This window comes from Faecalibacterium sp. BIOML-A1 (assembly GCF_009679715.1).
In the GTDB taxonomy this organism is placed as follows: domain Bacteria; phylum Bacillota; class Clostridia; order Oscillospirales; family Ruminococcaceae; genus Faecalibacterium; species Faecalibacterium taiwanense.
This window is the reverse complement of record NZ_WKZJ01000005.1, coordinates 1-55,343: the sequence shown is the minus strand read 5'-3', so window position 1 is coordinate 55,343 and position 55,343 is coordinate 1. Positions and strand designations below refer to the sequence as shown.

Annotated in this window: 59 protein-coding genes and 1 tRNA gene (1 of these 60 running past the window's edge); 38 read left to right on the top strand and 22 right to left on the bottom strand. The window is 54.8% G+C overall.

Annotation, left to right across the window (positions count from 1 at the left end; genetic code table 11):
* The 8 genes from hisB to GKG36_RS07670 form a co-directional block, all read left to right on the top strand.
* Nucleotides 1-62, top strand: partial view of an imidazoleglycerol-phosphate dehydratase HisB gene (gene hisB, locus GKG36_RS07705; RefSeq protein ID WP_154260061.1) — the end only. It extends 535 nt beyond the left edge of the window; the window shows 62 of its 597 coding nt (coding positions 536-597); its start codon lies beyond the left edge, outside the window; it ends in the stop codon at nucleotides 60-62.
* Entirely contained in the window at nucleotides 59-667 is a 609-nt protein-coding gene (gene hisH / locus GKG36_RS07700; protein WP_154260059.1) for an imidazole glycerol phosphate synthase subunit HisH, read from the top strand. The genes hisB and hisH overlap by 4 nt, the downstream gene beginning before the upstream one ends.
* Nucleotides 668-678: 11 nt before the next feature.
* A complete protein-coding gene (hisA, locus tag GKG36_RS07695; protein ID WP_154260057.1) occupies nucleotides 679-1,398 on the top strand; it encodes a 1-(5-phosphoribosyl)-5-[(5-phosphoribosylamino)methylideneamino]imidazole-4-carboxamide isomerase in 720 nt (239 codons plus the stop codon).
* 16 nt (nucleotides 1,399-1,414) lie between these two features.
* Nucleotides 1,415-2,170 (top strand): imidazole glycerol phosphate synthase subunit HisF, encoded by a 756-nt coding sequence (hisF, locus tag GKG36_RS07690; RefSeq protein WP_154260055.1) that lies wholly within the window; start codon nucleotides 1,415-1,417, stop codon nucleotides 2,168-2,170.
* 139 nt (nucleotides 2,171-2,309) lie between these two features.
* Nucleotides 2,310-2,945, top strand: coding sequence for a bifunctional phosphoribosyl-AMP cyclohydrolase/phosphoribosyl-ATP diphosphatase HisIE (gene hisIE, locus GKG36_RS07685; RefSeq protein ID WP_005943640.1), 636 nt, complete (start codon nucleotides 2,310-2,312; stop codon nucleotides 2,943-2,945).
* Nucleotides 2,946-2,952: 7 nt separating this feature from the next.
* Nucleotides 2,953-3,777: a histidinol-phosphatase HisJ family protein gene (locus GKG36_RS07680; protein WP_154260053.1), complete on the top strand. Its 825-nt coding sequence runs from the start codon at nucleotides 2,953-2,955 to the stop codon at nucleotides 3,775-3,777.
* A 268-nt stretch (nucleotides 3,778-4,045) separates the two neighbouring features.
* Nucleotides 4,046-5,422 carry an MATE family efflux transporter gene (locus tag GKG36_RS07675; protein WP_154260051.1) on the top strand — a complete coding sequence of 459 codons (1,377 nt, stop codon included), beginning with the start codon at nucleotides 4,046-4,048 and terminating at the stop codon, nucleotides 5,420-5,422.
* Nucleotides 5,332-5,748, top strand: coding sequence for a hypothetical protein (locus tag GKG36_RS07670; protein WP_154260050.1), 417 nt, complete (start codon nucleotides 5,332-5,334; stop codon nucleotides 5,746-5,748). Before GKG36_RS07675 ends, GKG36_RS07670 begins: the two co-directional genes overlap by 91 nt.
* A gap of 154 nt (nucleotides 5,749-5,902) precedes the next feature.
* Here GKG36_RS07670 and GKG36_RS07665 read toward each other — a convergent pair whose 3' ends face one another.
* The 4 genes from GKG36_RS07665 to GKG36_RS07650 all read right to left on the bottom strand — a co-directional run bounded on the left by GKG36_RS07665 (nucleotide 5,903) and on the right by GKG36_RS07650 (nucleotide 8,904).
* Nucleotides 5,903-6,538, bottom strand: a complete 636-nt coding sequence (locus tag GKG36_RS07665) for a phosphoribosyltransferase (protein ID WP_118527625.1) — start codon at nucleotides 6,536-6,538, stop codon at nucleotides 5,903-5,905.
* A gap of 251 nt (nucleotides 6,539-6,789) precedes the next feature.
* A complete protein-coding gene (locus GKG36_RS07660) occupies nucleotides 6,790-7,308 on the bottom strand; it encodes a twin-arginine translocation signal domain-containing protein (protein WP_154260048.1) in 519 nt (172 codons plus the stop codon).
* 163 nt (nucleotides 7,309-7,471) lie between these two features.
* Nucleotides 7,472-8,086 (bottom strand): twin-arginine translocation signal domain-containing protein, encoded by a 615-nt coding sequence (locus tag GKG36_RS07655; protein WP_005943633.1) that lies wholly within the window; start codon nucleotides 8,084-8,086, stop codon nucleotides 7,472-7,474.
* A gap of 122 nt (nucleotides 8,087-8,208) precedes the next feature.
* Complete coding sequence (locus tag GKG36_RS07650) at nucleotides 8,209-8,904, bottom strand: helix-turn-helix transcriptional regulator (protein WP_005943631.1); 696 nt, start codon at nucleotides 8,902-8,904, stop codon at nucleotides 8,209-8,211.
* Between the two features lie 339 nt (nucleotides 8,905-9,243).
* On the opposite strand from GKG36_RS07650, the gene GKG36_RS07645 reads away from it, so the two are divergent.
* Both GKG36_RS07645 and GKG36_RS07640 read left to right on the top strand, forming a co-directional pair.
* Entirely contained in the window at nucleotides 9,244-9,918 is a 675-nt protein-coding gene (locus GKG36_RS07645; protein WP_120120408.1) for a histidine phosphatase family protein, read from the top strand.
* 121 nt (nucleotides 9,919-10,039) lie between these two features.
* Entirely contained in the window at nucleotides 10,040-10,645 is a 606-nt protein-coding gene (locus GKG36_RS07640) for a Tat pathway signal sequence (protein WP_097774587.1), read from the top strand.
* Nucleotides 10,646-10,819: 174 nt separating this feature from the next.
* Here GKG36_RS07640 and GKG36_RS07635 read toward each other — a convergent pair whose 3' ends face one another.
* Nucleotides 10,820-11,911 (bottom strand): DUF3048 C-terminal domain-containing protein, encoded by a 1,092-nt coding sequence (locus GKG36_RS07635; RefSeq protein WP_154260046.1) that lies wholly within the window; start codon nucleotides 11,909-11,911, stop codon nucleotides 10,820-10,822.
* A 12-nt stretch (nucleotides 11,912-11,923) separates the two neighbouring features.
* A complete protein-coding gene (locus GKG36_RS07630; RefSeq protein WP_154260044.1) occupies nucleotides 11,924-13,147 on the bottom strand; it encodes a DUF3048 domain-containing protein in 1,224 nt (407 codons plus the stop codon).
* Between the two features lie 352 nt (nucleotides 13,148-13,499).
* Between GKG36_RS07630 and GKG36_RS07625 the strand changes: the two genes are divergently transcribed.
* Nucleotides 13,500-13,575: transfer RNA gene (locus GKG36_RS07625), tRNA-Lys, on the top strand.
* 499 nt (nucleotides 13,576-14,074) lie between these two features.
* On the opposite strand, the gene GKG36_RS07620 is transcribed toward GKG36_RS07625, so the two are convergent.
* The gene (locus GKG36_RS07620; protein ID WP_154260042.1) at nucleotides 14,075-14,308 is read right to left on the bottom strand and encodes a helix-turn-helix domain-containing protein; all 234 of its coding nucleotides are present in this window, start codon (nucleotides 14,306-14,308) and stop codon (nucleotides 14,075-14,077) included.
* 91 nt (nucleotides 14,309-14,399) lie between these two features.
* On the opposite strand from GKG36_RS07620, the gene GKG36_RS14580 reads away from it, so the two are divergent.
* Nucleotides 14,400-14,633 (top strand): hypothetical protein, encoded by a 234-nt coding sequence (locus tag GKG36_RS14580; RefSeq protein ID WP_173012924.1) that lies wholly within the window; start codon nucleotides 14,400-14,402, stop codon nucleotides 14,631-14,633.
* A gap of 286 nt (nucleotides 14,634-14,919) precedes the next feature.
* Here GKG36_RS14580 and GKG36_RS07610 read toward each other — a convergent pair whose 3' ends face one another.
* Together GKG36_RS07610 and GKG36_RS07605 are read right to left on the bottom strand one after the other, a co-directional pair.
* Nucleotides 14,920-15,291, bottom strand: a complete 372-nt coding sequence (locus tag GKG36_RS07610; RefSeq protein WP_154260037.1) for a PBECR2 nuclease fold domain-containing protein — start codon at nucleotides 15,289-15,291, stop codon at nucleotides 14,920-14,922.
* A gap of 22 nt (nucleotides 15,292-15,313) precedes the next feature.
* Nucleotides 15,314-15,586, bottom strand: a complete 273-nt coding sequence (locus GKG36_RS07605; protein WP_154260036.1) for a plasmid partition protein ParG — start codon at nucleotides 15,584-15,586, stop codon at nucleotides 15,314-15,316.
* A 346-nt stretch (nucleotides 15,587-15,932) separates the two neighbouring features.
* Between GKG36_RS07605 and GKG36_RS07600 the strand changes: the two genes are divergently transcribed.
* Nucleotides 15,933-16,259, top strand: coding sequence for a hypothetical protein (locus GKG36_RS07600; protein WP_154260034.1), 327 nt, complete (start codon nucleotides 15,933-15,935; stop codon nucleotides 16,257-16,259).
* Between the two features lie 64 nt (nucleotides 16,260-16,323).
* The gene (locus GKG36_RS07595; RefSeq protein ID WP_055188573.1) at nucleotides 16,324-16,521 is read left to right on the top strand and encodes a hypothetical protein; all 198 of its coding nucleotides are present in this window, start codon (nucleotides 16,324-16,326) and stop codon (nucleotides 16,519-16,521) included.
* Nucleotides 16,522-16,598: 77 nt separating this feature from the next.
* On the opposite strand, the gene GKG36_RS07590 is transcribed toward GKG36_RS07595, so the two are convergent.
* The 7 genes from GKG36_RS07590 to GKG36_RS07560 form a co-directional block, all read right to left on the bottom strand.
* Nucleotides 16,599-16,931, bottom strand: a complete 333-nt coding sequence (locus GKG36_RS07590; protein WP_055188572.1) for a hypothetical protein — start codon at nucleotides 16,929-16,931, stop codon at nucleotides 16,599-16,601.
* Complete coding sequence (locus GKG36_RS07585; protein ID WP_173012923.1) at nucleotides 16,928-17,839, bottom strand: sigma-70 family RNA polymerase sigma factor; 912 nt, start codon at nucleotides 17,837-17,839, stop codon at nucleotides 16,928-16,930. The genes GKG36_RS07590 and GKG36_RS07585 overlap by 4 nt, the downstream gene beginning before the upstream one ends.
* 80 nt (nucleotides 17,840-17,919) lie before the next feature.
* Nucleotides 17,920-18,195: a hypothetical protein gene (locus GKG36_RS07580; protein ID WP_154260031.1), complete on the bottom strand. Its 276-nt coding sequence runs from the start codon at nucleotides 18,193-18,195 to the stop codon at nucleotides 17,920-17,922.
* 281 nt (nucleotides 18,196-18,476) lie between these two features.
* The gene (locus GKG36_RS07575; RefSeq protein WP_154260029.1) at nucleotides 18,477-18,806 is read right to left on the bottom strand and encodes a hypothetical protein; all 330 of its coding nucleotides are present in this window, start codon (nucleotides 18,804-18,806) and stop codon (nucleotides 18,477-18,479) included.
* Nucleotides 18,807-18,823: 17 nt separating this feature from the next.
* Nucleotides 18,824-19,177, bottom strand: coding sequence for a hypothetical protein (locus GKG36_RS07570; protein WP_154260027.1), 354 nt, complete (start codon nucleotides 19,175-19,177; stop codon nucleotides 18,824-18,826).
* 6 nt (nucleotides 19,178-19,183) lie between these two features.
* Complete coding sequence (locus tag GKG36_RS07565; RefSeq protein WP_154260025.1) at nucleotides 19,184-19,420, bottom strand: helix-turn-helix domain-containing protein; 237 nt, start codon at nucleotides 19,418-19,420, stop codon at nucleotides 19,184-19,186.
* Nucleotides 19,421-19,423: 3 nt separating this feature from the next.
* A complete protein-coding gene (locus tag GKG36_RS07560) occupies nucleotides 19,424-19,630 on the bottom strand; it encodes a helix-turn-helix domain-containing protein (protein WP_154260023.1) in 207 nt (68 codons plus the stop codon).
* Nucleotides 19,631-19,769: 139 nt separating this feature from the next.
* Between GKG36_RS07560 and GKG36_RS07555 the strand changes: the two genes are divergently transcribed.
* Nucleotides 19,770-20,381: a helix-turn-helix domain-containing protein gene (locus GKG36_RS07555; RefSeq protein WP_154260021.1), complete on the top strand. Its 612-nt coding sequence runs from the start codon at nucleotides 19,770-19,772 to the stop codon at nucleotides 20,379-20,381.
* 65 nt (nucleotides 20,382-20,446) lie between these two features.
* On the top strand, nucleotides 20,447-21,874 hold the full coding sequence (locus GKG36_RS07550; protein WP_154260019.1) for a tyrosine-type recombinase/integrase: 1,428 nt from the start codon (nucleotides 20,447-20,449) through the stop codon (nucleotides 21,872-21,874).
* 409 nt (nucleotides 21,875-22,283) lie between these two features.
* Here GKG36_RS07550 and GKG36_RS07545 read toward each other — a convergent pair whose 3' ends face one another.
* Nucleotides 22,284-22,502 carry a hypothetical protein gene (locus tag GKG36_RS07545; protein WP_242961842.1) on the bottom strand — a complete coding sequence of 73 codons (219 nt, stop codon included), beginning with the start codon at nucleotides 22,500-22,502 and terminating at the stop codon, nucleotides 22,284-22,286.
* Nucleotides 22,503-22,786: 284 nt separating this feature from the next.
* Here GKG36_RS07545 and GKG36_RS07540 point away from each other — a divergent pair, with 284 nt between their 5' ends.
* The 7 genes from GKG36_RS07540 to GKG36_RS07510 all read left to right on the top strand — a co-directional run bounded on the left by GKG36_RS07540 (nucleotide 22,787) and on the right by GKG36_RS07510 (nucleotide 31,451).
* Nucleotides 22,787-24,319 (top strand): class I SAM-dependent DNA methyltransferase, encoded by a 1,533-nt coding sequence (locus tag GKG36_RS07540; protein WP_154260165.1) that lies wholly within the window; start codon nucleotides 22,787-22,789, stop codon nucleotides 24,317-24,319.
* Nucleotides 24,316-25,485: a restriction endonuclease subunit S gene (locus GKG36_RS07535; protein ID WP_154260018.1), complete on the top strand. Its 1,170-nt coding sequence runs from the start codon at nucleotides 24,316-24,318 to the stop codon at nucleotides 25,483-25,485. Before GKG36_RS07540 ends, GKG36_RS07535 begins: the two co-directional genes overlap by 4 nt.
* 73 nt (nucleotides 25,486-25,558) lie before the next feature.
* Entirely contained in the window at nucleotides 25,559-25,741 is a 183-nt protein-coding gene (locus GKG36_RS07530) for a hypothetical protein (protein WP_154260016.1), read from the top strand.
* A 4-nt stretch (nucleotides 25,742-25,745) separates the two neighbouring features.
* On the top strand, nucleotides 25,746-26,912 hold the full coding sequence (locus tag GKG36_RS07525; protein ID WP_173012922.1) for an ATP-binding protein: 1,167 nt from the start codon (nucleotides 25,746-25,748) through the stop codon (nucleotides 26,910-26,912).
* A complete protein-coding gene (locus GKG36_RS07520) occupies nucleotides 26,912-27,589 on the top strand; it encodes an HNH endonuclease (RefSeq protein WP_049935323.1) in 678 nt (225 codons plus the stop codon). The genes GKG36_RS07525 and GKG36_RS07520 overlap by 1 nt, the downstream gene beginning before the upstream one ends.
* Before the next feature lie 26 nt (nucleotides 27,590-27,615).
* Complete coding sequence (locus GKG36_RS07515) at nucleotides 27,616-31,002, top strand: DEAD/DEAH box helicase family protein (RefSeq protein ID WP_154260012.1); 3,387 nt, start codon at nucleotides 27,616-27,618, stop codon at nucleotides 31,000-31,002.
* Between the two features lie 89 nt (nucleotides 31,003-31,091).
* Nucleotides 31,092-31,451: a hypothetical protein gene (locus tag GKG36_RS07510; RefSeq protein ID WP_154260010.1), complete on the top strand. Its 360-nt coding sequence runs from the start codon at nucleotides 31,092-31,094 to the stop codon at nucleotides 31,449-31,451.
* Between the two features lie 194 nt (nucleotides 31,452-31,645).
* Here the strand turns inward: GKG36_RS07510 and GKG36_RS07505 are convergent, their stop codons facing one another.
* The 4 genes from GKG36_RS07505 to GKG36_RS07490 all read right to left on the bottom strand — a co-directional run bounded on the left by GKG36_RS07505 (nucleotide 31,646) and on the right by GKG36_RS07490 (nucleotide 35,367).
* Nucleotides 31,646-32,209, bottom strand: coding sequence for a glycerol-3-phosphate responsive antiterminator (locus GKG36_RS07505; RefSeq protein WP_154260009.1), 564 nt, complete (start codon nucleotides 32,207-32,209; stop codon nucleotides 31,646-31,648).
* A gap of 146 nt (nucleotides 32,210-32,355) precedes the next feature.
* Complete coding sequence (locus GKG36_RS07500; protein ID WP_154260007.1) at nucleotides 32,356-33,063, bottom strand: hypothetical protein; 708 nt, start codon at nucleotides 33,061-33,063, stop codon at nucleotides 32,356-32,358.
* Nucleotides 33,064-33,361: 298 nt separating this feature from the next.
* Nucleotides 33,362-34,441, bottom strand: coding sequence for an SGNH/GDSL hydrolase family protein (locus GKG36_RS07495; RefSeq protein WP_154260005.1), 1,080 nt, complete (start codon nucleotides 34,439-34,441; stop codon nucleotides 33,362-33,364).
* Complete coding sequence (locus tag GKG36_RS07490; protein ID WP_015537569.1) at nucleotides 34,438-35,367, bottom strand: hypothetical protein; 930 nt, start codon at nucleotides 35,365-35,367, stop codon at nucleotides 34,438-34,440. The genes GKG36_RS07495 and GKG36_RS07490 overlap by 4 nt, the downstream gene beginning before the upstream one ends.
* 272 nt (nucleotides 35,368-35,639) lie before the next feature.
* On the opposite strand from GKG36_RS07490, the gene GKG36_RS07485 reads away from it, so the two are divergent.
* Complete coding sequence (locus GKG36_RS07485; protein ID WP_015537568.1) at nucleotides 35,640-36,752, top strand: SGNH/GDSL hydrolase family protein; 1,113 nt, start codon at nucleotides 35,640-35,642, stop codon at nucleotides 36,750-36,752.
* 115 nt (nucleotides 36,753-36,867) lie between these two features.
* Here GKG36_RS07485 and GKG36_RS07480 read toward each other — a convergent pair whose 3' ends face one another.
* Nucleotides 36,868-37,854 (bottom strand): LacI family DNA-binding transcriptional regulator, encoded by a 987-nt coding sequence (locus GKG36_RS07480; RefSeq protein ID WP_015537567.1) that lies wholly within the window; start codon nucleotides 37,852-37,854, stop codon nucleotides 36,868-36,870.
* A gap of 395 nt (nucleotides 37,855-38,249) precedes the next feature.
* Between GKG36_RS07480 and GKG36_RS07475 the strand changes: the two genes are divergently transcribed.
* The 14 genes from GKG36_RS07475 to GKG36_RS07410 form a co-directional block, all read left to right on the top strand.
* Nucleotides 38,250-39,662: an ABC transporter substrate-binding protein gene (locus GKG36_RS07475; protein WP_097773139.1), complete on the top strand. Its 1,413-nt coding sequence runs from the start codon at nucleotides 38,250-38,252 to the stop codon at nucleotides 39,660-39,662.
* 71 nt (nucleotides 39,663-39,733) lie between these two features.
* Nucleotides 39,734-40,681 (top strand): sugar ABC transporter permease, encoded by a 948-nt coding sequence (locus tag GKG36_RS07470; RefSeq protein WP_005922707.1) that lies wholly within the window; start codon nucleotides 39,734-39,736, stop codon nucleotides 40,679-40,681.
* A gap of 16 nt (nucleotides 40,682-40,697) precedes the next feature.
* The gene (locus GKG36_RS07465; protein ID WP_097773138.1) at nucleotides 40,698-41,543 is read left to right on the top strand and encodes a carbohydrate ABC transporter permease; all 846 of its coding nucleotides are present in this window, start codon (nucleotides 40,698-40,700) and stop codon (nucleotides 41,541-41,543) included.
* Between the two features lie 252 nt (nucleotides 41,544-41,795).
* Nucleotides 41,796-42,815, top strand: coding sequence for a glycoside hydrolase family 130 protein (locus GKG36_RS07460; protein WP_097773137.1), 1,020 nt, complete (start codon nucleotides 41,796-41,798; stop codon nucleotides 42,813-42,815).
* 142 nt (nucleotides 42,816-42,957) lie between these two features.
* Nucleotides 42,958-44,139 carry an AGE family epimerase/isomerase gene (locus GKG36_RS07455; protein ID WP_097773136.1) on the top strand — a complete coding sequence of 394 codons (1,182 nt, stop codon included), beginning with the start codon at nucleotides 42,958-42,960 and terminating at the stop codon, nucleotides 44,137-44,139.
* Entirely contained in the window at nucleotides 44,126-45,316 is a 1,191-nt protein-coding gene (locus GKG36_RS07450; RefSeq protein ID WP_015537561.1) for a Predicted glycosylase, read from the top strand. Before GKG36_RS07455 ends, GKG36_RS07450 begins: the two co-directional genes overlap by 14 nt.
* 37 nt (nucleotides 45,317-45,353) lie before the next feature.
* Nucleotides 45,354-46,034, top strand: coding sequence for a YesL family protein (locus GKG36_RS07445; RefSeq protein ID WP_154260004.1), 681 nt, complete (start codon nucleotides 45,354-45,356; stop codon nucleotides 46,032-46,034).
* Complete coding sequence (locus GKG36_RS07440; protein ID WP_097773135.1) at nucleotides 46,031-48,196, top strand: alpha-galactosidase; 2,166 nt, start codon at nucleotides 46,031-46,033, stop codon at nucleotides 48,194-48,196. The genes GKG36_RS07445 and GKG36_RS07440 overlap by 4 nt, the downstream gene beginning before the upstream one ends.
* Before the next feature lie 4 nt (nucleotides 48,197-48,200).
* Complete coding sequence (locus GKG36_RS07435; RefSeq protein ID WP_097773134.1) at nucleotides 48,201-49,886, top strand: phospho-sugar mutase; 1,686 nt, start codon at nucleotides 48,201-48,203, stop codon at nucleotides 49,884-49,886.
* A 114-nt stretch (nucleotides 49,887-50,000) separates the two neighbouring features.
* Nucleotides 50,001-50,915, top strand: a complete 915-nt coding sequence (locus tag GKG36_RS07430; protein ID WP_097773133.1) for a type I phosphomannose isomerase catalytic subunit — start codon at nucleotides 50,001-50,003, stop codon at nucleotides 50,913-50,915.
* A 92-nt stretch (nucleotides 50,916-51,007) separates the two neighbouring features.
* Entirely contained in the window at nucleotides 51,008-51,682 is a 675-nt protein-coding gene (locus GKG36_RS07425; RefSeq protein WP_242957202.1) for a hypothetical protein, read from the top strand.
* Nucleotides 51,683-53,011: 1,329 nt separating this feature from the next.
* A complete protein-coding gene (locus GKG36_RS07420; RefSeq protein WP_005922736.1) occupies nucleotides 53,012-53,347 on the top strand; it encodes a hypothetical protein in 336 nt (111 codons plus the stop codon).
* A 574-nt stretch (nucleotides 53,348-53,921) separates the two neighbouring features.
* Nucleotides 53,922-54,644, top strand: coding sequence for a replication initiator protein A (locus GKG36_RS07415; RefSeq protein ID WP_173012921.1), 723 nt, complete (start codon nucleotides 53,922-53,924; stop codon nucleotides 54,642-54,644).
* Between the two features lie 5 nt (nucleotides 54,645-54,649).
* On the top strand, nucleotides 54,650-55,343 hold a 694-nt coding region (locus tag GKG36_RS07410; RefSeq protein WP_243145079.1), incomplete at its 3' end, for an ATP-binding protein.

Here is a 55,343-nt window from a genome sequence, read left to right as displayed (position 1 = left end):
CCGTGAAGATCGACGAAGCCCACAAGGACGAAATTCCTTCCACGAAAGGATTGCTGGTATGATCGCAATTATCGATTATGGCGTGGGCAACCTGTTCAGCCTGAAGTCCAGCCTGAAGCAGCTGGGGCTGGAAGCGGTCGTCACCGCCGACGCGGACACCATCCGCAAAGCCGACCGGCTCATCCTGCCGGGTGTGGGCGCTTTTGCCGACGCCATGGCAAAGCTGGAGGCGACGGGCCTTGTACCGGTCATGAAAGAAGAAGCCGAAAGGAAGCCGCTGCTGGGCATCTGCCTTGGCATGCAGCTGCTGTTTGAAAAGAGCTACGAGTACGGTGAGCACGAAGGCCTCGGCTTTGTGAAGGGCGAGGTCTGCCCGCTGGAGCCAGACCTTGCGGACAAGAGCCTGAAGGTGCCGCAGATCGGCTGGAACGCCTTGCACATTGTAAAGGACGACCCGCTGTTCAAGTACATCCGTGAGGGAGAATACGTCTATTACGTCCACAGCTACTACGGCAAGAACTGCGCCGAAAGCACGCTGGCTGTGAGCGACTATTCCATTCCCGTCACCGGCGCGGTGCGGGCGGGCAGGGTGTATGGCACCCAGTTCCACCCGGAAAAGAGCGGGGATACCGGCCTGCGCATTCTGAAAGCATTTGCGGAATTGTAAGGAGAAAAATTATGCAGCTTTTTCCAGCCATTGACCTGCGGGGCGGCAAGGTGGTGCGCCTGACGCAGGGCGACTACAGCCGCATGACCGTCTACGGCGAGGACCCCTGTGCACAGGCGCGGGAGTTCCTTGCAGCGGGGGCCAAAAATCTGCACGTCGTCGATCTGGACGGCGCAAAGGACGGCACCCTTTCCAACTACGATACCATTGCCGCGCTGGCAAAACAGGGCGGCTTATACATTGAGGTGGGCGGCGGCATCCGCACCGAGGAACGCATTGAAACATATCTTTCCCTCGGCGTGGGCCGCTGCATCCTTGGCAGCGTGGCGGTGACGGATTTTGCCTTTACCGCCCGGATGCTGCAGAAATACGGCGATAAAATTGCCGTGGGTGTGGACGCAAAGGACGGCTATGTGGCCATCCATGGCTGGAAGGAAGTGAGCGCCGAGCCGGGCGTGGACTTCTGCAAGCGGCTGGCAGATGCCGGATGCACTGCCATCATCTACACGGACATTGCCTGCGACGGTGCCATGCAGGGCACGAACCTCGGCCTGTACCGCACGCTTGCCAAAGAGATGCCCGGCGTGGCCTTTACGGCCAGCGGCGGCATCTCGTCCGAAGCAGAGCTTCTGGAACTGAAAAAAATGGGCACTGCCGCTGCCATTTTAGGCAAGAGCCTGTACACCGGCGCACTGGACCTTGCGCGCTGCGTGCAGCTGGTGCAGGAGTGAACGGAGGGGAAACGACATGATCACCAAACGCATTATTCCCTGCCTTGATGTGCGCAATGGCCGCGTGGTCAAGGGCACGAACTTTGAAGGCATCCGGGATGTGGCCGACCCGGTGGAAATGGCCCGCATGTACAACGCTGCCGGTGCCGACGAGCTGGTGTTCTACGATATCACCGCCAGCTTCGAGGGCCGGGCGCTGTTTACGGATATCCTGACCCGCGTCGCCAGCGAAATTTTTATCCCGCTCACGGTGGGCGGCGGCATCAACACGCTGGAAGATTTTGACCGGGTGCTCAAGTGCGGCGCGGACAAGGTCAGCGTCAACTCGGGCGCATTGAAGGATCCCGGCCTCATCCCGGCGGCAGCACAGCGCTACGGCAACCAGTGCGTGGTACTCTCTGCCGATGTGAAGCGGGTGGACGGCCAGTTCCGGGTGTTCGCCAAGGGCGGGCGCGAGGACACCGGCCGGGATGCACTGGACTGGATCAGCTGGTGCGTGGACCACGGCGCAGGCGAGATCTGCCTGAACAGCATCGATACCGACGGCGTGCGCAGCGGCTTCGACCTTGAGATGCTGGATGCAGTTGCGGCGCGGGTGAACGTGCCCATCATTGCCAGCGGCGGCGCAGGCAAAAAGGAAGACTTTCTGGAGCTGTTCCACCACAAGGGCATCGACGCAGGTCTTGCCGCGGGCATCTTCCACCAGAAGCTGCTGACCATCCGGGATCTGAAAGAATACCTCAACGCAAACGGTGTGGAGATGCGGCTGTAACGCCGGGGCATTTCTCCCCGGCGCGGGGAGAAGCCGCAACGCGAAACTGGATTTCCGCAAAAACAACCCGCAAACTCTTGCGTTTGCGCACCGAATACGCTAAACTAGTAATATCCCCATCCGGGGAGGGAGAACCGTTATGAATCTGAAATTTGATGAAAAGGGCCTGATCCCTGCCATCGTGCAGGACCACTACACCAAAGAGGTGCTCACCCTCGCTTACATGAACGCCGAGACGCTGGCGCTCACCATTGCCGAGGGCCGCACTGTGTTCTGGAGCCGCAGCCGTCAGGAGATCTGGCGTAAGGGCGAGACCAGCGGCAATGTGCAGCGGGTGGTGTCCATCACCGCCGACTGCGATGCCGATGCTCTGGTGGTGGAAGTGGTCAAATCCGGCCCCGCCTGCCACACCGGCGCCGAGAGCTGCTTCTTCAACGAAGTATACGTCTCGCCGGAGCTGAAGCAGTTCAGCTGGCAGGGCCTGTACCAGCTCATCAAGGGCCGCAAGGATAGCCCCAAGGAGGGCAGCTATACCACCTACCTGTTCGAGAAGGGCAAGGAGAAGATCCTGAAAAAGGTGGGCGAAGAGTGCACCGAGGTCATCATTGCGGGCGAAAAAGAGGATAAGGAAGAGACCGTTTACGAGATCAGCGATCTTGCCTACCATGTTCTGGTGCTGATGGTCAGCGCCGGCATCACGGTGGAGGATGTGACCCGTGAACTGGAAAAACGTCACGTCATTGACCACAAGGTCAAACAGGAAAGGATGCAGTGAATTATCTATGGCAGATTATAAGAAGTCCAGTGTCCATTGCCACTCCACCATGTGCGATGGCAAAAATACCTTGCAGGATATGGCAAGTGCTGCGTGTGCGCAGGGCTTGACCACGCTGGGCTTCACCGGCCATAGCTACACCCAGCGCGACCGCGAATACTGCATGAGCCCCAGCCGCACCGCCCAGTACAAGGCCACCATCGCAAAGCTCAAGGCCGAATACAGGGGCAAGGTGGATATCCTGTGCGGCATCGAGTGGGATATCCTCAGCGAGGATAAGCGCACCGGCTACGATTACTGGATCGGCAGCGCACACCACCTGTACGGCAAGAACACCGGCAAGTATTACGAGATCGATTTCCGCCCGCAGGACCTGTGGGACTGCATCAACGACGACTTTGACGCAGACCCGCTTTCCGCTGTGGAAGCCTACTTTGCCGAGGTGGAAAAGGTGGCTGCCCTCAAGCCGGATATTCTGGCCCACATCGACCTCATCAAGAAGCTGAATGCCAACGGCGAGTTCTTCGACGAAGAGTCGCCCCGCTACAAGGCCGCTGCCCTCAAGGCACTGCAGGCCGCAAAGGCAAACGATTGCCTGCTGGAAGTGAACACCGGCGGCGTTTACCGCGGCTACCGCAAGGACTTCTACCCCGGCCCGTGGCTGCTGGGCGAGTGGCAGAAGATGGGCGGCAAGGTCATCATCACTTCTGATTCTCATGATATCAACAGCCTGACCTACGGCTTTGACGAAGCTGCCGCCGCCATCAAGGCTGCAGGCTTTACCAGCGTGCAGGTGCTTACCGGCAGCGGCTTTGAGACGCAGGAGCTGTAATTTTATGGCACGGACTCCTTCCGTCACCTTCGGTGACACCTCCCTCTGAGAGGGAGGCATTGGCAAAACCAGAAACTTTACCGTCATGCCAAAGGCTCCCTCTTTGAGGGAGCTGGCAAATTCGGAGGATTTGTCTGAAGGAGTTCAGGCCCGCAAAAAGATCGATCATCTGCAATGCCTTTTCCTGTTTTTTATAAATCGGGAAGGGATTGCAGATGTTTTGTTTTGTGTACAGATATCTTAAAAATTATAATTTTGGAGGAACCCTATGACCCACGCGCAGCCCCAAAAGAAAAGCGTCTTCAACATGAACGTAGACCTGATGCACGGGCCTATTTTAAAAAGCCTGCTGCTGTTCATGCTGCCCATTCTGATTTCCAACCTGTTCCAGCAGCTCTACAACACGGTGGATACCATGATCGTGGGCAATGTGCTGGGCGATACAGCCCTTGCCGCCATTGGCTCCTGCGGTTCGATCTACGAGCTTTTAGTCGGCTTTGGCATCGGTATCGGCAATGGCCTTGCCATCGTTGCAGCGCGTTCCTACGGCGCGCAGGACGAAGACCTGCTCAAGCGCACGGTGGTGGGGTCGGTCGTCATTGGCCTGATCGCCTCGCTGGTCATTACAGCGGCAGGCTTTTTCGGCCTGCATGCCCTGCTGCAGCTGCTGGATACCCCGGCAGAAATTCTGGAAGATGCCTACAGCTACATCATCGTGATCGACCTTGGCGTTGTGGTCATGTTTATGTATAACCTGTGCGCAGGCCTGCTGCGCGCCATTGGCAACAGCGTAATGCCGCTGGTGTTCCTGCTCATCAGCTCGGTGCTGAACGTGGGGCTGGACCTGTGGTTCATTGCCGGGGTTGGCATGGGCGTGCGGGGCGCAGCGGTGGCAACGGTCATTGCACAGGGCATCTCGGTGGTGCTGTGCGTTCTGTACGTGCTGGCAAGGGTGTGCATCCTCATCCCGGAGAAAAAGCATTTCGCCGTGGGCAGTCATCTCTACTGGGAGCTGTTCAGCCAGAGCATCTCCATGGGCCTGATGAGCAGCATCGTGTCTGCGGGTTCGGTGGTGCTGCAGTACGGCATCAACGGGCTTGGCACCCTGACCATTGCGGGGCACACCGCTGCCCGCAAGCTGTTTGCCTTTACGGAGATGCCGCTCATCTCCATGGCGAACGCCGGTTCCACCTTCGTTTCCCAGAACCGCGGCGCAAACCAGCCCGACCGTGTGCGCAGGGGTATGCGGCAGATGTATCTGTACTCGGTGGTGGTGATGGTTGCCGCCGTGGTGCTGATGAACTTTGGTGCTCAGTGGATGGTGCAGCTGATCTCCGGCTCTTCGGAACCCATCGTGCTGGAAAACGGTGCGCGGTACCTGCTGTGGAACGCACCGTTCTATGCCGTTCTGGGGGTGCTGCTGTGCACCCGCTACGCGCTGCAGAGCCTTGGCCAGAAGGTGCTGCCGCTGTTCTCCAGCGTGATCGAGCTGGTGGGCAAGGTGATCTTTGTGCTGGTGTTCATCCCGAAATTCCAGTACAATGCGGTCATCCTGTGCGAGCCCATCATCTGGTTCTTCATGACGGCATATCTGGTGGCGGTGTACCTGCACGAGCCCTTTGTGTTCCCGAAAAAGAAGAAGTAAAAACAGGGCTTTGCAGCGATAAAAGCGACTGCAAAGCCCTGTTGTGTTTTGATGAAAAGTATGCTATCATAAAACTGCCGCTTTGGCGGCAAGGCGCTGTGCCACAAACACAGGCGGCTTTTTCTTCTTACCGGCACCTGAGCGCGCCGGGTAAAGAGATTTTTCTTGAAATCTCGCTCCCCCGGACGCTTGAGGGCGGAAAGGGGGGATGCACCATGACGTTTGAACAGGTCGTATTGCTGCTCACGCTTCTCGGCGGAGCGATCTACGTTACGTTTGAAATTACATGGACTGTTTCTCACAGCGATAGACGCAAGAAAAAATGACCGCCTCCAGCTACCAACTTGAACGGTCATTTTTCTTGATCTGATTCAGTAAGGAGCAAGCCGTTTGCGGGCCAGCGCCTTTCTATTTATAGTATAATCATTTCACAAGGGACTGTCAAGGGCGCATCCGTGAGCACTTGACAGCCTTTTTACGTTACAGCGCCGAATAGCCAAAGCTGTTCACCAGCGCATCGATGTGCTGGCCGGCCTTGCACAGGGGGCAGTCGCGGCTGTCAAAGCTGGCGTAGTCCGGCAGGCTGGCGGGGTCGAAGATCGAGGTGACCTCATAGCCCATGCACTCATGGGTGGTGGCAAAAATAGCGGAAAGGCCTGCCACGGTGCCGCCGTAGTAGTTCACGGCCTCCACAGCGGCCTGCACGGTGTAGCCGGTGGTGATGGAAGCGGCCAGAATGAGCACATGCTTGCCCTTGACCATGGGGGCCAGATTGTCGCGCAGGATGATCTGGCTGCCGGTGGTGTACTCCGGGGTGATCACATAAATGGTCTGGTGGGCGTTCATGTTGGCAAAGCCGTCCTTGGTCAGTTCGTTGGCAAGGCAGGTGCCGATCACCTGCGTGCCGTCCAGACAGAGCACGGTGTCCACAATGGTGCTGTGCTGGTAAGCGGCCACCAGCTCCTTTGCCACGGCCTTGGCCTCGGAAAGGCGGGACTTCTGGGTGGTGACATCGATGTAATAGTTGATATGGCTGTGGCTGGTAGCAAAGTGGCCCTTTGCTACGCGCAGGAACAGGTTACTTTTTTTGGTGGGAAGCTTTACCATATTGATCATCGAAACAGCACTCCTTTTCAGGTTTTCCGGGTTGCCCCTCAAATGCAAAAAGCACCGCATCGCTGCGATGCTCCTGCACATTTTTATAACCCTATTGTACCGGAAAAGAAACCTGTGCACAAGGCATAAATCCACTAAAAAACTTTGTGCGTTTTACATGATATCGCCCAAAACTTGGATACAAATGGCTCGCATACGCAAAAAGACCCGCACCATATGGCGCGGGTCTTTAATGCAAAAGTAAAATCAGGTCAGAGCGAACCCTTGATGGCCTCGGTGATATCCCAAGTGCCGTAGACATCACTGTAGGAATCAGTGAGGCTATCCTTTGCCCACAGCTTGGGAATATAAACGACTTCGATCTTATCGGCAGAGGCAAGATCGTCAATCTTAACCGTAAGAACCGGACTTACAGAAGTTTTGGCTTCATAATCATTAAGAGCGTTGGGATCCAACTCAATGTTAGAATTGCCGTAGTAATAGATCTTGGTCTTATCATCCTGAGTGACGTTGACCTGGAAATGGTTTTTGTTGATCTGCAGAGAAACCTTGGTGTAAATATCAAAGTTGCAGGTAAGAGTATTACCAGTATAGGTGGCGCTCTTCAGCGTGGCATCACAGATTCTGTCGCCCGGAGACAGCTTGCTGCCAACAGTGCCAGAAGGACGGTTCGGGTTGGAGCAGCCGGTCAGCATGCCGGAACCTGCAATGGCAACAGCGGTAAGAGCGGTATATTTCATAAAGTCACGGCGGGAGAATGTATAGGACATGTTCGTTCCTCCTTTAAAAAGCAGATCAGTACGGCCTTGCGGCATTACCTATAAGATAGGCGAAACCGGGCCGGATGTCAATGCCTTTTGGCAAAATAAAATGATGAAATTTTGAGCTGTGACGTTGTTTTGCGACGAAATTTCGTCCTGTGCGGGCCGCGTATCAGGCGCGGGTCACGTCTGCAGCGGTCATGACGAAGGTCATGGTCTTATCTGCTGCAAAGGTGGGCATGTAAGTAACGCTCAGCTGCTGCCAGCCCTTGGGGACCATCAGCATCAGCTGCAGATAGCCGGTACCCTGCGGGGGCAGATTGGTGGAATCCGAGAAGGTCTGAGAGTTGGAGTTGTACAGCGAGATGTTGGCACCGCACTCCACGCTCTGGCCGTCGCAGGAAGCAGAGAAATCGGTAGAAGCTGCTGCCAGTGCGTGGAAGTTTGCATCCACGTTCTCCTGCGGGGGCACGGGATAAGCAGCATTGATCTCGGCCAGATTCTGTGCGCCGATGTTGAAGGTCTGGTTCTTGGTGCGGTTGACCACGGTGACCAGAACAGCAATGTATTCGTAACCGGCCTGTGCAGGTGCGGTATCAATGTTGAACAGGCTGGTCAGCTGAACGCCAAGGCCGTTCCAGTTGCTGACCTTATCACCGACCTTGACATCCACGATGGTGGCGCTGCCATTCTGCTGGCAGCCGCCCAGCAGGCTTGCTGCGCCCAGAGCAGCAACGGATGCGCCGGTGCACTTGAGGAAGGTACGGCGGGAAATGGAGTTGGACATAAAATAAATCCTCCTTTTGATAGGAAAAACCGTATTCCAGAATGTTCTATTCTGTTTATACCCTTTCTGCCCGAAAGATGCAAGGGTTTTGGGGCTGAATTTACAGCTTTTTCACAGGAATATCACCCTTCGTGGGTAAGGCCCTTCACATGTGTTTCGCTGGTTTTGACCAGATTTAACAGGCTGGGCGTATAAAGCGGGAACTCGCGGGTCAGGCTTTCCGTGGTCATGGTCAGGCAGGCCGGGTCCTTTACGCCCTCGCCGCCGTTCACATCCTGTCCGTCCAGCAGGGCTTCCACGTTGGCTTCGGACATGCGCATCACGGCATCGGAGCAGCCGCGCCAGCGGATGGGATCGATGCTGAACATACTGGCGGCGTTGTGGGGCTCGGCCGAGTACAGCAGGCGGAACATTTTGGCTACGGCCATCATCAGGTAGGCGCTTACCTCGGTGGTAAGGGCCTTGCTGTGGCACTGGCCGATCTTGGCGTACAGCACGTTCAGGCCGTTGGAGATCAGCTTTTTGTTCATGGTGGGCAGCACGCTGCCGTGGTAGATGTTGTCCTTCATCTTGTCCGGGTTCGGAAGGTCTTCTGCCGAGAGCATCATGCCGTTGCGCTCTGCACTGCGGCCCAGAAGATAATCGCAGGAAACATTATAGTAGTCTGCCACGCGCACCACAAAGTCCAGGCCGCATTCGCGGATGCCTTTTTCGTAGTGGGACAGCAGCGCCTGCGAGACGCCAAGATCCTCGGCGGCCTGCTTCTGGGTGATGCCGCGTTCCTTGCGCAGCAGCTTGATGATACGGTTGAATTCCATGATTTTTGGCTCCTCAAAGTTCGATGTAGGGGGACATCCTTGTTTTTGGTTTACAGCAGGTTGATTATACACAACGGAAAACCTTTTGTAAAGCAAGAAAAGTGACGATATTTTTCGTTGATTTTCGTCATTTCTGTCAAAAGACTTGCTCTGGACACCATATCTATGCTAAACTATAGGTATTAACGCATACATTTTGTGGCGTGCGCGGGGCCGCGGCTGCCGCCAAAGAGCAAAAAATCTGGCAGACGACACGTTTTTCTGCCAGATTTTTTCTCCGCAGCGGGTTTTGCCGCCCGTTCCCGTGCCGCCGCACAGCGATAAAGAGAGGCACTATCCATGAAAACGTTCAAGCTTCATCTCATCCGCCACGGCATGACTGCAGGCAACCTGCAGGGCCTGTACATCGGCAGCGGCACCGACATCCCTCTGTGCGACGAGGGCCGCGCGCAGCTCAATGAGCTGAAAGAGCGGTTCGAGTATCCGCAGGTGGATACCGTGTTCTCCTCCCCGCTGCTGCGCGCGGTGGAAACAGCCAACATCCTGTTCCCGGATGCAAAGCACACCTTTACCGTGCACGACCTGCGGGAGGCCGGCTTTGGCAAGTTTGAGAACAAGCCGGTCAAGGAGCTGGTGCACGACGAGGACTTTAAAAAGTGGATCACCCCCGGCTCCGGCTATATGCCCGAAGGCGCAGAGCCTACCGACCAGTTCCACGCCCGCTGCGCCGAAAGCCTGATGAAACTGTTTGAGTATATGATCCGCATGGATGTGACCGAAGCAGCCTGTGTGACCCATGGCGGCGTGATCATGAGCATGCTCAGCCAGCGCGCCGTGCCCACCCGCCGCCCGGAGCAGTGGATGGCAGACCCCGGCTGCGGCTACACCGTGCAGACCGATGTGCAGCTGTGGATGCGGGACCGTCTGGTGGAAGCCATCGACATCGTGCCCTTTGGCTATGCCGATACCCTGCGCGGTCAGGCCGAAGCCGAGGAAAACGAGGCCTTTGAATAAGAAGCCGCTTTTACAGTTGAAAGTGCGGGTAAGGAAACAGTTACAGTTTTGGCCTATCCCTTGACAGAAACAGCGCAATCCTTTATTGTATAAGGGAACGATTATTTTAGGAGGAAGTTCCATGTCCCAGTCCATTTCCCGCCGGTCATTCCTGAAATGTGCCGGCTCCGGTGCGGTCAGCCTTGCGGCAGCGCTGCTCACCGGCGTACCTGCAGCGGCGCAGCAGCCGCGTCTTGCAGGCGAACCTGCCCTGCTGGACGGCAAAGCTGCCGTGGAGCTGCTGGGCTATGCCCCTGCGCAGGAAATGGGCAATGTGCTGGTGTACCTCTCGGTGGAGAACCTCTCCGCATCCACCCTGCCGGTGGGCGCAAGCTATCTGCAGAGCCGTGAGGTGTGCACGCTTGGCGACCTGTACAGTATGGGCACCGGGGTTACCGCTGTGTGCGATGGCAAGCCGGTGCGCTGCGGCAGCTTTGCTGCGCCGCTCTACGGCGAGAACGCGGCGGATGCTTCGGTGTTCACCCTGAACCTGACGGCAGGCCGCGGCGCGCTGCTGCACTGCTTCTGCGCAGTGCCGGACAACTGGCAGACGCTGGAGCTGACCTATCACCCGGATTTCGCGGCGGGCCGCAGCGTGACCTTTACGGTCAACCGCAGCACTGACCACGCCGTGCTGGGCGTGGTGCCCACCTCTCCTGCCGAGGTCGGCAGCGTGGTGGATCTGTAACTCCTTCAGTCTCGCATACGCTCGACAGCTCCCTCGGAGAGGGAGTCTCTGGCGAAAAGGAAAACTTGGCCGTATTGCCAAAGCCTCCCTCCATGACGGAAGGAGTTCCTGAACGTAATAAAAGACCATCTGAGATGCAGTTAAAAATGCCTCAGATGGTCTTTTTTTGTTTTGTCAATTCAGCACATTCTGCCCGGCGGAATCCAATACCGTCAGCTCCTGCCCGGTCACGCTGGAGACCAGCGCAATGTAGCTGCGTCCGGTGCGGATGCTCAGCGGCCTGCCGTCGGCATCGTAAAAGGCAAAGGTGGAGTCTGTGCCCTGCGTCCATGTGATGTGCCACAGCTGGCTGCCGTTCAGCCAGACACCGCCGCCAAGGGACAGGTCGTAGTCCAGCGTGGTGCCGTCGTCCCGCAGGCTGGAAGCGGAGTAAAGGACCAGCAGATTGTCGAATTGCGCCTGCGCGCCGGTGTTGGCATCCAGCTGGGCGGTGCCGTCGGCGCGGAGCATCCCGTAGGTGCCGCTGGCCGCATCGTAGGCAAAGCCGGTGGTGCTTTGGGGCGCAAAGTTGATCTGCACCTGTTCGGCATCCCGGGAACCGGGCTCCGGCAGGCGGGGCTCTTTGGCCTGCGGCAGCAGGGCGGGCAGAGCGGAAATGGCAGAACTGTCCTCGGCAGTGCTGGCCGAGGAGGAAGCGCTGCTGCCGTGGTCGCCCAATGCGCCGGAAAGGTTCAGGCTGCCCAGCACGGAGGCGACCTCCCCGCCGCTGGTATGCCACAGCGGCGCGCCGCTCCAGACATCATCGCAGGAAAAGGCGTTGCGGCCCACTTCCAGCGCGTCCACGGCCCGCAGGTTATAATAATCCAGATAGTTGCGGGCAAACTGCCCTGCACCCCGCTGGATGGGCAGTACTTCCTGCCCGCTGAGCAGCCGCCAGTAAAGGTCCTGCCCAAGGGTCACTGGGCCGACGGTTGGCATGGCCGATACCGAAGGATAAGCCAAGCACAGGCTGGTGGGCTGGCCGCTCTCGGTCAGGGCTTCCAGCACCACCGATGCGCTGCCAATGCCCCACTGTGTGGTGCTGGAAGCGGCGTTGTCGATGACGACAGCGGCGGTGCGTTCGCCGGGATACTGCAGCTCCTGCCCGGTCAGCGGGTCGGTGGGCGCTGCACTGTCCGGGGCAGTGGTGCCGGACAGCGCACACCCGCACAGCAGGACTGTGCACAGCACCGCCGTGCCAAGGGCCAGATTCCAGATGCGTTTCATGCGGTTCCCTCGTTACTGATAGCTGAAGTTGGACCACTCGTCGTCGTCCACGATGGCAAGATAGGTCTTGCCGCGGTTGAAAAGCATCTGCGCACCAGTCTTGTCGTAGACCAGCAGCGGATGCTCAGGCGAAGCCTTTTCCCAGCGGACATGCTGTACAGCGCCGCGGCTGAAATAATAGGCATCGCCGCCGGAGATGTAGCTTACCTGCTGCACATCGCCGGAGTCGCCGGAATAGCGCTCGATGGGAGCAAAGCAGACCAGCAGGTTGTCAAAGCTCAGCTGCTTTGCGTTCAGCTCGTCCACGGTGTTTTCAAATTTGCCGGAGATGCGGCTGTACATCTGCATTTTATAGGTGCGGGACTGCGGATCATAGCGGAAGCTGGTCTTGTAGTGGTCCGAGTGGGTGATGCTGACCGTCCTGCCGGATGCTGCACCCTGCATGGCATTCTCCTCGCCGGTGCGGTAGTCCGCAAAGCGGAAGAAGGTGGCGTCGTAATCGTACTTCAGCCCGATGCCCGCGTTGGAAGCGGCCTGCCGGATCTCCTTGCCGGAGGTGAACTCGGTGTGTTCATAGGCCACATCCCGGCCCCGGCTGTCGCGGTGAGCCACATGCGGATGGGTGGGAGTATTAAAGTAGCTCTTGCCGCCGATGTTCAGGCCGGAATAGTTGTATACGTTGATGAATTTGGTGCAGGCGGCGCTCTCACCGTCGTGGTAGTACAGCGCCTGATAGGGCATCAGCAGCTGCAGGAACTGGTCGCGGCCAGAGCGCAGCGGGCCGATCTCCGGGATGGAGTCGGCATCGTGGAACACCGCGCAGAAGCGGGTGATGCCGCCCTCCACCTTGCACTCGATCAGCAGATCGGCAGAGGAAAGACCGCGCTGCGGACGGGCGTTCTGACGGGAGGTGTTGGAGATGTTATTCACCATCACGCCCACGATACGGCCATTGCTGCGCTTGGCCTCACCGGTCAGCGGGTCGGCATCGTAAGCGGGCAGTGCGGCAAGACTGGCAGCGGGCTGCTCGCCTGCTGCCAGCGAGGAAGCAACCATGTCCTCCGAGGATGCAGCAGAAGAAGCTGCGCCGGAAGAACTGATGCCCAGTGTCTGCTGGAGCCAGCTGGAAAAATTGCTGCCCAGAATGGCACTGCCGGAAGCACTGCAGCTGGAAAGCGCCAGCGAAGCGGCAGCGGCACCGGTCAGGCGAAGAACAGTACGGCGAGTGATCTTCATAGGAAAAACCTCCTGCAAAAAACGTATCGGCGCGGCCCGGCAGAATGCCAAAGCCGGGAAAAAGTTTGCGGGTGCAGCGCGGCGGGGCGCACACTGCCGGGCAGTAAAACGCAGCGCACTGCAGACGGATTTGATTTGATTGTAACGATTCTTGCCGGGTTTGTAAAGAGGAAGTTATCGGGATGAAGCCCCTTCCGCTGCCGACACCGGAGCATCTTCGATCTGCTGCGCGGATGAAAAACGGAAGCCCACACCGATGCAGGAGCTTTTTGCGCCTTTTTGCCCGGGAACCCTTGCATTTTTGCGCAAGTTGTGGTAATATTATTCGGCAGTATGTTCACTGCGGAAATATGCGCTCGTAGCTCAGCCGGTAGAGCATCTGACTTTTAATCAGAGGGCCAGGGATTCGAGTTCCCTCGAGCGCACCAAAGAAAAACCCACGATTGACCGTTGAAAGCGCGGTACAAATCGTGGGCTTTTCTGTTTTGCAAGGGGTGCGAAACAGTCAAAATGTGCCTTATTTGTGCCTTACTCTTGAAAAAATGCCTTGCCGTGTGCCTTACGCTGTGCCTTGCTTCTGATGCCCGGCGGCGTGGGCGGGGCGGTTCAGGCTGCGAGATTTGCGGGCGGTCTGGGTGCGGCTGCTGTGTGTGTTGGATGGTGTCCGCCGGGGCTGAGGCGGGGTGTGGTGCTGCTAGAGCGTGGCAGCTATGTGGGTTTGGGATTCTTCCCAACAAGTCCTTGCAACGCAAGGGGCCGTGTATGTACAGGGCCATTGCTTGCAAGAGCAGCGTTTGTATAAACAGCTGCACTGCTTGCAAGCTCTAGGCCCTCTGCAAGAGCACACGACTTTCCGCGAAAGTCTAGTGTGTTACACCTCGCCGCCGGGCGAGGTGTATGTTCTCGGTGTGCTCCCGGGTGTGTTCGTCATCCGATTTGTCGGATTCCGTGGGCGGTCTGGCCGGGCTCCGCCGGGACCGGGTCGCCCTGCTCAAAGTACCGGGCTAGGCTGTCCAGATTGACAAGCCACATATGCCCGGCATTTACATACCTGATTTTGCCTGTCTTACAGAGCCGCCGGATATAGGATGGTGACAGCCCATAGATTTCAGCGGCTCTTTTGACGGTTCCCATGTTCGGATAGCGGATTGTATTGTTCAAGCAATGCACCTCTTTTCCTGCTGGTCGGTTTGTGCCGTTCTCTGTGTGCCTGCATTAAACCATGAGGCGGGCCATTTTGCAAGAGGGCTGAATGTGGGCTTCGGTGCAGCGGGATGCAGCATTGATGATCGGGAATCTGTTCGGTTATTCGGAACAGCGTGGAATCTCTTTGCATCTGGTGCCATGGAGTGCCGCCCTGTGCCATGGGATGCCGTATCTTGCACCGGGCTTTCCCGGCGGAATATGGACAGATGGAGCAGCTTTTCGCAAGATTGAACATTCAGTGAAATCTTGTCATCTTGGAAATGAACAAGAATGTCGCTAAAACTTGAATATCTTCCGTAGAAAACAGCCATTTGAGCGATTTCCGACCCGGAAAAGGTACAAAAAACCCATAATGACACCAAACCAGCGCATTTCCGGTGCGGAAATATTCTAAAAGCAAAAGGCCGCTGCATCTCTGCAACGGCCTCTTTCTGTTCGAGAATCAGGCGGGGTGACGCTTCCCGCATCTCCTAACGATGGGTGACGGCTGCCTGTTCCGTCCTCTGGTTCTCTTTGCAATTCTATTATACCAGAACACGAGAAAATGTCAATTCGTGTTGGTTCGTTTAGTATTGCTTTAATGTGCCTTTTTCAATGAAGTTTAGAACGCGGTTTGTGTTCAGGCGGTAGACCGACCGGGCAAAGAGCTGACCCCGCGCGGAGACCCGGACAGCGACCTTGACAAAGACGCTGTTAACCTGCACTTCCTTGACATACTCAATAGAGCCGTCCTTTGCATTCAGGGCCACATAGTCCGGCGCGGCCAGAATCAGCGGGATATACTCCCCATAAAGGGCAAAATCCGCCGGGTGGCGGCTGACCATGTGGGCTACATTGGATTCACCGAGTAAGATACTCTGCCCCTCTGTCATGGACAGCCCCAGCAGGTCAATAACACGCTGGCACAGTATACCTACCTGTTTGGCGTGGTCTGGCATTGTTCAACATCCTTTCCCAGCCTTACAGCCCTTTGATGCTTTCCAGCAGGGCGGCCCGCCGGGCTTCTGTATCATCGTCCGGGGCATTCCGGGCGGCGTGGGGCTGTTCCGGCGCGGGGTGTTCGTCTAAAAAGGTTTTCACGGCCTGCTGCAAAACCGCATTGGACGTTGTCCCCTGTGCAGCACAAGCGGCCTTGAACTGCTCCGCCGTCTCCCGCTTGACCTTGCAGGCCAGAACGACCATGTTTTCTTTGTCCCATTTGGCATTGGCTCTTTTTCTTGCCTCAGTAACCATTTCTTTCACTCCTGTTCTGTAAACAGTATATCACAAAATCAGAACGGTTAACAGTACAAATATACACAGAAATACACTGTAAACCTTGTCAAATCTGTCAATAGACTTGTACGGTAAACAGTACTATAATAGAATCACAGCAAGGGAGCACGACCGGAAGGCAAGGGGCGAAAGATGTACCGGGAGCGCAAGAGCAGAACGCCAGCTAAGACAGTAACCCACTCCCGCCGCTGTATATGAAAAATGACCCGGTGAGAGCTACCAACTACAACACCGAGCCAAACCCAACAACAGGGTCAAGCCCAGTATAGCAGGGCTGGCCCGCAATGTAAAGTGAGGTCATCATATGAAGTACAATCTTTCTGAAATCATGCACAAGGCATGGAAGCTGTACCGCAAGGGCGTGGGCAGCTTTGCTGAAGCCCTGCACAGGGCATGGAACAGCGCAAAGGCCGCCCCGGTCAATGCCCAGCGCATTGAGAAAGCCCAGCAGACCGCAGGCGTGGCCGAGCAGGTGAACACATGGACAGGATGGAAAACCGCCGGGTTTGAAGTCCTGCACGGTGCAAAGGCTCTGTTTCAAGTGGTTCTCATCCACAGCAGCAAGGGGGACAGCCAGACTTACCGCGCATCATTCTTTGGGGCATCTCAAGTGAAGCCCCTGAACGCCTGAATTGAACCGCTGACCCGGCGGCGCAGAGAAAGCCCGCCGGGGATATTTTGAAAGGTGATATAAAATGCGTACTTATGATGATTATGTCGAGAGCCGACAAGAGATGCCCGACATTGCAAAGGCAGAAGATGCTCTATCGGCATTGCTCAAGCGGATTGATAACAGCGAATTAAGGGATGCTATCGACCGTGCAGCGGGTCATGTGGCATATCTTAGGGAAAAATCCGCATTTGAGGCCGGACAAAAGGCCGAATGCTTATAACAAAAAGCCGGGAGTGAATTTTCACCATTCCCGGCTTTTAATACGTCGGCCGCCTAAAACGGTCGGCGTTTTTATGTTCAGGTGCTCGTATCATTCCAGTTTATACCGTCCGTTCCAAATGCCAGCACTAGCAACCTATCGATTGCGTGTGCGGTAATGGCATCATAATTGGGGCGGTCCCGATTTATGTGAAGCATTTTACAGATTTTCTGCGTAGATAGCCTTTCAGCGGCGATATACCGCAAGATGATTAAATTGTGATACCGTTTTTCCTGCTCATTGTGGGCAATGTTTCGGCTTGTTTCAAGAATGCGGTCAATAAACAGCCGTTTCCAATCGACAGCCGGTATAGTATGGTAGTTTTCAAGAACCTCTGTAAACCATTCCTTGCGCATTTCGTAAGACGTCATAATGCTAAGAGCTCCTTTTCCTTATTCGACAATTCAAGCCGTTTTAAGGCATTCAGGTCTTGTTTTATAAGAGAATCTGCCCGCCTTTTCCCGCTCTCGCTGGAAGAAAACTCCGCAAGAGCCTTTCCGTATTTTCCGGTGCGAATAGAGCGAAAAGCAGCCTCTTTCCAGTTGTACAATGTTTGAGGGGTAGTATGGTATTCTTCTGCCAACTGTCGAAAGGTTCGACCGTTAAAGTAATGCCGTACGATAAGAGAACACTGTTCGCCGGGAATATCGGCGAGGGCTTCAAACAAAATCCGGTGTAGCTCTTTGTGCCATTCTTGAGATATTACAGTATTTTCCATATCGGTATCACTGCTCAAGAAATCCAACAAAGAAGCGTCTGAATCTTCGCCACTGCACTCTATTCCAGCTTCAATGCTAGTTGTTTTCATACGGTGAAAGGCTGCCATAGTCCCGGCTATAATAGAATCGGACAGTCCCAACTCACGGAGCGCGGCTTCTATACTCACTTTCCGGCTGAGTGTGTTTTCTAGTTGCTGCTGCTTTTTCAGGCATTCACGAAAACGACGCTTCATAAAGGCCGGGACGCGAATTGTATAGCCGTTGCGCTCATAGTACCGGCATATCTCCCACTTTATGCGTTTTGCAACATATGTTGAAAATTTTATGTCTGCCGCCGGGTCGTATGTATAAATAGCCGCATGAAAGCCGAAAAAAGACTGCTGTTCCATATCATCAAACCCGGGCTCGCCTGCGTTCAGCCCTGTTACATTGTGGACGATTGTTTTTACAAGCCCACAGTTCTGGACCCACAGATTTTCTATAAGTCGCGTTGATTCTGCCGCCCCACGCTCGAGAGCCTGAATCTTTTTCACCTGTTCTTCATTGGTAAGTGCGTCCACAGTGTTTGGTGTCAAGGTAACAATCCCTTTCTGTCTGCCGAAATCGGTGTACTTTTGGTACACTCTTGGTATACGATGGACTATCCTTGTTTTGGCTGCCCAAAGATACGGATATAGTTTTCGGTGAAAATCCCGGCGGGGTGTTCATCCATGAAAGTTTTCGCATCAGACTTTGAAAGGACTTTTACAGTAATCGTGTCCGCAGCATCATTTTCTACTACGAAAAACCTACCATTCGGGCTTTGATATAGAGTTGCGCTGTGGAAAAAATCCTCACGCCTACACAGAGGCGTTGACTTGTCAACAGTGTAGGAATAGCCGCCAATAAAAAACACATTCTTCTTGCTGTCAGCCATTGTCGTTCCCTTTCTGATATGAAACAGTTGTATACTCTTGTCCTACTTTTGTATAACCGCTTTTTTCAAATTTTGGCTGGGTCAAATTGACCCAGTACAAGCACTGTATGTGTGTCATTTTGGCCCAGTGCAAAGCCATTTTCTACGGTCGCACTGCGTCAAATTGGCCCAGTGTGATGACGATAATACGTTATTTGACATTTTTGCACACTGGGTCATTTTGACCCAGATATACTATATATAGCCATCCATTGACAAAAATAAATAAGAAGATAAAGAGGTCACTCAAGGGTGTCTATATCGAATGCGGTTTCTTGTCCCTCGCATTCCTCAAGAGCTGTGCGGACTGTTTTCAGTTTTCGAGCACTCGAACGGCTGCGCGAAAGTTCTCGACGGTAAAAGCGCAAAAGTTCTTGACGCCCTTTTTCGCCGGGAGATGGTCGGAAATATCCGCCGGGACGATGTGTTGAAGAAAGACAGAACGAGCCCTCTTGCAGTTCTTTTGATATTCTAGCGCGGCATTCGCGCACAGATAGGCCGAGTTTTGCACTGAGAGCTTTTGCTGAGATAGCGTTTTCTTCTCCCACGGGGAGAATATCGAAAATCTTCATAACGGTGCTCCTTTTGTTCAAGGGGGATTGTACCAATCAAAACAGAATGAATAATCGTTTGCGGTGCGGGTAGTTTTACCGCTTCTGTTCAGTTGGATAAATCCGGCGTCTATCAGCTCTTGCAAGTAACGCTGAAATGATTTTCGCGGGATGCCGTATTTTTCTGCTTTAGATGCGGGAATTTGAAAGTTGATTCGTCCGGCCGCTTCCATGGAACAACAAACGTATAGTTTGAATGCGCCCGGGCTCAAGGCTTTGAATCGTTCGTTGTGTAAAAGCGTATCGCCAATTTGAACGAACCGTGTCTCTCTGCAATCAGGAGCGGCGGACATCCAGCGGGGAAGCGGTCTCGCGCTTTGCTTTCGTGCCATCCATAACTACCCCCACTGCCGCCGGATTCCGTGGGCGGTCTGGCCGGGCTCAGCCGGGACCGGGTCGCCCTGCTCAAAGTACCGGGCTAGGCTGTCCAGATTCACGAGCCACATATGCCCGGCATTTACATACCTGATTTTGCCCTCTTTGCACAGTCGGCGGATGTAGACCGGGGACAGGCCGTAAATTTCAGCAGCCTTTTTGACTGTTCCCATATTGGGATAACGGATAGTGTCGCCCATGTGTCAACTCTCCTTTCTATCTTCCAGCAGGCTTTCCAATGAAACGCCTAAAGCCTGCGCGACACGTCTTGCACTGTTGACGTTGCAGCTCTTGCCGCCGCGCATGGCTGTAATAGTCACACGGGACACGAGTGCTTTTTCTGCTAATTCCTTAATATGTATGTTCTGCCGGGCCATTTCGGCAATCAGTTTGACACGGTCAACTCTCATAGTATCATTATCCTTTCTTTATCGTATGCTAACAATATAACATTAGCAAAAGAGTATGTCAAGGCGAAAACATTATCTTATGCTTCATTTCTGCTAAAAATTATGCTATACTGATTTCAGAAAAGGGGGATGTTTGGCAATGACGACCGGCGAAAGAATCAGGCAGGCTCGAAAGAGTGCGGGCATGACACAGGCAGAACTTGCACATAAATTGGGGATTTCTGCGGCTGGTATTGCCCAGTGGGAAAATGATTTGCGGAATCCTAAAATTGAAACTTTAAGAAAGCTCGCGGATGCCTTGGGGGTTACGCCCGGTTATTTGCTTTACGGTGACACAGACCCGGTGCAGCGTTCTCTTTTTGATGCAGAGGATACAGCCAAAGCACTGAAAGGGGAGCTGCAAAAATCGCTTGAAACAGGAAAAATAACCCCGGCATTAACTAACGGCAAGGCCGCAAAGGCACTTTCTGTCCTTGAAAATCAAATGTGGACCGCCGTAGACGAGATAGGAAAAGAATCCGGAAGCGCACTTTTGCAGTTGTTCCGTTTTTTGCCGCCCGACTTGCGGGATATTGTCGTTTACTATGAGGAACTGAATGCAGACGGTCAGCGTGTTGCAAGAGAAAGAATTGAGGAACTTACTCAAATTTATAAATATCAGCGAGAGGAAAAACATCCACCAGAGAACGCACAGGATGCACAGGACGCCGCCGGGGATGCTCCCAAAGATACAGACCACAAGAACAGCTAAAGCCGCCCGGCGGGGCTTCTCTGCCGCTGTCAGCGTGGGCGCAGTCCCACAGAAAGTGTAACCACATGGCAAAGATAACAAAGCGGGTGAAGAAAGACGGCTCCTGCTCCTACTGCATCCGGGTTTCTAACGGCTATGATCGGCAAGGCCGTCAAGTGCTGGTAAACCGCACCTATACACCCCCACCGGGCATGACCGGGAAGAAGTTGGAAAGAGAGCTGAAACGGCAGGCGGACGCATTCGAACAGGAAGTGCGCAACGGTATTTCTCTTGAAGCATCTATGAAGATGGATGATCTGATAGAGCGGTGGTTCACCGAATATGCAGAAAAGAAGCTCAAGGCCAAGACGGTTTACAACTATCGGCGGCTTGTGCCGCGTATCTCCGCCGGGCTGGGTCAACTCAAGGTCTGCCAAGTCAAACCCTCGCACCTCATGGCCTTTTACTCGAACTTAGAGGAACAGGGTGTGCGAGAAGATAGCACCTATACCGCAACGCCTGCCCTGCTGGAACTGCTGCCGCACGGTAAGCGGGGCGAGATTGCAAAAGCGGCAGGCATTGGGGAAGATACCATGCGGAACGTGCACAGGGGCGCGAACGTGAGCCAGAGCACGGCGGAAAAGGTTTCCCGGGTCGCTGGGCTTCCCCTCTCCAAGGCGTTCACAGAGCACGCCAAGGACGGCGGCAGGCTCAACGGGAACACGGTGCAGCACTATCACCGGATGTTGTCCAGCGTGTTCACAAAGGCGGTACAGTGGGGGCTTGTACCAGAAAACCCCTGCAAGCGGGCAGAGGCACCCAAGGCCGAAGAGATAGACGTGCAGGCCCTCGAAGAATTGGACGTTGCCAAGCTGCTGAATGCCTTGCAGGATGCACCCACACAATTCAGTGTCATTACACAGCTTGCCTTGTTCACGGGCGCACGGCGCGGCGAGATTTGCGGTCTGCGCTGGTCTGACGTGGATTTAGATGCGGGTACGATTTCCATTGAACGCACCTTGCAATACATCCCGGGCAAAGGCACGGTGTTCACCTCGCCCAAAACAAAACGCTCCCGGCGGTGCATCAAGATGGGCGCGGACTGTGTGCAGCTCTTGCAGGAATACCGCAAACACCAAAAGGCAGAGCGGTTCAAAATTGGTTCCGAGTGGGTGCGCAAGGTGGAAATAGAGGGTAAGACGGTGGAAAACGACCTGCTGTTTACCAAATGGAACGGCGCACCCATCGACCCCAAGACGGTAACAACATGGTTCCCGGGTTTTCTGGCGGCGCATGACCTGCCGCCCGTACACTTTCACAGCCTACGGCATACCAACGCCAGCTTGCTGATAGCGGCCCATGTTCCCGTTACGGCGGTTTCTGGCCGTTTGGGTCACGCCAAGACCAGCACCACCACCGATATTTACGCCGGGTTCATCCGTTCGGCGGATGCAGCAGCGGCGGACGCTCTAACGGATGTGTTCACCCGGATTCGGGACGAGAACCACGCATGACCGGGAAACAAAAATACAGCCCACAGGGGGCGGGGATGATTCCGCCGGGCCTGTGGGCTGCTTCTCTTTCTGTTCATTGTGGGGTGTTCTCTTGAAAGTGCCTTATTTGTGCCTTATCCACCGAAAAAGGTCGGGTGCGAAGATGCACGACCAAGCATAAAAACGACGATGATTCTATATAAAAACACACGGCGAAAAACGACCAAATCCTAGAGCGGCCATTCTTTTAATCAGAGGGCCAGGGATTCGAGTTCCCTCGAGCGCACCAAAATCCCACGAAGAATCGTAAGATTCCTCGTGGGATTTTCTTTTTGTACGCCAGTTGCACGGTCTCTGCACGGTCCGCATTTTTCGTGTCAGATGGAGTAAGTCTGTGAATTACTCTGCAATTCGTGCTATTTTTTGCAATTCAGGTCAGCAGAGCCAAGCGGAGCTGTGCTTTTACGGCAGGGTCTGCGTCCTTCAGAAGCTCCAAAAGTGCCGACACGGAGATGGCCGGTTCTGCTTCAACCGGGGCAGCCTGCACAGGTGTTGTTCCCTGTACGGCTTTCACATCACCGCCGGAGATCATCAGTTGGTAAGCAGAGCGCAGGCTGCGCGATGGAATCGCTGAATAGCACAAAAGCATGTTGGAGTCCAGATGTAAAGAAAAAACGGCAAAGCAGGTAAAATTCACTTTACCGTTTTATAGCAATTCAACTTCTTCATGTAACAGCAACAGCGTTGAATTGCATATCGCAAATTGCTGTTTTAACGTTCCACTACTTTCTTGCCTTGCGATCAAGAAAGCACTTCCGCTAAACACTCTACGTTGAAAATGCAATCGTACACTGCTATAATAAAATTGTGATATTATCACCAAAAAATCAAGATGAAAAGCGTTTGCGATTGGCAAACATTCAGGAGGAACGCATGGTAACAGGAGCCATTAAAAATAAGGTAGACAAGATCTGGACGGACATTTGGGCAGGCGGCATCACCAATCCGCTGACCGTCATTGAACAGCTGACCTATCTCATGTTCATCCGGTCACTGGACGAGAAAGAGCTTGCCACCGAAGATTTTGAGAACATGGCGGGCGAAAAGATGGAGCATATCTTCCCGGCCAGCGCGGCAGGACAGTCTATGCGGTGGAGCCGCTTCAAGGATAAAGATTCCCGCGAGATTTTCCTGACCATGCAGCAGCGGGTGTTCCCTGCCATCAAAAAGATGAAATATGGCCGTCTGCCGGACTTTGACGCAAACGGTGAGCTGGTGGAGATCGCAGACGACCCCACCCGCCCGGATGAGGGCAACACCGCCTTTGCGCGGTACATGGACGATGCCCTGTTCCTGATTCCCACGCCGCAGGTGCTGCAAAAGATCATCACCGGGCTGGAGGATCTTTACACCCACGACATTGCCGACCTTGATATGCAGGGCGACCTGTACGAGTATATGCTGGGCAAGCTGGCAACGGCGGGTCGGAACGGCCAGTTCCGCACGCCTCTGCATATCATTGATATGATGGTGGAGCTGGTGCAGCCCACGCCGGACGATTTCATCTGTGACCCGGCCTGCGGTACGGCAGGTTTTCTGGTGTCCAGCGCAAAATATGTTCGCAAGTACTATGGGGACGATATGACTCCGGAACAGTGGCAGCATTTTGCCGGCCCGATGTTCACCGGCTTTGACATGGACCGCACCATGCTGCGCATTTCGGCCATGAATCTGATGCTCCACTCCATCACGAACCCGGAGATCGACTACAAGGACAGCGTGTCGAAGCAAAACTCCATTTGCAGCAAGTATACCGTCTGCCTTGCAAACCCGCCGTTCAAGGGCACTGTGGATGCCGAGAGCATCAACGACGACCTGAAAGCCGTCACCAACACCAAAAAGACAGAATTGCTTTTCCTTGCGCTCTTCCTGCGGATGCTCAAAACCGGCGGACGCTGCGCCTGCATCGTGCCGGACGGCGTGCTGTTCGGTTCCAGCAAGGCGCACCAGAGCATCCGAAAAGAACTGATTGAAAACCACCAGCTGCAGGCGGTCATCTCCATGCCCTCCGGCGTGTTCAAGCCCTACGCAGGCGTGTCCACAGCGGTGCTGGTGTTTACCAAGACCGGCGCGGGCGGCACCGATAAGGTGTGGTTCTACGATATGAAAGCCGACGGCTTTTCGCTGGACGACAAGCGCACCGAGGTGAAGGAAAACGACATCCCGGACATCATCGCCCGGTTCCATAACCTCGATGCCGAAACTGACCGCAAGCGCACCGAGCAGAGCTTCTTTGTGCCCAAAGCGGAGATTGCCGCCAATGGGTACGATTTGTCCATCAATAAGTACAAAGAGACCGAGTATGTGCCGGTGGAGTATCCCTCGACTACGGAGATCCTTGCCGACCTGCATGAGCTGGAAATGGAGATCACCAAGGGTCTGGCAGAGTTGGAGGAGATGGTATGATGGCGAAGTTGGGAGAGGTTTGTACTATTGTATCTGGTTCGACACCAAAAACATCTGTTACGTCCTACTGGGATGGCAACATCAAATGGATAACACCTGCTGAATTGAACGAAGATACTTTTTACATTATGGATTCAGTTCGGCACATTACTGAAGAGGGAAAAGAAAAAACAGGATTGTCTTATCTGCCGGCAGGAACAGTCATTTTATCTTCTCGCGCGCCGATTGGCAAAACCGCAATTGCCGGTTGTGAAATGTGTTGCAATCAGGGATTCAAGAACCTTATTTGCTCAGATGCGATTTATAATGAATACCTCTATTTTTTCTTGAAATCAAAAACAGACTATCTCAATTCGTTGGGACGTGGTGCGACTTTTAAAGAAATTTCTAAATCCATCGTTGAAAGCATTGAAATCCCGTTACCTGAAGTAAACCAGCAGAAAGAAATTGCAGAAAAATTCAAGAAGTTAGAGCAGTTGATTTCTCTCCGTAAGCAGCAGCTTGCCAAACTGGACGAGCTGGTAAAGGCACGGTTTGTGGAGATGTTTGGAGATTTAGCAAGTCCAGCGTGTCCATGGAAGAAAGAAAAGATAGTAAACATATGTGCCGATCAAGATGATATTAAGTGTGGCCCATTTGGAACACAGTTAAGTAAAGATGAATACCAGTCCACAGGCGTTGCTGTATGGGAAATTCCTCAAATCAACAGCAACTTTCTCTTAAAGCCAACACATTTTATTACCGCAGAAAAAGCTTTACAGCTTGAGTCGTATTCTATTATTCCTGGTGATATTGCCATGTCTCGAAAGGGCAATGTGGGACGTTGCGCTGTATTTCCTGAAAACTTAAAAAATGGCATTATTCATTCCGATGTATTGAGAATTCGCATTGATAAGAAGAGAGCCGTCCCAACCTTTATGATGCACCAACTACATAATAGTAACTTTATCAAACACCAAATTGAATTAGTGAGTTCGGGTGCAATCATGGCCGGAATAAATGTTACAAAGTTAAAAGAAATAGAAGTGCATCTGCCGCCGCTTACCCTGCAAAACGAATTTGCCGCCTTTGTAGAGCGTGTAGACCAGCAGAAGCAGACCGTACAGCAAAGCCTTGAAAAGCTGGAACTGATGAGAAAGGCGCTGATGCAGGAATATTTTGGGTAAAAGGGTGTGCAGCAGCGGATTTTAGCGGTATAATAACGTTAAACAGAACATTTTACCACGAAAGGAGCATACGATGATGACTTTTGAAGAAGAAAGAGACTACAATAATGCAAAGTTTGATGCAATCAAGGCAAAGAACTCGATTCAAAAGCTGAAACCTGAGCTTCGGGAGCAACTGCTAAAAGAACTGGTTGGAGCAGAAGCGTATGCTGCAATGTGGCAGACATTTAAGCAATTATGCAACGGTCAGAGGTGATATTATGGAACATTTTATTACAAGTGTCCACATCAATGAGGTTCGACATCTAAAAGACATTGAAATCAAACTGAACCCTGAAAAGCGTCAGCATCTTATCCTGACTGGTAAAAATGGCTCCGGTAAAACTTCAGTATTGCAGGCGATGAAAGATTATCTGCAGGCAATCGATGATGGGGTCTATCAGAAATTGTGTATTCGGAGATCCTATAAATCGAATGATAAGCTTTCTGAACTTGAAAAAATTGTTGCCGAAACATTTGCAAAGTATAATTCTGGAGTAGAAGTAGACGTTTCAAATGTAGTAGGCTTAGACCGTTTATATAGTCAGGGAGAATTTGTAACTGCTTACTTTCCGGCAGACAGAAAGACAGTGATTCATCGCGCAAAGGGAGTTCAAGATGTAAAACTAGAAAATCAATACAGTTTGGATGATACACCAGAAAATATTTTGCTGAAATATATGGTTCATCTCAAAACTCAACAGGCATATGCAAAGAATGAAAATGATTTAAGTGTCGAGAAGAAAATCGCGGAATGGTTTTCCCGCTTCGAAAATGCGCTAAAAGTATTATTGAGCGATGACAGCATCCGATTGATATATGACTATAAAAACTATAATTTTCTAATTGAACAGAAAGGTCGAAATCCATATAGTTTGGATGAACTTTCTGATGGCTATTCTGCAATCATCGGTATTGTCGCAGACCTAATCCTCCGTATGGACCGCAACTGGTTGCTGAAAGGCGAACTGAGCCAGTACGATGTGGAAGGCATTGTGCTGATTGATGAGCTGGAAACGCATCTTCATGTGGAACTTCAGAGGAAAATCCTGCCCTTCCTGACAGAGTTCTTCCCACGCATCCAGTTTATCATTACAACACATTCCGCCTATATCCTGAACTCCATCAGCAATGCCTGCATTTATGATTTAGAAAAGCAGGTTCGTTTTACAGATTTTTCTTCCTATTCCGTTGATGATATTGCAGAAGGCTATCTGGATGCAACAGCTTTTTCTGATGAGTTACAAAAGAAAGCAAAGCGATATCAGGAGCTTTATGGGCGGACGGACCTTTCCGATGACGAACGCGCAGAACGCGCAGACTTACGAATGGAATTGAAAGATGCGGAAGATGTCCTTTCCAAGATTGAGGGGAAGAAGGTGCTCTAATGGTCAAATTCGAACGACCTGACAGCTCCGAAGCCCATGTAGCAATCGAATCCTTGAAACGAGAAAAACGCAAAGGTAGCGGAAAGTATAATACCAACGAAGTGAATAAAGCACTTGGATTGATGTTTGCACATAAATGCTACCTTTGTGAGAAGAAAGATTTGGACAATCTCCAAATAGAACATCTCGTTCCACATCGTGGAAACCGAGATTTGATGTTCGATTGGGAAAATCTGTTTTTATCTTGCAATCATTGCAACAATATAAAAAACGATAAGTTCACACCGATTCTGGATTGTACAAAAGTTGCAGTTGATAAGAAAATTGCATTTCGTCGGCATAGTGAACCGTTTATGCCAGATAAATTAGAAATTACTGCATTAGAAGACGACGTTGAAACCCGAAACACGGTGGCACTCCTTAACGAAGTATATTATGGCTCGACTGCACAGAAAATCGAAGAGGCCAAAATCATCCGAAAGCAGCTGTCAAAAGAACTGAATGCATTCGAAGAATGTGTAACGGATTACAATGCAGCTGACGGGGAAGACAAAAAAGATTTAGAGCTGTCCATTATGATGAAATTAAAGTGGAATGCTCCCTTTGCTGCATTTAAGCGCTGGATGATTCGTGATGCCAGTGATAAATTTCCAGAATTACTGAAATACTGCCAATAATCATCCTACATAAAGGAGCTGATTTTATGTCCAACTTCTCCTATCTCTCCACCCGCCCCGAATATTCCCTCTTTGCCAATTCTGCCATCGAGGCCGAGAAAGTGTTCTCCACCTCCCCGGCGATGTGCGCGGTGGGGTGCCGGAAGGCGTTGGAGCTGGCGGTGAAGTGGGTGTATGCGGCAGACAAGACCATCACGATGCCCTACAAGGACAATCTGCAATCCCTTCTGCACGAGCCGAGTTTCCGGTTCGCGGTGGACCGCAATGTGTGGAGCGTGCTGCCCAGCATCGTGAAGGCGGGCAATCTGGCGGTACATACAGGGCACAGTGTGTCGGCGGCGGATGCGGTGTTCAGCCTGCGGGGGCTGTTCGATTTCATCCAGTGGGTGGATTACTGCTACGGCACGGACTATGTGGAGCGCTCCTTTGATGAAACAGCCATCCCCGGCGAAAAGGTAGCACTGGACGAAAAGAAGATCCGGGAGCAGGAAAGCCTGCTGACCCAGAAGGATGCCGAGTTGGAAGCCTTGCGCAAGCAGGTGGAGAGTCTTTCGGCGGCATACACGGCCAGCAAACAGCAGAACCAGCAGAGCCGCAGCTTCACCGCCGCAGACCTGACCGAGGCCGAGACGCGGCGGAAGATCATCGACATCGACCTCAAGGCCATGGGCTGGAAATTCACCGGGCCGGACGCCGATGTGCGCACCGAGTACGAAGTGGACAACATGAACGGCGTGCTGGGGCAGAAGGGCTATGCGGACTATGTGCTGATGGGCAAGGACGGCTTGCCGCTGGCGGTCATTGAAGCCAAGCGCAGCACCAAAGACCCCAACATCGGGCGCAAGCAGGCTCAGCTTTATGCAGACTGTCTGGAACAGAAGTTTGGCCGCCGTCCGATGCTGTTTACCACCAACGGCTACACCACCTATTTCTGGGATGAGCAGAGCGGCCCGCAGCGTGCTGTGAGCGGGGTGTTCTGCAAGGACGACTTGCAGAAGCTGATGAACCGCCGCACCGAGAAAAAACCGCTGGACACCATCGAAATTGACGATAAAATCACCGACCGCTACTATCAGAAAAACGCCATCCGGGCAGTCTGCGCCCATATTACGCAGGGCTTCCGGCGCAATCTGCTGGTCATGGCTACTGGCACAGGCAAGACCCGCACCGCATCCAGCCTGACCGATGTGCTGAGCCGGGGCGGTCATGTGACCAACGTGCTCTTTCTGGCGGACCGCACTGCGCTGGTCAAGCAGGCAAAGGACGACTTCAAGAAGTATCTGCCCGACCAGTCGCTGTGCAACCTCTGCTCCTCCAAGGACGATAAGGCCGCGCGCATCGTGTTTTCCACCTATCCCACCATGCTCAACGCCATCGACAACGCCAAGACCAAGGACGGCGTGCCGCTGTTTTCGCCCGCCCACTTTGACCTTATCATCGTGGACGAGAGCCACCGCAGCATTTTCAAGAAATACCGCGCCATTTTTGATTATTTCGATGCGGTTCTGGTGGGCTTGACCGCCACCCCGAAAACCGACGTAGACCGCAACACCTACGACTTTTTCGAGATGGAGCACGGCATCCCCACCTACGCCTACGATTACGACACGGCGGTCTACACCGACCATGTGCTGGTGCCTTACTACAACTACGAGGTCAAGACGAAATTCACAGAAGAGGGCATCCACTACGACCAGCTTTCACCGGAGGATAAGGCCCGCTACGAGGACGATTTTGCCGAGGACGACACCCTGCCCACCTTCATCCCATCCGAAAAGCTGAATAAGTTCATCTTCAACGCCAACACCGTGGACACGGTGCTGCAAGACCTGATGGAACGGGGCATCCAGACGGCGGGCGGCGACCGCATCGGCAAGACCATTATCTTTGCCCAGAACAAGCGCCACGCAGAGTTTATCCGGGAACGCTTCGGCAAGCTCTACCCGCAGCTGGAGACCCAGTACCCGGGATTCATCCAGCGGGTGGTCTGCGACGACGCCTATGCACAGTCCATCATTGACGACTTCAAACAACCGGACAAGCCGCCGTTTATTGCGGTCTCGGTGGATATGATGGACACGGGCATCGATGTGCCGGAGTGCGCGAATCTGGTGTTCTTCAAAAAAGTACGCAGCAAAACGAAGTTCTGGCAGATGATCGGCCGTGGTACGCGGCTCTGCCCATCCCTTGCCTGCGTGGATGCCATCGACGGCGAATATACGGGCAAACGACGTTTTCTGATCTTCGACTACTGCGGCAACTTTGAATTTTTCCGTCAGAAACCCAACGGCTACGAGAGCGCGGACACCAAAAGCCTGTCCGAGAGCATTTTCTGCAAGCAGGTGCGGATCGCCGCCGCGCTGCAGGATGGAGCCTATGGGGACGAAAACTACCAGAACTGGCGCAAAATTTTAACAGAAACCTGCCGTGCCGAAGTGGGAGCGCTGAACCCGGAGCTGGTATCCGTGCGGCTGCACCGACAGGCCGTGGAACACTATCAAAAGCCGGAAGCCTTTGTCAGCCTGACCGAAACGGACAAGGGTACTCTGATGAAAGAGGTGGCACCGCTCATCTCGCTGGACGACAAAGATGAAGCCGCCAAGCGGTTCGATAACTTTGTGTATGGCTTGCTGCTCTGTGAACTGGAAGGTCTGCCGGGGCTGGGCCGCGCCCAGAAACAGCTGCGCAGCACGGCGGCAATGCTGGAAGGGAAAGCTACCATCCCACAGGTGCAGGCAAAGCTGCCGCTCATCCGGGAGGTGCAGACAGACGAATTTTTGACCTCGCATGATCTGCTCCGCTTTGAGGAAATGCGGCAGGAACTGCGGGAACTTATCAAGTTTCTGGTGGACGGTGTAGAAGGGCAAAAACCTGTCTACACGGCCCTTGCCGACCCGGTACTGGAACAGACCGAGGGCAAAGCGCTGGATTCCGGCTATGATTTCGGCGAGTACCGGGAACGTGTGAACCGCTACATCATGGAGCACCGCAGCGATACGCTGGCCATCCACAAGCTGACCCAGAACATTCCGCTTTCCCGGGGCGACTATACCGAGCTGGAACATATCTTCACCTGTGAGCTGGGCAGCAAAGAGGATTATGCACGGGAGTTTCGGGATACACCCTTTGGTCTGCTGGTGCGTAAAGTGGCAAAGCTGGACCACGATGCTGCCATGCAGGCATTTTCCAAGTTCATCAACGACGAATCGCTGAATGCGAAGCAGATCGCGTTCGTGCAGAAGATCATTCATTACATCGAGCAGAACGGTTATGTGGAAAGCAAAGCGGTGCTGATGAAACCACCCTTTGACCAGCCCATTCTGTTTACCCGCCTGTTTGATGGCAAAACAGGGAGTGAACTGATGGATACGATCAATTCGGTGAAAGAGAATGCCACCCATGTGACGGCATAAAGTAGTGGAATGTACTGATAAAAACCGGTGTAATTCAGGACTATCGAAAAATGAATATCCTGCAACGCAGTATGGCAAGTTAGGGAATTTTGAACGATACGCAAACGACTCTGGCTGATTACCTGATGAGCATCGCACAAATTTCCGTGGAGGATGCCGGAGCGATTTATATCGAGTTGAGCAGCATCCGCGGAAATTTTATGGCAAACATCATTCTGCTCATGATTGAAAATTATCACTTCCTGCCCGATATGGCGCAGAAACTGAAAAACAAACAAGCACTGGTGGAAAGCGTAATTGCAAATGAACAACAGGAGCCTTCCATTATGTTGCCCACCAAAGATGTGTATGATGACCTTGTCAACAGCAAACTGGATATGATCGAGGGCTTTGTGCCGATCTCTGCCATCCAGTATGATGCTAAGATACAGGAAGCAGAAAGACTTTAAGGGAAGTGCGACTTGTAGTATTGCTTTAAATTATCGAGTTAATCCGCAGGCTGAATAGATTCCCTCGAATCGAATGAAAACGAAAAAATGCCCGCTCACCGTGGAGATCCGGCTCCATCGGTGGGCGGGCATATCCAATAAAACACCAGGATACGATTATGCTTTTCGTACTTCAGCTGGGATCTTGTTCTGGCTCAGATATCCCACAGGGAGGGCGCAGAGGTGGAAACTGCGGCGGCACCTGCGCGCATGGCGGCCATGACGTCGGCTTTGTCCCGCAGCAGGCCGCCTGCAATGACAGGCACCTGTGTGCGGGCGCTGATCTCAGCGATGACCCGGGGCATGATGCCGGGAAGGATCTCGACAAAATCCGGCTTGCCCTGCTCCAGCTGACCGGACAGGCTGGTCAGCGAGAGGGAATCCAGGATGAATGCCCGCTGGACGGTCAGCAGGCCGCGGTGGCGCGCCCGGCGGATCAGGGTCGGGCGGGTGGAGATGATGCCGTCCGGGTGGCACAGGGCGTTGAGGGAGTCCACCGCGATCTCCCGCGACGAAAGGCCGTCCACAAGGTCGATGTGAACCACGGCCAGTTTTCCGGCATCATGTATGCGGTGCACAAGCCCGTCTACGGTGAGCAGGGTGCTCGCCAGCAGAAAAACGGCGCTGCAGGGCGAAGCCAGCGCAGCAGTCAGGGCTTCGTCCGTTTTCACAGCGGCGATCACCGGTTCGTTCAGCAGAGTTTCGGCAAGAGGATGCATTGGGTAAGACTCCTTTCGAGCCAGATTTACAGAGATAGGGAGCAATCAGAAGATACGGCCCTTTCAGAAAACTCTAAAAGGGCCGCACCATGCGCAAACCAAGTTTATAAAAAATTGAGGGGTTTGTAAAGAGGATTAAAGAGGCATTATTTATGTGCCTGCACGGCTGCATTATTTTTCTTCAGCAGTACAGCGCATGCTATGGTAACTACAAAGCCGATCGCGATCAGTGCGTAGACCAGAGCAGTGCCAGCGTACTGTGTTCCGGGGGTGTGCACGCGAATCTCGCAGATGCCCCACTCGCTGACAGCTGCAAGAACGCCGCAGAAGATGCCGCCAAGGTAGGGATTGCCTGTGTGCTGGTACAGGAGACGACAAATCAGGATCGCAACAAAGATGAAGCCGGGCAGCGCATACACTGCAGTTGCGGCAGAAGCCAGACCGCCGAACATCGGGTTCGAGCCGGTAGCCTTGAAGATGCCGTAAACGTAGCAGAGGATGAACAGAGTGGGAACCGACGCGATAAAGCTGATCAGAAGGTTAGAAAGCAGCTTGTTTTTGCCGAGCGCCGTGCTAAAGTTAAAACTGTTGACACTGATGGACATGACAATGTAGTACACGAGATACATGGGTACAACAAGGAGCATACCCGGGATGCGGTTGGCTCCAAACTTCATAAAGCCCCAGTAAACGATCAGGAAGTTCACATCCACAAAATAGTCGACGGCAAAAACCATCAGGATCAGGGCAAAGACTGCAAGCAGGGCCGCGCCGATGGATTTGAGGAGTGCATGCCCGGAAATAGCGATGCCGGTATTCCGGAAGGAGAAACCGTGTTTTTTGCCGTAGGCCATGTACCACACCGTGCACAGAACAAGAGCGCAAGCCGCCGGTTCGTCTCAATTTCTGGAAGTTTCGAGTCATCGTTATTTTACATCAAAGCAACGTGATTTTTCACCCGGTAATTTCTGCACCCTTTGTCGGATTTTGCAGCGGAAAGTACCCTTTGCACGTTTTGAAACCGTGCAAAATCCGTGCAGAAACCGTGCACTTACTCTCTGACAAACAAAATCACCCTATTCCCCACCGACTTGACGACATTGGTTCGAGTGGCCGCACACCAAAAATCAAGTCTTAGAGGGGTATTCTACCTCATGCCGTGATCAGTGCCATGAGGTAGAACTCCGTGGGAGTTTCATCTTCTGTGGGCAGAATGGTGATCTCCACGGTATGGTTCTTCTGCTCACCATGGTGGAGGATGGGCTGGAGATACAGGCAGTCGCCCCAATCCTCATCGAAGTTACCGTCCAGCACAGCGGCGTGGGCGGTGTCGCCGTCCAGCACCAGCTGTGCCCGCAGCGCCGGGCGGCGGATGGTCTTGCGGTACTGCACTGCAATGCAGGAGGCATCCACTTCAAAGGTGATCTTATCCCCGGGCTTCTGACCGATCCAGCCGTTTTTCCAGTGGTCCAGATGCCCCAGCTTTTCCTCCGGGTCTGCCCGGAAACCCTCCAGCTTGGGGGAGAGCTCCCGGATGGTCAGCCGCCGGGCGTTCTCGTAGGCGTTGGCGGTGAGCGGTGCCGGGAAGGCAGGCTCCTGCTCTGGTTCTTCCCGGTGGGCGTTGACTGCCTCCAGCAACTTGATGATCTCCCCTGCCACCAGACCGTGACCGTAATCGTTGGGGTGCAGCCCATCGGGGCTCAACAGGGTGCGGCTGGCATACTTACCGGCACGCAGATCCTTGTAAATGCTGTCCCGGATGCTGACGTGGGGCACACCGTAGTGGTCGCCCACGGCGTTGTGCTCGTCCTGTGACGTCTCGCCGGTATCGTAATAAATGTTGTTCAGCAGCACCACCGCCGGGTGGGAGGGCCATGTGAGCAGCTTGCGGACAACGCCCTCATAAGTCTCCTGCCGGAAGGGGACTTCCAGATCGTTGACGCTGAAATCCACCGCCACAAAATCCGGCTGGTACATCAGCACATCGGTCACGGCACGGGCAACGCCATAGTGGGAGCTGGTGCCGCCGATGCCGCCGTTGACATAGTGAAACTTCGACTGCGGAAAGGTATCCACGAACCACTGGTACACCCGGAAAGCGTAAGCATTACCGGGCTGGGTGGAAAGGCTGCCCTGGGTGATGGAACCGCCCAGAAAGCCGATGGTCAACTCCTGCCCTGCCGCGGCACGGCGGAACAGTTCTTTCAAACGAGCAAAATTAGACGTATTCATTCTAAAACTCCTCCCTGATATGCACTATGGATAATTTTTGCCGCCGGACGGCCGTACACGGCGTAGGCACTGACTGCTCTGGTGTCGGCAGGCCAGTCCCACGCGCCAAAGCCCATGACCCACGGACGCTTGGCGCAGGCGGAAAACATTGCCTCATACCAATCTGCCTGCTCCAGATCATTCCGTGTTCCCTTCAGCTCCCAGTTGTTGGGCACGGCAGAAGAGCCGGTGATGTTCATGCAGCCTGCCTCGCTGAAGAGGACGGGCTTTTTGTATTTTTGGCTCACCGCCTCGATGCGGTCCAGCTGGTTTTCCCAGTCCTTCAGGGGGTAGTAGCCGCTGGAGGCGATGCAGTCCACGGCATCCCACCAGTTCACATGGTCCTCGCCGTATTTATCGCAGTTATAGCTCACCGGGCCGTGGTACTGCTGTCGCACGGCGGCAATGAGGGCGCGCCACTCCGTTTCCCTGTGCTCGGTCATGGTCATTTCGCAGCCGGTCAGGAACAGCCCACAGCCTTCGGCTTCGGCAAGAGCCGCGTAGTGGGTCTGGAAGGCGGTGTAGTTGGCAAACCATCCGCTCCACTGGGTCTCGCAGGGCACATCGTGGTCAAAAAAGCTGATGCGCGCCCGCCACACGCCGTTGGCACAGTTGACGGTGGGCTTCAGCGCCACCTGCAAGCCCAACTGCTTGGCAAAGCGGATAGCACCGCACACCTCCTCGTCTGTGGGGGTGGCATCGGTGCGCCAGTCAATCTCCTCACTATAAGGGCCAGACTGTATTCCAGAGGGCGACAGGATGACCCAGTTGGCGGCGGTGGCTTCCACCATGGCTGCCATACTGCGGTGGGCAGTCTCGCTATTCAACACGCCCCGTCGGGGAAAGGGTGCAAAATTCACCCCGTAAAAGTTATGTTTCAGCTCCATGACATCTTCCTCGTTTTCTCAAAAATCAACGTCAGATTGCGCAATAAGTATAAGACAGTTTTGGAAGTTCCGTCAATATGCCGTTTCATTTTCAGCGTATGGTACAAGGAGAGGGGCAAAGCACTGGTCAACCTGACCTGAAAAAAGCCCCTGCACCGGGAGGTGCAAAGGCTAAACTAAATTTTAGGTTTTTGTTAGCTTACGCATTTAGCTTGCGATTTTGGGTAGAATCTGCTATGCTTCAAGCAAAAACCAACGGGAGGGAACAGAAAATGGAGCAACTTACAACTGCGACGCTGACCCAGCTGCCGCAGGTGCGAGCACTGGGGCGGCACACCGGGCGTGACCCGCTGACCCTGTTCTGGACGGCCAGCGGCATGGAGCTGGAATTTACCGGCAGTGAGCTGTGGGTGGATCTTTTCGCCGATTATGAAGCGGTAGAGCCGTGGGTCAGCGTGGAGCTGAACGGCGCATGGGTGGCACGGTTTGCCGTGAACCCCGGCAAAAGCCGGATCTGTCTTTTCCGGGGCATGACACCGGGCAAGGCAAAGCACCTCCGGCTGCTAAAGGATGTGCAGGCCATGCACGATGACCCGGCGCATCTGTTGCAGATCACCGGGCTGGAATATGCAGGCGGCGAATTTCTGCCCCTGCCGGAGCCGCAGTATCGGCTGGAGTTTGTGGGCGACAGCATCACCAGCGGTGAGGGTGCCATCGGGGCCAAGCCGGAGGAGGACTGGGTGGGAGCCTTTTTCTCTGCAGAGAACCACTACGGCCGCCTGACCGCCGATGCACTGGGAGCCGAATACCGCTGCATCTCGCAAAGTGGCTGGGGCATCGTGACCGGCTGGGACAACGATGTGCGCCATGTGATGCCGCCCTACTATACGCAGGTGTGCGGTGTAGCGATGGGGCAGCGCAATGCTGCCCTTGGCGCACAGCAGGAAAACGATTTTGCTGCATGGAAACCGGATGCTGTCATCGTCAACCTGGGCACCAACGACACGGGCGCATTTGATAACCCGCCGTGGCAAGACCCTGCCACTGGCAAGACCCACCAGCTGCGGCGGCTCTCCAATGGAGACTTCCACCCTGCGGACGCCCAAAAAGTGGCAGATGGTGTACAGCATTTTCTGACCCTGCTCCGGGCAAAGAACCCCGGGGCAAAGCTGGTGTGGTGCATCGGGATGCTGGGCAGCGAGCTGCTGCCGGTATTGCGGCAGGGCATGGAGCAGTACAAGGCCATTACCGGAGACAGCTCTGTCTATCTGCTGGAGCTGCCCAACACCACGCCGGAAACCGTGGGTGCCCGGCAGCACCCCGGCGCAGAGAACCACCGGCAGGCGGCAAACGTCCTGACCGCCTTTCTGAGAACGATCCTGTAAAAAAATGAAAACGGGATGCCGGAGCGTTCGCAGACGCTCCGGCATCCCCAATATCATCTATATTTTCCGCTAAAGGGGCTGATGCACAAACCTTCGTGCATCAGCCCCTTTTTTTTCAGGTAGATTCTCTTCTTACAAAGCCGCCGGGCACGATGACGGTGGGAGCAATGGCAGGCTTATGCGCCATTTTGCGGCGCAGTTGCGCCACCACCGTTTTTGCCATGCCGTCCAAGTCCACCCGGTAGCTGGTGAGCTGGGGGCTGCAAAGAGTGGAATAGCGGTAGTCGTCGTAGCCGGTCACTGCCACATCCTGCGGCACCCGGTAGCCGTTGCGCTTGAGGATCTCCACCAGATTATAGGCCACCGCATCGCAGTTGCAGACAAAGGCGTCCGGCATTTCATGAGGCAGAGAGAACGGCACGAACTTACCCTGATCGTCCCGGTCCTCCAGCCGCCAGTCATCCCGGATGGGCAGACCGGCACGGAGCATCGCCTTTACGTAGCCCAGATACCGGTCCATGATGGAACTGGTGGACAGCACGCTGCCAACAAAGCCGATGTTCCGCCGCCCGGTGGAGATAAGGTGCTCGGTCATCGTGTAGCTGCCGCTGGTGTTGTCGCTGAGCACGCAGTCGGCGGCAATGGCATCGTCGTAGAAGTCCAGCAGCATAAAGGGCACGCCGGTCTGCACCGCCGTAGCAAGGTAGCGGCGGCTGATCTCGCCCATAAAAATCAGGCCGTCCACCTTCCGGTTTACAAGGAAGGTGGGCATATTGCAGCTTTTTTCTGCCTGCGGCAGAACGATCTCCATCAGAACCGAGATGTCCTGCTCGGCGGCAGCTTTCAACACGGAACGGTACAGATTGGAATAAAAGGCATTCTCGTTGAAAAAGCGGTCTGCCACCAGAATGCCGATGCTCTCGCCGCCGGGGTGGGCGTTGGTCCGGGCGGGGGGCTGGTAGCCCATCTCCTCAGCGGTGGCAACAATCTTGGCACGCATCTCGGCGCTTACGCCTTCCTTCCCTGCCAAACCCTTGGAAACGGAAACGGTGCTGATGCCCAGCCGCTGTGCAATGTCCGCCATGCGTACTGCTTTTGCCATGTTCCTGACCAGCTTTCTTCTTGATTTGGTTATGAGGTAAATAAAATTCCGATTAACTTTATAATTAGCATAACAGTTTTCGGTAGTTTCGTCAACAAAAACCTTGAAAACCTTTAAGCTAACCACCATTTAGGCTAATTTTCTCTATTTTTGTTAGCTAACAAAACATTTTAAGTTCAATTTTCGTGTTGTATCCCGGATTTGCGGGTCAGTTTTCACAAGAAAATCGCCGAATTGCCACCAAAACACCGAATCTTTTTGGTGACATTGACAGTGCATCGTGAAAAGACTATACTTAAATCACAAAAAGCGAAAGCAAGCAGTTAGCTAAATCAAGTTAACGAAAGCTTTCGCAAATCAGAAAAAGGTTCCACATAAAGAAGGAGGACATTTCTATGCGTAAGATCAATCGCCGTAACTTCCTGAAGGTCACTGGTGTGTTGGCCGCAGCCTCTGCTCTGGCCGCCTGCGGCGGCAGCAGCACTTCTACCGCCGGCTCCACCGGCAGCACCGCCGGTTCCGCTGCCAGCGCAGACGGTGCAAAGGCTTACAACGAGCTGACCGTCGGCACCGACAACACCGACCTGAAGGCCGATCTGAAGTTCATCAGCCACCGCACCGACCTCATCGAGGACGGCACCTTTGACGGCTACGTTGCCGCATTCCAGAAGCTGTATCCCAACATCACCATCAAGTACGAGGGCATCACCGACTATGCCACCGACATGACCACCCGTCTGACTTCCAACGACTGGGGTGATCTGTGCATGATCCCCACCAACATCCCCCTGACCGAGTTGGGCGACTACTTTGAGCCTCTGTGCGCACTGAGCGACATTGAGAACGATTACAACTTCGCTTCCAACCGCGCTTATAACGGCAGCGTGTACGGCATCCCCTCCACCGGCAATGCACAGGGCATCATCTACAACAAGAAGGTCTTTGAGGCTGCCGGCATCACCACCCTGCCCAAGACCCCGGACGAGTTCCTGGATGACCTGCAGAAGATCAAGGACTATGATCCTTCCATCGATCCCCTGTACACCAACTACGCCGCCGGCTGGACCATGACCGCATGGGATGCTTACACCAGCGGCGGCGCAACCGGCGACCCGGACTGGATGAACATTACCATGCCCCAGACCAAGGATCCGTTCCAGAAGGGCATTCTGGGTGCGGACGATATGGGTCCCTACGCTGTGTACTATATCCTGTACGAAGCAGTGAAGCGCGGTCTGACCGAGGCCGACCCCACCACCACCGACTGGGAGGGCTCCAAGCCCCGCATCAATAACGGCCAGATCGGTGCCATGGTTCTGGGCAGCTGGGCTATCGTGCAGATGCAGGCCGCCGGTGACCACGCCGACGACATTGGCTATATGCCGTTCCCCATCACCGTCAAGGGTACCCAGTACGCCAGCGCAGGTGCAGACTACTGCTACGGTGTGAACAAGAACACCACCGATGACAAAAAGCTGGCTGCCATGCTCTACATCAAGTGGCTGACCGAAAGCTCCAACTTTGCTTATGATCAGGGCGGTGTGCCGGTGCTGAAGAGCCAGGAATACCCCGATACCCTGAAGGCATTCGACGGCATCGACCTGGTCGAGGATGCTCCCGCCCCCGCAGAGCTGGCAGACCTTGCCACCGAGGTGCAGCAGGAGGCTGAGCTGATGCTGAATGCCGACCAGACCCACGTCATGCGTGTGGTGGAGGCTGGCATCAACGGCGACGAGACTCTGGACGACATCGTGGCCGACTGGAACGCCGCATGGGACGCAGCTGTGGATGCCTGCGCACCGCAGTAATCGATCTATCGTTATAAATCAGCAGGGCGGGCCCATGTCCGCCCTGCTTTTGGTGAAAGGAGGTCTTTTACATGGCATCTTCCGCAACCGTATCCGCGCCTAAAAAGCGCAAGAGCTTCAGCGAATACTTTCACAGTATGCGCGGCCAGCAGCTCATCGTCACGCTGGTGTTCCTGTTCGTTCCGCTGGTGCTGCTGTTCATGTTCACCTATCTGCCCTTCTTTAAGATGGTGGAGTTCAGCTTCTTCAAAATGAAGTACATCGGCAGACGTACCTTTGTGGGTCTGCAGAACTACATCTCGGTCTTTACCCGCAAAGACTGCTTCCATGCTCTGAGCCTGAGCCTTTACTACATGGTAGGTTCGGTGGTGCAGATGGCGCTGGCGCTGCTGTTTGCCACCATCCTGAGCTTCAAGTGCAAGGGCAGCAAGTTCTTCCGGGGTGCACTGTACTTTCCCTGCCTCATCTGCGGCATCTCGGTGGGCTTCATCTTCAAGTTTTTCTTCACCCATGGCTTTGTGCTGGATACCCTGCTGAGCTGGGTGGGCTTCAACGTAGATAAGCTGCCCTTCTGGCTCCGGGATGAGTCCATCAACAACGTCGTGCTGGTGGCCTGCTCTATCTGGAAATACATCGGCCAGAACATCGTCATGTTCATCGGTGCTATCGCTTCTGTGGACCCCGTTCTGTACGAGGCTGCTGAGATCGACGGTGCCAACGCATGGCACCGCTTCAAGGACATCATCCTGCCCTCCATCAGCACCATCGTGGTGCTGAACCTCATCATCTCGGTGTCCGGCGCACTGTCCGCCTTCGAGATGCCCTATGTTGTCACCGGCGGCGGCTTCAACACCTCCACCTACTTCGTGGTCATGGACAAGATCGCCCATACCGACCAGAAGGTGGGTCTTGCATCCGCCATGGCTGTGGTTCTGCTGCTGCTCATCGTGATCGTCACCTACGCCCAGAAGGCTGTGGAAAAATGGCTGGAAAACCGCAGCAGCGGCGTAACCAAGTGAAAGTGAGGCAGAACGTATGAACGCAATCAAAATGAAGCGCATCCTCATCAATATCTGCAAGTATGTGCTGCTGATCTTTGCCGCTTTCGTGGCACTGGTGCCCATCGTGTCCTGTATCTTCACCGCCTTTAAGACGGAGCAAGAGTATGCCAACACCAACGTCATCACCCTGCCCAAGAGCTTTTTGAACTTCGATAACTTCATCATCGCATGGAACAAGGCCAACATGGGCAAAGCGTTCCTCAACAGCTTTATTATCCTGATCTGCGTGCTGGCAGGCAGCATTATGATCAGCGCCATGCTGGCTTATGTGCTGAACCGGTTCAAGTTCCCCGGCAACAAGCTGATCCGCAACCTGTTCACCATTGCCACCCTGATCCCCGGCATCGCCTCGCAGGTCACGGTGTACCAGATCATGACCGCTCTGCATCTGGTGAACTCCCTGCCCGGCTACATCATCCTGATGATGGGCACAGACGTTATCACCATCTATATCTTTTTGCAGTTCTTCGAGAACCTTTCCTCCACGCTGGACGAAAGCGCCATTCTGGATGGCTGCACCTACTTTGGTGTGTTCTTCAAGATCCTGCTGCCCCTGCTGAAGCCCGCCATCGTCACCAGCGCCATCCTGAAGGGTGTGTCCACCTACAACGAATACTACATGGCAAACCTGTATCTGCAGGATAAGACCAAGTATCAGGTGGTTGCTACCTCGCTGTATGTGTTCTCCGGCCCCATGGGCAACCAGTACAACTACATCTGCGCCGGTGTCATCATCACCATCATCCCCGCCCTTATCGTGTTCCTGCTGTGTCAGGATCAGATCTACAGCGGCATGGCTGCCGGTGCGGTGAAGGGCTAAAATTGCGACCGCCGCCTGCTGCGGAAACAGGGAGCAATTTTTGGCACCGCGGTCAGCAGGACACGAGGCCCGCACAAGGGCCGAAGTGGACGCTGGGCACCGCAAGAGGAAAGCCGTTTTCGGCCAGTACGACCTTTTCAAGACATCCACATTTTTCCTTCATCATCTGCTGCTTCTCCCGGTTCCTGTGCAGGAGCCGGGAGAATACAGCAGAAGGAAAACAAACAATCTTCTATTACAGGAGTTTATCTTATGAGCAACGTAAAAATGTTCTGCGATGCACTGCCCAACATCCCCTGGCAGGAAAAGCCTGCCGATGTTACCGCCCCGGTGTGGCGGTACAATGAGAACCCCATCATCGACCGCAACCCTGTGGAAGGGGTGGCACGCATCTTCAACAGTGCCGTGGTGCCCTACGAGGGCAAGTTCATCGGCGTGTTCCGTGGCGAGCAGATCGACGGCATCCCCTACATCTATCTGGGACGCAGCGAGGACGGCATCCACTGGAACTTTGACAAGGACAAGATCCCCTTCGTCAACGAAAAGGGCGAGCCGTTTATGCCGGTGTACGCCTACGATCCCCGTCTTGTGAAGGTGGAGGACACCTACTACATCATCTGGTGTCAGGACTTCTACGGTGCGTCCATCGGCATCGCCAAGACCACCGACTTCAAGACCTTTGTCCGCATCGAGAATCCCTTTATCCCCTTCAACCGCAACGCCGTGCTGTTCCCCCGCAAGATCAACGGCATGTACACCCTGCTGAGCCGCCCGTCTGACAGCGGCCACACCCCCTTTGGTGACATCTTCCTGAGCCAGAGCCCGGATATGGAGTTCTGGGGCCGTCACCGTCATGTGATGAGCAAGGGCTCCAACTGGTGGGAGAGTGTGAAGATCGGCGGCGGTGCTGCCCCCATTGAGACCAGCGAGGGCTGGCTGCTGTTCTACCACGGCGTTACCGGCACCTGCAATGGCTTCGTCTACTCCATCGGCGGTGCCATTCTGGATAAGGACGAGCCCAGCAAGGTACTGTACCGCTGCGGCAACTTCCTGCTGACCCCGGAAAAGTGGTACGAGGAGCGCGGCTTCGTGCCCAACGTCTGCTTCCCCTGCGCCACCCTGCAGGATGCCGACACCGGCCGCATCGCTCTGTACTATGGCTGCGCCGACAGCTATGTCGGTCTGGCCTTCACCACCGTAGACGAGGTGGTGGATTACATCAAGACCCACGATAATGCAGGCCCCACCGACCACGAGGTGGGCATCCGCTAAGCGTCAAGCGTAACCCTCTCTGTCAATGCTTCGCATCGCCATCTCTGCAAAAAGAGATTTTACGTCCCCTACCGGGCGCTGGCACGGCGCAAGCCGTGACCGAGAGGGTTTTTACTTTTGTACAGAAAGGAAGTTCTGTATTATGTCTTCCATCAAACAGGCAGCAGAAGAAATGCTGCTGCAAACCATCATTCCCTTCTGGAAAGGGCTGCGGGACGAGGAAAACGGCGGCTTTTACGGCTACATGGATTTTGACCTGAAGCTGGATAAAAAAGCCGAAAAGGGCTGCATCCTGAACAGCCGCATTCTGTGGTTCTTCTCCGAGGCGGCCATGCTGACCGGCCGGGCAGACCTTGCCGAGGATGCCCGCCACGCCTACCAGTTCTTCCTGAAAAACTGCTACGACGAGGCAAACGGCGGTGTGTACTGGAGCTGCGATTACACCGGCAAGCCGCAGGACACCACCAAGCACACCTACAATCAGGGCTTTGCCATCTATGCCCTTTCCGCTTACTACCGGCTGACCAAAGACCCCGTTGCGCTGGCCTACGCAAAAAAGATCTTTCATCTCATCGAGCAGCACTGCACCGACAGCGAGGGCTATCTGGAGGCCTTTACCATCGACTGGAAGCCGGAGAGCAACGAAAAGCTCTCGGAAAACGGTGTCATGGCGGCAAAGACCATGAACACCCTGCTCCATGTGTTCGAGGGTTACGCCGGGCTTTATCAGGCCAGCCGTGACCCGGAGGTGGAAAAAGCCCTGCGCCGCATCCTTGACATCTACGAGCACAAAATTTACAGCCCGGAGCTGCACCGGCAGCTGGTGTTCTTTGACCAGCACTACAACTCCATCATCGATTTGTACAGCTACGGCCACGATATCGAGTCCAGCTGGCTCATCGACTGGGGCTGCGATTTACTGGGAGATGCAGCGCTTTCCAAGCGCATCCACGCCATCAACTCCGACCTTGCCGCCCACATCTACAAAGAAGCTTACATTGACCACTCGGTGGTCAATGAGTGCGAGCGCGGCAAAGTGAACACCACCCGTGTGTGGTGGGTGCAGGCCGAGTCCGTACTGGGCTTCGTGAACGAATACAACAAGAGCGGCGATGCAAAATACCGTGATGCCGCCGCCGATATTTACCACTACATCTGCAACGTGATGGTGGACAAACGCCCCGGCAGTGAATGGTTCTGGGAGGTGGACGCAGACGGAAAACCGTCCAGCCGCAAACCCATCCTTGAGCCGTGGAAGTGCCCCTACCACAACGGCAGAATGTGCATGGAACTGATAAGGAGGAACCCCGATGTCACAGTCTAAACTCCACCCCGAATACCTGCGCCAGAAGGCTTTGCAGGATGCCTACCTGGCCCGCAAAAACAAAAAGACCGATTTCTACAACGGCATCTACGACCGGTGGGAAAACCCGGTGCTGACCCGCGAATCCATCCCGCTGAGCTGGCGGTTCGACCTGAACCCGGAGACGAACCCCCACTTTATGGAGCGTCTGGGCGTGAACGCCGTGTTCAACTCCGGTGCCATCAAGCTGAACGGCAAGTATTACCTTGTGGCACGCATTGAGGGCAACGACCGCAAGAGTTTCTTTGGCGTGGCAGAAAGTGACAGCCCGGTGGAGGGCTTCCACTTCTGGGAAAAGCCCATCCTGCTGCCGGACACCTGCCCGGAGGAGACCAACGTCTACGATATGCGCCTGACCCAGCACGAGGACGGCTGGATCTACGGCGTGTTCTGCTCCGAGAGCAAGGACAACAGCGTGAATGACCTGTCCGCTGCCGTGGCTGCTGCGGGCATCGTCCGCACCAAAGACCTCAAGACTTGGGAGCGTCTGCCGAACCTTGTCACCAAGCGCAGCCCCCAGCAGCGCAATGTGGATCTGCTGCCGGAGTTTGTCAACGGCAAGTACGCCTTCTACACCCGCCCCATGGATGACTTCATCGACACCGGTTCCGGCGGCGGCGTAGGCTTTGGTCTGTGCGAGGACATCACTCACGCCGTCATTGACGAGGAGATCATCACCAGCCCCCGCCGCTACCACACCATCACCGAGGCAAAGAACGGCGAGGGTGCCACCCCCATCAAGACCGAAAAGGGCTGGCTGCACATTGCCCACGGCGTGCGGAATACCGCCGCCGGGCTGCGGTACGTTATTTATGTATTCGTCACCGCACTGGACGACCCCAGCAAGGTGATTGCAGAGCCCTCCGGCTTCCTGATCGCTCCCCGGGATTGGGAGCGTGTGGGCGATGTCTCCAACGTGGTGTTCACCAACGGTGCCATTGCCGATGAGGACGGCAGCGTGTATATTTATTATGCAGCCAGCGATACCCGTCTCCATGTAGCTTCTACCACCATCGACAAACTGCTGGACTTCGCCTTCAACACCCCCGCCGACCCGCTGCGCAGTGTGGACTGCGTAAAGCAGCGGTGCGCCCTCATCGACAAAAATCTGGAGTACCTCAAGAGCATCGGCGAGTAAACCGCCCCTCTGAGACCTCCACCCGAAAGGAAACGCCATGAAAAAGACCAACATCGACAGCCCCTTCTACCGCACTATGGGGAAGATCGGCGATCTGCTTTTTGCCAACCTTCTGTGGCTGGTGTGCTGTTTGCCCATCGTCACCGCCGGAGCCTCCACCCTGGGGCTGTTCACGGTGGTGAACAAGATGGCGGCAAAGGAGGACTACACCGTCCATACCGACTTTTTCAAGGCGTTCAAGCGGGATTTTAAGCAATCCACCGCCCTGTGGCTGGTGCTTTTGCTGGCAGGCTTTGCCGCCCTCACCGGGCTGCGCACCGCCACCGCACAGGACACCCCCAGCACCGGCATTCTGGCGGCAGCGTCCTTTCTGCTGCTGGTGCTGGCGGGCTGCTGCTGCAGCTGGGGCTTTGCTTTGCTGGCACGGTTCACCTATCCCGGCGTTCTGCCGGTGCTGACGGACAGCGGCCGCATGACCCTTGCAAACCTGCTGCCCACTGTGGGGAATCTTGCCTTTCTGGCGTGGTTTCCTCTGCTGGCAAAAGCCGCCCCTGCGTGGTTCGTCTATCTGCTGCCCCTGTGGCTGCTCATCGGCGGCGCAGGTTCTGCCCTTGGCATGGCAAGCCTGATGCGCCCCGCCTTTGCTCAGCTGGAAAAAGCCGGGCGCAAGGAAGAGGAACCGGAAGAAGAACCTGACACGGAGGACAGCGTGCAATGATCGTCTGCACCGAAACTGTCTTTACCCTGCATACCACCCACACCAGCTACCAGCTGGCAGTTGCCCCCAATGGCATGGTGCTGCACACTTATTACGGCACCCGTCTGCCGGAGGATGTGCCCAGCCTTGCGGATGCCCGGATGCCCCACAGCGACCCCGGCTGCTGGCCGGACCTGCTGCCGCAGGAGCTTTCCGGCTGCGGCACCGCTGATAACCGCACTCCCGCCGTCATCCCGGAATACGCTGACGGCACCGAAGCAGCCGCCTTTGTGTTTGACCACGCTGTGGTCACCCCCGGCAAGCCGCAGCTGCCCGGCCTGCCCATGTTCCGCACCGGGGAGGGTGTAGAAACATTATCGGTCTTTCTGAAGGACGCAGGCGGGCTGGTAGTGGAGCTGCGGTACAGCGTGTACGAGGCGGAGGATCTCATTACCCGCACCGCCGTGTACACCAATGCGGGCACCCAGTCCCTGACATTGCACAAGGCCGCTTCCCTTTCCGTAGACTTTGCGCCGGATGCGCTGGAACTTATCACCCTCAACGGCACATGGGCGGCGGAGCGCACCCCGGAACGTGCGGCGCTGCGCTGCGGCATCCAGAGCATTGGCAGTATGCGGGGCATCCCCGGCCACGCCCACAACCCGGCAGTCGCCCTCTGCCATGCCGATACCACCGAAACGACCGGCGACGCATGGGGATTTGCCTTTGTGTACAGCGGCAACTACCTCATTGAGGCCGAGCGTTGCGACGCCGGTGAGCGTCTGGTGATGGGCATCCACCCTTACCACTTCCACTGGACGCTTGCCCCCGGTGAGAGCTTCACCGCCCCGGAAGCGGCCATGGTCTATTCGGATAAGGGCTTAGGCGAGATGAGCCGCCGGTTCCACAATGCCATCCGCACTCGGCTGCTGCCGCCCCGCTGGCAGGATATGGCCGCACCCCGCCCGGTGCTCATCAACAGCTGGGAGGCCTGCTACTTCGATTTTGACGAGAAGAAGCTGCTGGCACTGGCGCAGGCTTCCAAAAAGGCAGACATCGACCTGTTTGTGCTGGACGATGGCTGGTTCAAGGGACGCAACGATACTTCTTCCAGTTTGGGCGACTGGGCAGCGGACACCCGCAAGCTGCCGCAGGGTCTGCTCGGCCTGTGCAAAAAGATCAATCTGCTGGGGCTGGACATGGGGCTTTGGGTGGAACCGGAAGCCATCAGCCCGGACAGTGACCTCTACCGTGCCCACCCAGACTGGGCGTTCGGCATTCCCGGCCGGGAGCCTTTGGAGATCCGGCAGCAGTACACGCTGGATTTCAGCCGCCCGGAGGTGGTAGATGGCATCTGGCAGCAGCTGGATGCCATCTTGCAAAGCTGCCCGCTGAAATACCTCAAGTGGGACATGAACCGCAGTCTGGCGCAGGTGTACAGTGCCGCTCTGCCTGCCAAGCGGCAGGGCGAGGTGTACCACCGGTATGTGCTGGGGGTGTACGAATTGCAGCGCCGCCTGACCGAGAAATACCCCCACTTGCTGCTGGAAAACTGTGCAGGCGGCGGGGCACGGTTCGACTGCGGAATGCTCTATTACAGCCCCCAGATCTGGTGCAGCGACAACACCGATGCCCGGAGCCGCCTAGTCATCCAGTATGGCACCAGCCTGTTCTACCCCGGCTGTGTGATGGGCGCACACTTTTCCACCGTGCCCAACCACTGCACCGGCCACATCTCCACGGTGGAAGCACGGATGGCGGCAGCACTTACTGGCACCTTCGGCTTTGAGCTGGATCTGACCAAGTACACGGAGGAAGAGCTTGCGCAGCTGCGTTCCTTTGTGGCATGGTATCGTGCCCACGGTGCCCTGCTGCGGGGCGGGGAGCTGCACCGGCTGGTAAACCCGGACGCAAATGGTCTGGGTGCTGCGTGGATGCTTTCCGCCAAGGACGGCAGCGAGGCGGCGGTGTTCGCCGTGGGAGATGCTTTGACCGGCAGCCACGGCACCGCCAGTCTGAATGCCCGTCCCCGGCTGGTGCTGGCAGGGCTGGACCCGGCGGCACAGTACCGGGACGAAGAGAATAACACCTACACAGGGGCGCAGCTGCTGACCACCGGCTTGGAACTGCCCGGCGGCTACGGCCAGATGCCCGCAAAGATATGGTATTTGAAGAAAGTGTGATCCTATGGAAGAAAAAGTAAAACAGCAGTATGACCGCTGGCTTTCCCAGTCCGGGATGCCTGCCGACCTTGCCGAGGAGCTGAAGAGCATTGCAGGGGACGAGGATGCCATCACCGACCGCTTTTACCGGGAGCTGGAATTCGGCACCGGCGGTCTGCGTGGTGTCATCGGCGCAGGCACCAACCGGATGAACGTCTACAACATCCGCAAGGCAACCCAAGGGCTTGCCAACTACCTGAACGCCTCCGACCTGCCCAAAAAGGTGGCCATCGGCTACGACAGCCGCATCAAGAGCGATGTGTTCGCAAAAGAAACGGCGGCGGTTCTGGCTGCTAACGGCATCAAGGCGTACATCTACCCCCGTCTGGAGCCCACCCCGGCACTGAGCTGGGCGGTGCGGTACTACGGCTGCGGCGCAGGCGTGTGCGTTACCGCCAGCCACAACCCCGCCAAGTACAACGGCTACAAGGTCTACGGCGCAGACGGCTGCCAGATCACCCTTGAGGTGGCAGCAAAAATTCTTGCCGCCATTGAAGCAGTAGACTGCTTTGCCGTACAGCCTGCGGACTTTGACGCAGCCCTTGCCGAGGGCAAGATCGAATACAGCAGCGAGAAATGTCTGGACGACTTTGTGGATGCCGTCTACGCCCAGCGTGTGGGCGATGGTGCAGGCACCGCCGACCTGAAGCTGGTGTACACCCCGCTGAACGGCTCCGGCTTGGAATGCGTGAAAAAGCTGCTGGCAAAGCTGGGCGTCACCCATGTGACCGTGGTGCCGGAGCAGGAAAAGCCGGACGGCAACTTCCCCACCTGCCCCTACCCGAACCCGGAGATCCGGGAAGCTATGCAGAAGGGTCTGGAGCTGTGCGACAAAGTGCACCCGGATCTTTTGCTGGGCACCGACCCGGACTGTGACCGCTGCGGCACCGCCGTGCCCGACGGCAAGGGCGGCTACCGGCTCATCACCGGCAACGAGATGGGCATCATTCTGCTGGACTACATCTGCCGCACCCGGAAGGCACTGGGCACCATGCCGGAGCATCCGGTGGCTGTGACCACCATCGTCTCCACCGATATGGCCACCCCGGTGGCGGCAAAGTACGGCGTGGAGCTGCGCCGCACCCTGACCGGCTTCAAGTTCATCGGTGAGCAGATCGGTCTGCTGGAAGCCGCAGGTGAAGCCGACCGCTACATCTTTGGCTTTGAGGAGAGCTACGGCTACCTGTCCGGCGCTCACGTCCGGGACAAGGACGCCGTCAACGCCACCCTGCTGGTGTGCGAAGCCGCCGCATGGTACGCAAAGCAGGGCATGACCCTGCTGGATGCCATCAATAAGCTGTACGCCGAGTTTGGCTGCTACCGCAACGCCCTGCACAGCTTCGCTTTTGAGGGCGAAAGCGGAATGCACACCATGGATGCCATCATGAAGCAGCTGCGGCAGACCCCGCCTACCGCCATCGGCGGCATGGCCGTGGAAAACGTAGTGGACTACAACACCGCCGGCACCGGACTGCCCAAGGCAAACGTGCTGGAGTTCCGTCTGGCGGGCGGTGCCAAGCTGATGGTACGCCCCTCCGGCACTGAGCCGAAGATCAAGGTGTATCTCTCTGCCGTTGCTCCCACCGAAGAAGCAGCCGATGCCATCAACGACACCCTTGGCAAAGCTGCCTCTGCCCTGTTGAAAGCATAATCCCCTGCAAACTGGCTGCCTCGTTCCCGCCGAAAAATGGACGGGGTAGCTTTTTTGCACCCTTTTTCGGAAAAATCGTTGTGTTCAATTTCAGGCATATTCGAGGTATATAAAATGAAAACGATTCAGCTTACTCCCAGCTGCAAAGACTACCTCTGGGGCGGCGAAAAGCTGCGCACCGAGTACGGCATCCAGAGCGAATTACACCCCCTGAGCGAGGCGTGGATGCTGTCCTGCCACCCGGACGGCCCCAGCTACCTGCCGGACGGCTCCACCTTCCAGCAGTACATCAACACTCATCCCGGCTGCCTTGGCACCCACTGCGAAAAGTTCAGCGAGTTCCCCGTTCTGGCAAAGCTCATTGATGCCAAAAAAGACCTGTCCATTCAGGTGCACCCCTCCAATGAATACGCTTTGGAGCACGAGCACCAGTACGGCAAGACCGAGATGTGGTATGTGCTGGAAGCAGAGCCGGGTGCCTCCCTCTACTACGGCTTCACCCATGAGATCAGCAAGGAGGAGTTTGAGCGCCGCATTCAGGATAACACCCTGACCGACGTGCTGAACGCCGTGCCGGTGCACAAGGGGGACTGCTTCTTCATCCCCTCCGGCACGCTGCACGCCATCCGCAAGGGCATCGTGGTGGCAGAGATCCAGCAGAACTCCAACGTCACCTACCGCATCTACGACTACGGCCGTCTGGGCGCAGATGGCAAGCCCCGGCAGCTGCACATCCCGCAGGCACTGGATGTTACCCTCCGGGAGCCGCCGAAAGCGCAGGACTTCCACGGCCATCTGGCGCAGTGTGATTACTTCACGGTGGATGCCGTAGAGGGTGACTTTGAGGATGTCTGCGACGAGACCTCCTTCACCTCTCTGCTGGTGCTGGAAGGCAAGGGCACCCTGACCGAGACCGCCACCGGCGAAAGCCTGCCCATCCGCAAGGGGCAGAGCCTGTTCCTGCCCGCTGGCACCGGGGCCTACACCGTAACCGGCACAGACCTCAAGTGCCTGCGTACCCGGGTGTAAATAAAGCATGAAAAATTCCCGGGCAGTCTGCCGCTGCCCGGGAATTTGTGCTATGATAGATGCAGAAAAACAGACGAAACGAGGACACAGCCATGGCATCCTACCGCTACGAACGGGATATCAAACCCGAAGACCTGATCCAGGAAACGCCCCCTCCCCTGACCCCGGCGCAGCAGCGTGCCAACTGGTGGCACTACCACTGGTATTATGTGGTGCTGATTGCTGCTGCCCTGCTGGCGGTGGGGTATTTTGTCTGGAACCGAGTCACCGAGGTGCAGCCGGACTACACCGTGGCAGTGGTGAGCCGCACCGACCCGGACACTGCCTTTCTCAGCCAGCTGGAGACCCAGCTGGAAGCCCTTGCCGGGGACGTGAACGGCGATGGCAAGGTGAAAGTCACGGTAAAGGGCATCTGGCTTGCACTGGACTTTGAAACGCAGGATGCCGCCCTGCAGCGGTTGATGCAGTCCAGCGAGGACAAGCTGAACTCTGATTTTTATCTGTGCGAGAGCGCCCTGTTTATCGTGGACGACCCCACCGCCATGGAGCAGCGGTATGGCTGCTTCCAGACGCTGGACGGCACCGACCCGGAGGAAGGAGACGTTCTGTCGGTGGCAGACTTTGCTCTGCCGCTGCAAGACACCGCCCTTGCCAATGATGTGCAGAGCGAAAGCTCTACCCTCTGGTACGCCGCTCGCCGCCTGAACGAGGGCATGAATGCGGATGCCGCTGCCGCTTTGAATGCGCTGTGGGAGAAGCTGGTTTGAGGATTGCGAGAGCATATAGCCTGCATCGGCACGGTGCAGTTCAAGGGTTTGGGTGTTCCCAACAAGCATTTTGCAACGCAAATGGTGTTTGTATAGACAGACACATTGCTTGCAGATGCAGACGTTGTATATACGTCTGCCCTGCTTGCAACAACTATGAAGCCTCTCAATGCGCTTCCCAAATTTGAAAAACATTTTGCGATTGAGACTATCCGTTTTTAAGTTCAACTTGAAGTGGACGGTTATTTTTCTTCTTAGAAAATTTTCGTGTTTGCATCCGCAGCAAGCAGGGCAAGCCGGTACCAACTCGCAATTTTTGAATCAGATTTTACAAATCCGAATTCAAAAACGCTTGTTGGGCTTCTCCCAAACCCGACATTCAGCACAAAATTGCGCTGACCGTGCATCTTATCCTCTAAAGGCATTATGACCCACAAGGGGGCCGGTACCGTCCAGCCCTCTCTCTTTTTGCCAAAGTTTTCATCGCCTTTTCTTGCAACCCGCCGAAAGTGGCGTATTTTCAAATCTTTTTGTTGACACAGCTCGATTTTTGTGGTAGTCTATTCCAACAATTTAATATAACATATTTACTTAGAGTTCCAGCTCGGCTCCTGAAGGAGCCGGAGCAAGTTTTTGACTTTCTTATCGCTACATAACGAACCCGAACCAAGGCCATCCCGGAAGGGATGGTCAGGTTTCGGTTGTTGTGTGGCGATTTTTTATTGCCAGATTCAGCACCGCACCTTGAAAATCGAAAGACCGTCTGCATGGGATACCCGGCAAAGACCTCGCAAGAGCGAGCCGGAAAACGCCGCCGGAAGGGGGCAGGAAATCCATGCAGGGAGAACGGCACACCCAATATCAACTGGTCAAAATGGCCAGTTGATGTGGTGAATGACACAAAGCGTCATTCACCAGAAACATCTTCTACGTTACAGCTCGTTCAATGTGTTCAAATTGAACACATTGATTCTATCCATGTTACGCTTAACCTCGACTTGACATTTTGTCAAGCCACGGTGAAATCTGGTAAGTGCTGCTTTTCAGTACTTACCAAATTACCGTAACACGGTCACTCTGTGGTGGGTTACGAAAACCGTAACTCACCACTTGGAAGTGGTAAATAGACAAATTGTCCACTTACCACCCAGCCATAACGCACAGATTTTAGTTGGTGATCATTTTGATCACCAACCAGACAATCGTAACGCTTTATTGTGTGAAAGTGGTGGTTACCATTTTGATAACCACCATATACCCGTAACATTTGGGGCAAATAATGCTTTTCATTATCCACCACACACCTGTAACAGCCAAAGGAGGATGCCTATGACAACAGAACAATGGGAACGTGAAAATCAGGACACCCTGATGGAATATTTCATTGACGGTGACCCCAGTGTGCACAGAATCCAGTGTGAATGCTGCCGCAAGGTCATCTACACCCAGACCCGGAACCGCAAATATTGCAGCTTCCAGACCTGCGGTCACCGGATGCTGAACTTGCGAAAAAGTCTTAAAAAGCGCATTGAGCGCGGAGCCTACACCTGCCCTTGCTGTGGTGAGCAGTTCTTGCCGATTCGGGCGGATGCCAGATATTGCAGCAACGCCTGTCGGCAGAAAGACTACCGCAAGCGTAAAGTAACGGCTCACGCTTCTCTTTGAGGAGCTTGATAAAGTTTGTCAAGTTCCTTATCTACGCTTGCTTTTGTTCAGTAAAGTGGCACTTCCCATTCTGGGAAGTGCCAAAAAACCGTAATGCTTAAATTGCTCACTCCCAAATCCCCAAAGTGGGGATTTGGGCTGTCATCTGAAATCAGGTTACGCTTTCCGTAACTTGATTTGCAACTCCTGCCGAATCAAGTTCCCACTTCGGGAACTTGATTGTAGCCGTATCAAAATCAAGTTATCAAAATGATAACTTGATTGCATCCGTGGCAGAGCCACCGGAGTTCCCATTTTGATAACTCCGGTTTTATCTGTAACACGTCACTCCCACTCCGTAAAAATCAGTTGGCCAAAATGACCAACTGATTCCATCTGTAACGCATCAAGGTCATTGAAAATCAGGTGCCGCCACCCGACACTTGTTTTTACCCGTAACGGAATCAGTGGGTCAAAATGGCCCACTGAAAAAACCGAGCGAGCTGCGGGCAGAAATTCACAAATCTTTGTCTGTCAGCTTGCCCGGAGCAGGAGTGCAAACCTTTGCGCCATTTTTTGATATAAAACGCTGGAGGTGAATTCTATTTCCGACTACCTGACTGTCACTACGCCCTTACCGCGATATCTACCCTATGCCCGCTTTCTGCTGGATACAGACCTGAGCCACACAGCAAAGCTGCTCTACACCCTGCTGCTGGACCGGGCAACGCTTTCTCAAAAGAACAACTGGATCGATGCACAGGGTCGCATTTATGTACTCTATCCGCTTTCCAGTCTTGCAAAAGATTTGGGATGCAGCATTTCCAGCATAACACGCTCTTTTACTGAACTAGAAAATGCACAACTCGTGGAACGTATCCGCAGTGGATTTTCCAAGCCCAGCCGTATTCTGCTCAAGGTTCCACATACTACGCAAAATTGCACTGTCATAGTAAGCAAAAATGCCGAGCATGACTGTGCAGAAATGAGCAACATGATTGCGCAAAAATGCACACCTAACCAACGTAATAAGAACGACCTGAAAGATAACCACCTGATAAAAACAACAGATGCTCATTTGACCTTTGGAGAATATCGCAATGTCTTTCTGACGGAAAAAGAGTACAAGCAACTCAAAGCCGATTTCTTCGGGCTGGACAGCCTGATCGAACAGCTTTCAGCTTATATCCAGTCCACTGGAAAAAGGTATGCTGACCATGCCGCCACCCTGCGCATCTGGGCGAAACGGCAGAAAACAGAACGAAAATCGACACCGGGTATCCCGGACTACACATTCACGGAAGGAGAAAGCCTATAAAGACAATTGAAAAAATTTTTGAACAGTCCGTTTCCAGTATTCCCGAAAATCCAGAAGATTATTATGGCAAGGACGGTCTGCTTTATTGCGGAAAATGTCATACCCCAAAAGAAGCATTCTTTGCAAAGGGCATCGCTCTGATGGGCAAGAACAAGCACCCCATTGAATGTAGCTGCCAGCGCACGGAACGAGAAAAACAAGAAACCCTTATCAGCCAGCAAAAGCACCTTGACCGTGTGCGGCGGCTGAAAGCTGAGGGATTTTCCGACCCGGCAATGCTGGACTGGACCTTTGAAAACGACAATGGCCGCAGCCCACAGATGCACCATGCACATCGCTATGTGGAGCAGTGGCAGACCATGCGTACAGAGAACCTAGGACTTCTTCTCTGGGGTGGTGTAGGCACCGGCAAGAGTTTCCTTGCCGGGTGCATTGCAAACGCTCTGATGAAGCAGGAAGTGCCTGTGCGTATGACAAACTTTGCCCGAATCCTGAACGAGTTGAACAGCAGCTTTTCCGGGCGGAACGATGTTGTGGACAAGCTCTGTCGCTACCCCCTGCTCATCATTGACGATTTCGGCATGGAGCGTGGCACCGAATACGCACTAGAACAGATCTACAACATCGTGGACAGCCGATACCGCAGCCGGAAACCACTGATCGTCACCACCAACTTGACGCTGGACGAGATACGCCACC

What these genes read in the sequence shown, in the direction of transcription:
- GKG36_RS07495 (WP_154260005.1), bottom strand. Translation starts at nt 34,441, where the DNA reads ATGAATACGTCTAATTTTGCTCGTTTGAAAGAACTGTTCCGCCGTGCC.
- hisIE (WP_005943640.1), top strand. Translation starts at nt 2,310, where the DNA reads ATGAATCTGAAATTTGATGAAAAGGGCCTGATCCCTGCCATCGTGCAG.
- GKG36_RS07525 (WP_173012922.1), top strand. Translation starts at nt 25,746, where the DNA reads ATGGAACATTTTATTACAAGTGTCCACATCAATGAGGTTCGACATCTA.
- GKG36_RS07500 (WP_154260007.1), bottom strand. Translation starts at nt 33,063, where the DNA reads ATGGCCTACGGCAAAAAACACGGTTTCTCCTTCCGGAATACCGGCATC.
- GKG36_RS07605 (WP_154260036.1), bottom strand. Translation starts at nt 15,586, where the DNA reads ATGGTTACTGAGGCAAGAAAAAGAGCCAATGCCAAATGGGACAAAGAA.
- GKG36_RS07675 (WP_154260051.1), top strand. Translation starts at nt 4,046, where the DNA reads ATGACCCACGCGCAGCCCCAAAAGAAAAGCGTCTTCAACATGAACGTA.
- GKG36_RS07445 (WP_154260004.1), top strand. Translation starts at nt 45,354, where the DNA reads ATGAAAAAGACCAACATCGACAGCCCCTTCTACCGCACTATGGGGAAG.
- GKG36_RS07455 (WP_097773136.1), top strand. Translation starts at nt 42,958, where the DNA reads ATGTCTTCCATCAAACAGGCAGCAGAAGAAATGCTGCTGCAAACCATC.
- GKG36_RS07565 (WP_154260025.1), bottom strand. Translation starts at nt 19,420, where the DNA reads ATGGGCGACACTATCCGTTATCCCAATATGGGAACAGTCAAAAAGGCT.
- GKG36_RS07460 (WP_097773137.1), top strand. Translation starts at nt 41,796, where the DNA reads ATGAGCAACGTAAAAATGTTCTGCGATGCACTGCCCAACATCCCCTGG.
- hisH (WP_154260059.1), top strand. Translation starts at nt 59, where the DNA reads ATGATCGCAATTATCGATTATGGCGTGGGCAACCTGTTCAGCCTGAAG.
- GKG36_RS07550 (WP_154260019.1), top strand. Translation starts at nt 20,447, where the DNA reads ATGGCAAAGATAACAAAGCGGGTGAAGAAAGACGGCTCCTGCTCCTAC.
- GKG36_RS07485 (WP_015537568.1), top strand. Translation starts at nt 35,640, where the DNA reads ATGGAGCAACTTACAACTGCGACGCTGACCCAGCTGCCGCAGGTGCGA.
- GKG36_RS07545 (WP_242961842.1), bottom strand. Translation starts at nt 22,502, where the DNA reads ATGCTTTTGTGCTATTCAGCGATTCCATCGCGCAGCCTGCGCTCTGCT.
- GKG36_RS07480 (WP_015537567.1), bottom strand. Translation starts at nt 37,854, where the DNA reads ATGGCAAAAGCAGTACGCATGGCGGACATTGCACAGCGGCTGGGCATC.
- GKG36_RS07540 (WP_154260165.1), top strand. Translation starts at nt 22,787, where the DNA reads ATGGTAACAGGAGCCATTAAAAATAAGGTAGACAAGATCTGGACGGAC.
- GKG36_RS07420 (WP_005922736.1), top strand. Translation starts at nt 53,012, where the DNA reads ATGACAACAGAACAATGGGAACGTGAAAATCAGGACACCCTGATGGAA.
- GKG36_RS07575 (WP_154260029.1), bottom strand. Translation starts at nt 18,806, where the DNA reads ATGAAGATTTTCGATATTCTCCCCGTGGGAGAAGAAAACGCTATCTCA.
- GKG36_RS07630 (WP_154260044.1), bottom strand. Translation starts at nt 13,147, where the DNA reads ATGAAGATCACTCGCCGTACTGTTCTTCGCCTGACCGGTGCCGCTGCC.
- GKG36_RS07535 (WP_154260018.1), top strand. Translation starts at nt 24,316, where the DNA reads ATGATGGCGAAGTTGGGAGAGGTTTGTACTATTGTATCTGGTTCGACA.
- hisF (WP_154260055.1), top strand. Translation starts at nt 1,415, where the DNA reads ATGATCACCAAACGCATTATTCCCTGCCTTGATGTGCGCAATGGCCGC.
- GKG36_RS07595 (WP_055188573.1), top strand. Translation starts at nt 16,324, where the DNA reads ATGCGTACTTATGATGATTATGTCGAGAGCCGACAAGAGATGCCCGAC.
- GKG36_RS07580 (WP_154260031.1), bottom strand. Translation starts at nt 18,195, where the DNA reads ATGGCTGACAGCAAGAAGAATGTGTTTTTTATTGGCGGCTATTCCTAC.
- GKG36_RS07530 (WP_154260016.1), top strand. Translation starts at nt 25,559, where the DNA reads ATGATGACTTTTGAAGAAGAAAGAGACTACAATAATGCAAAGTTTGAT.
- GKG36_RS07430 (WP_097773133.1), top strand. Translation starts at nt 50,001, where the DNA reads ATGAAAACGATTCAGCTTACTCCCAGCTGCAAAGACTACCTCTGGGGC.
- GKG36_RS07645 (WP_120120408.1), top strand. Translation starts at nt 9,244, where the DNA reads ATGAAAACGTTCAAGCTTCATCTCATCCGCCACGGCATGACTGCAGGC.
- GKG36_RS07560 (WP_154260023.1), bottom strand. Translation starts at nt 19,630, where the DNA reads ATGAGAGTTGACCGTGTCAAACTGATTGCCGAAATGGCCCGGCAGAAC.
- hisA (WP_154260057.1), top strand. Translation starts at nt 679, where the DNA reads ATGCAGCTTTTTCCAGCCATTGACCTGCGGGGCGGCAAGGTGGTGCGC.
- GKG36_RS07660 (WP_154260048.1), bottom strand. Translation starts at nt 7,308, where the DNA reads ATGTCCTATACATTCTCCCGCCGTGACTTTATGAAATATACCGCTCTT.
- GKG36_RS07475 (WP_097773139.1), top strand. Translation starts at nt 38,250, where the DNA reads ATGCGTAAGATCAATCGCCGTAACTTCCTGAAGGTCACTGGTGTGTTG.
- GKG36_RS07425 (WP_242957202.1), top strand. Translation starts at nt 51,008, where the DNA reads ATGGCATCCTACCGCTACGAACGGGATATCAAACCCGAAGACCTGATC.
- GKG36_RS07655 (WP_005943633.1), bottom strand. Translation starts at nt 8,086, where the DNA reads ATGTCCAACTCCATTTCCCGCCGTACCTTCCTCAAGTGCACCGGCGCA.
- GKG36_RS07440 (WP_097773135.1), top strand. Translation starts at nt 46,031, where the DNA reads ATGATCGTCTGCACCGAAACTGTCTTTACCCTGCATACCACCCACACC.
- GKG36_RS07470 (WP_005922707.1), top strand. Translation starts at nt 39,734, where the DNA reads ATGGCATCTTCCGCAACCGTATCCGCGCCTAAAAAGCGCAAGAGCTTC.
- GKG36_RS07640 (WP_097774587.1), top strand. Translation starts at nt 10,040, where the DNA reads ATGTCCCAGTCCATTTCCCGCCGGTCATTCCTGAAATGTGCCGGCTCC.
- GKG36_RS07600 (WP_154260034.1), top strand. Translation starts at nt 15,933, where the DNA reads ATGAAGTACAATCTTTCTGAAATCATGCACAAGGCATGGAAGCTGTAC.
- GKG36_RS07450 (WP_015537561.1), top strand. Translation starts at nt 44,126, where the DNA reads ATGTCACAGTCTAAACTCCACCCCGAATACCTGCGCCAGAAGGCTTTG.
- GKG36_RS07570 (WP_154260027.1), bottom strand. Translation starts at nt 19,177, where the DNA reads ATGGCACGAAAGCAAAGCGCGAGACCGCTTCCCCGCTGGATGTCCGCC.
- GKG36_RS07590 (WP_055188572.1), bottom strand. Translation starts at nt 16,931, where the DNA reads ATGACGTCTTACGAAATGCGCAAGGAATGGTTTACAGAGGTTCTTGAA.
- GKG36_RS07505 (WP_154260009.1), bottom strand. Translation starts at nt 32,209, where the DNA reads ATGCATCCTCTTGCCGAAACTCTGCTGAACGAACCGGTGATCGCCGCT.
- GKG36_RS07610 (WP_154260037.1), bottom strand. Translation starts at nt 15,291, where the DNA reads ATGCCAGACCACGCCAAACAGGTAGGTATACTGTGCCAGCGTGTTATT.
- GKG36_RS07490 (WP_015537569.1), bottom strand. Translation starts at nt 35,367, where the DNA reads ATGGAGCTGAAACATAACTTTTACGGGGTGAATTTTGCACCCTTTCCC.
- GKG36_RS07515 (WP_154260012.1), top strand. Translation starts at nt 27,616, where the DNA reads ATGTCCAACTTCTCCTATCTCTCCACCCGCCCCGAATATTCCCTCTTT.
- GKG36_RS14580 (WP_173012924.1), top strand. Translation starts at nt 14,400, where the DNA reads ATGTGGGCTTCGGTGCAGCGGGATGCAGCATTGATGATCGGGAATCTG.
- GKG36_RS07555 (WP_154260021.1), top strand. Translation starts at nt 19,770, where the DNA reads ATGACGACCGGCGAAAGAATCAGGCAGGCTCGAAAGAGTGCGGGCATG.
- GKG36_RS07650 (WP_005943631.1), bottom strand. Translation starts at nt 8,904, where the DNA reads ATGGAATTCAACCGTATCATCAAGCTGCTGCGCAAGGAACGCGGCATC.
- GKG36_RS07665 (WP_118527625.1), bottom strand. Translation starts at nt 6,538, where the DNA reads ATGATCAATATGGTAAAGCTTCCCACCAAAAAAAGTAACCTGTTCCTG.
- GKG36_RS07635 (WP_154260046.1), bottom strand. Translation starts at nt 11,911, where the DNA reads ATGAAACGCATCTGGAATCTGGCCCTTGGCACGGCGGTGCTGTGCACA.
- GKG36_RS07680 (WP_154260053.1), top strand. Translation starts at nt 2,953, where the DNA reads ATGGCAGATTATAAGAAGTCCAGTGTCCATTGCCACTCCACCATGTGC.
- GKG36_RS07520 (WP_049935323.1), top strand. Translation starts at nt 26,912, where the DNA reads ATGGTCAAATTCGAACGACCTGACAGCTCCGAAGCCCATGTAGCAATC.
- GKG36_RS07435 (WP_097773134.1), top strand. Translation starts at nt 48,201, where the DNA reads ATGGAAGAAAAAGTAAAACAGCAGTATGACCGCTGGCTTTCCCAGTCC.
- GKG36_RS07465 (WP_097773138.1), top strand. Translation starts at nt 40,698, where the DNA reads ATGAACGCAATCAAAATGAAGCGCATCCTCATCAATATCTGCAAGTAT.